We start from the raw sequence: 57,671 nt of genomic DNA on the forward strand, positions 1-57,671 counted from the left end.
AGACGGTTCAATTCCCTCCAGCACTGTCTTTAGTTCTGGATCATAAATTTGGAGTATGTTTTCATATTTATTGATTAAAGATGTTAGCTGGGCATAATGTCGAGCCAGGTCTTCCTTGTCTTCGCCCAAGTCTTTAAAGTATGGAGTAGAATTATTTAGAAAAATTTGAGTTTCTTTTATTAATTCTTTAAGTTTAAGAACTTCTTGAATAAAAATCGGATTTTCTTGCTCTAATTCTTCGATATCATTTGATATAAGAAGTAATTCTCGTTGTTGAGAGCGAGCCTGTAAAATAGCTGTTTGTAAATTATTTAGAGAATTTATCCTGACACGCACTTTCTCAACTTGTTCTGCCGCCCGCGTATAATTGTATTGTTGGAAAATAATGCCAGTAGTTCCGCCCAGAATGGCAATGCTAATCGCTAAACTATACCCATAAACGATTTTCTGTCTAATACCTAAGCGACTGGTTAGGCGGTTAAACTGAGTTGGTGAAAAATTTGGATAGCGATTTGGCAACTTAACTATAAAAGACATTTTTTCACTAGCTCTAATGATACAAAAATAACAAGTGATTCATAATATACACATGAAAAATACCACGTATAATTTATAATTTAAAAGCGAAAAAATACCTAGAAAAAGCTTCAGTCACCCGAAAGCACAGGATAAAGTTAAGTAATTTTACGGATTAAAATTGGGGAAAGGAAAAAACAACCCTGCCTGGGGGTACTAGACTGCCTGTAGGATTAGAAACAGTTTTGCAGTAAGCTGCTACTAGGCTTTAGCGGTACTTTTAGCTTGATATCGCTGAAGGCAACGCATCAACTACTGACCTGTCTATGACTTACTCCTCTTCATCTGTGGCAACCGATGCCGCTGGCGCTACGACTCAAACGGATTCAGCCATCTGGTCTAGCTTATTGCAACAGTTGTTAGACGGGCGATCGCTCTCGCGCGATCAAGCCGCAGAATTGATGCAGGGATGGTTAAAGGAAGAAATTCCACCAGTGCTATCAGGAGCGATTTTAGCTGCTCTCCAAGCAAAGAGTGTCTCTGCTGAAGAGTTGAGTGGCATGGCTCAAGTTTTGCAATCGCAATCCTTCGCCCTTCCCAGCCCCCAATCCCCAGCTTCCAATCACCTAATTGACACTTGTGGCACTGGTGGAGATGGGGCATCAACCTTTAATATCTCTACAGCAGTTGCTTTTGTTGCCGCGGCTGCGGGCGTTCCGGTGGCAAAACATGGCAATCGTTCTGCCTCTAGCCGAGTCGGTTCCGCTGATGTGCTGGAAGCGCTGGGAGTAAACCTGAACGCCACGCCACAGAAGGTACAGGCAGCTCTTCAGGAAGTGGGCATCACATTTCTATTTGCACCCGGTTGGCACCCTGCCTTGAAGGTAGTAGCACCGCTACGGCGAACGCTAAAAGTCAGGACAGTCTTTAATTTACTTGGGCCGTTAGTAAATCCGTTACGCCCCACAGGTCAAGTGATTGGGGTGTTCGATCCAAAATTGGTAAGTACCATTGCCCATGCTTTGGGGCAATTAGGAATTCAGCAGGGTATTGTCTTACACGGGCGCGAGAAACTGGATGAAGCTGGTCTTGCTGATGTCACAGACTTGGCGGTGTTGTCTGGGGGTGAAGTGGAGTTGTTGACGCTGAATCCCCAAGAACTAGGCTTAACAATGGCACCTACGGCGTTAATCCGGGGTGGAGATGTTTTAGAAAATGTGGCGATTTTGCAAGATGTACTCCAAGGGAAAGGAACGTCAGCGCAACAGGATGTAGTGGCTTTGAATGCGGCATTAGCACTCCAAGTTGGCGGTATGGTAGCGATGGGCAATCATGCAGAGGGCGTTTCTCTGGCAAAGGAAATCTTAAACAGCGGTGCTGCTTGGTCTAAGTTGGAACGATTAATTCAGTTTCTTCAGGATTAGCCAGCGATCAGTTAAGAGTTGGAATTCAACATTCCAACTCTTAAGGACAACTCACAACTTTGGTTAATTGGGACGGAACTCAACCACGTTACGTTTAATTGTGATGTCATAACCTTCAAAGAAGTCATGCCCCAATAGTCCAACTTCCATATCTGGTAAAGCGATCGCTACCAGCACATTCTTCTTGATTGCTCCGCCAACTCCGATAGACTTGACATAACCCAGAGGAAATTCTGCTACACCATTGGGAGTCTGCGCCTTGGCACTCGATACAGGTACTACTCTGAGTGCAGCTGCCATGCGTCGGGTAATCAAGGTGCCGGAAGCACCAGTATCCACAATCATTTCAAAAGTCCGGTTCCCGTCAAAGGTGACATCAATCACGGGGGTGCCACCTTCTCGCCGTTTGATTGGGGCTTGATAAACACCGTTTCTCAGAAGCCGAGGTTTGGAACTTCCTATAGGCGCTTTCGCTACTACCACAGGCTGAGGTTTGGGTTTGGGAGGATTTGCCTTGTTCTGGGCATAGGTAAGATTGCGCTGGTATTGGGGGATTTTGGTTTTAGCGATCGCATGATAAGGACTAGAAGCCGGAATCGTTTTCATAAAAGCGATCGCTTGTTGCCAGCTGCTGATAACTAATTGCCAATCCTCTTTTGACTGAGCAGACAGACTGATGCTGCTGGCGCTTTCAGCAGAGTCAATCGCCCGCACATAAGCGTCGGCGGCGGCTTGCGGCGATAACTGCGGCTTAGATGGTGTCTTTGCCGGAGATTTAGATTTAGTTGAGGCAGGTTTGGACACCTGCTTTGCACTAGCAGTTGGAGGCTTCTTGGCAGGAGGAGAAGCCGAGACGGGAGTTGCTGATGGACTCTGAGGAGTGGCAGCATTGTCTTGGCTACAGCCAAAACTTACGAGTGCCAGCGTACTTGAAAGCAAAATGATTGCTGCACGGGCGTGAGGAGACTTCACAATATCTGCATTTAATTCTCATCAACTATTTTATTGTCATCTATCCTTTAGTAGATTGGATATAAAAAAATTCTTAGACCTAAATAAATAAAGATGCGATCGCATTTATAGCCTTTATCCCCTGTTACCTGGGGAGGAGATGACCAAGCCTGAAGGAAAGCGATTGTCCTACAAATAAATAAGGTAGGCAATACCCACCCTGCCCTTAATTGGTGACTCGTATTTTGTGTAGCACTACTATAGACATCTCCAAAAATTAGACTGGAATACTGTTCAAGCTTAGGCTGAAGTCAAATTTCTGGAGATGTTTAATGTATCCTTACCTTAATTGGAAGCTATGTTAGAAGTAGGGCATTCTACAGGGACATTCGACTATCTAGACCGACTTGAGAGATTCTTTAGTTCCCTCGCTCTTAAGCGCATATCTTGAGAAGCACTAATGCGGCTGCAAACATTCTCGAATTTAATCCTTAAAGGTTCATTAAGAGTACCACTTCGTGTCGCTCTGATAGTTCCCTTTATCTTTCAACTCTCTGTTGCTGTCGGGCTAACAGCATACTTCTCTTTAAGGAACGGTCAGAAAGCAGTCAATGAGGTTGCAGCCCAACTGAGAAGCGAAGTTACAGCCCGAATTCATCAACATATCTCCGATTATATGGAGACACCTCAACTTGTTACCCAAATAAACGCCGATTCTGCCCGTTCTGGCAATTTGAATTTGCAGAACTCTTTGCGTCTAGAACGTCATTTCTGGCGGCAAATGCAGTTATTCAAATCTCTAAGTCCGATTGCCTTTGGAAGTGAGCAGGGAGAAATTCATTCAGTCGATCGGCTTGATGATGGTTCATTAGTCATCCGAGTTATCGACCAATCAACCAGTAGTAATTATCACACTTACACCACTGATAGCCAGGGCAATCGCGGCAGGCTAGTTCAAGTTAACACAACCTTTGATCCTCGCACTCGCCCCTGGTATATAAAGGCTGTGAAAGGAAATAAACCTACCTGGACTGAGATTTATCCATACTTCTCATCATCAGGGTTGGCAATCAGTGCAACCCGACCTTTTTATAATGACGCAGGTACTTTACTTGGGGTTACCAATGCAACATTGTCTCTCTCAGAACTGGGAGATTTCCTGGATGGCTTAAAGATTGGTCGCACTGGACAAATGTTTATTGTCGAACGTTCTGGAAACTTGGTAGCAAGCTCAACGGCTGAGCAGCCTTTCATTTTACATCAAGAGGAAGGAAAACAGAAACGGGAAAGATTGGCAGCGATCGCTAGTAGAAATCTTGTGACTCGTCTAACAGCCCAGTATTTAAAGGAACGCTTTGGTAACTTTAATAATATTCGCCATAGCCAGCAGCTTGACTTTGAAATTGAAGGTAAGCAGCAATTTGCACAGGTGACACCGTTTACTGATAGCTACGGGCTGGAGTGGGTAATCGTCGTAGTGGTTCCAGAAGCTGACTTCATGGAACACATAGAAGCCAACACACGAACCACGATTTTGCTATGTTTAGCGGCATTGATATTCGCTACAGTTATGGGGGTGTTGACCTCTCAATACATTACCCGACCGATTGCCCATTTAATCTCTGCCTCTCAGGAAATTGCCAATGGGAAGTTAGACCAAACTGTTAAAGTAAACGGCATTAACGAACTAGAAGTTCTAGCTCAAGCTTACAACCAAATGGCGACTCAATTGCAAACATCCTTTACTGCTCTTGAAAAGGCAAATGAGGAGCTAGAGCTTCGGGTTGAACAGCGAACAGCCGAACTACAAGAACGGACACTTCAGCTAAAGCAATCCCTCGACTTTGAAGCAACATTAAAACGGATTACAGACAGAGTTCGTGACAACTTAGATGAAGCACAGATTTTGCAAAACGTTGTCCAAGAGTTAGCTTCTGTACTTGCTGCCGAATGTTGTGCTGCTGCTCTATATGATATAGAGCAAAAAACGTTAGTTATCAATTATGAATATGCCCAACTTCATTGGCCTTCTACTCAAGGTTCTAGGATTGAATTAGAAGAGTTATCTGGAATTCATCAATCTCTGTTACAAGGGCAATGTTTACAGTTTTGTCAATTAGCCCCAAAGTTTGGTCGCCCTCATGCAGCGATTCTTGCGTGTCCTGTTTTTGATGACCAGGGTATCCTGGCTGATATATGGTTATTCCAACGACCAAATTATAACTATAGTGAACTAGAAATTCGATTATTACAGCAAGTTGCAAATCAATGCGCGATCGCTATTCGTCAGGCTCGACTTTACCAAGCTGCCCAAGCCCAAGTAGAAGAGCTAAAAAGTCTACATCAGCTTAAAGATGACTTTTTGAGTACCGTATCCCACGAACTTCGTACTCCTATTTCTAATATAAAGCTAGCAATTCGTATGCTAAAGCTAGCTCCCACTCCAGAACGGCATAAACAGTATCTAGATATTTTAGAAGCTGAGTGTGCTAGAGAAGCTAACTTGATCAACGACTTGCTGGATTTGCAACGCCTGGAAGCTAATCGTTATCCTGTGTTTGTCGAGTCGATAATTCTACAAGATTACATACCTAGCATTATCAAACCGTTTTTATCACGAATTCAAGAGCGTCAACAAGTCTTTAACATTGATTTACAGCCTGACATTCTGCCAATTATGTCCAGTCCAGATAGTTTGGGGCGGCTTTTAGCGGAACTCCTTAACAATGCCTGCAAATACACTCCATCTAATGGTGAAATTCGGTTTAACATCAAACAGGATATCGATTTATATAACCCGCAACATACTGCATCAACAACCAGCTTTGAAGTCAGCAATCAAGCAGAGATTCCAACTACTGAAATACCCCATATTTTTGATAAATTTTATCGGGTTCCCAATGCAGACCCTTGGAAACAAGGTGGAACTGGATTAGGCTTAGCCTTGGTGAAAAAGTTAGTTGAGCAATTGGGGGGAGAAATTAGAGTAGAAAGTGGTGAAGGTTGGACGAGCTTTACTATTTTATTGGAAAATATAGAAGTCATAAATGATTCGTGAAGGTAAGATATCGGGCTTGTTAAAGAAGTCGGGTATCTGAAGGGCTGGCTCACAATGCCGAGAATTACTATATAGCCGAGTAGAGAGCAATCGGATAATCTTCTCTATTCAATAGACTGATTCAAAAAAAACTGGGAGATGAGAACTAATGAGGTCAAGTTTGTCAATCTCAGGGCTGAAGCTTATCTGTGAGATGCGATCGCCTTCCTCGAAACTTGGTCATCTCGCCACCAGATAACAGCAGATGAGCGTAGATGTGATCGCATCCTAATACACACTTCTACCCTAACTGGGTGTGAGATGATAACTTACCACTAACAACTAACAACCAAAAACTCAGCATTACCTTATGCCTCCTTCTTCTGCTCAAAGTGCCTTACTCGTACTTGCTGATGGCACGTCCTACAAAGGTTGGTCTTTTGGTGCTTCTGGAACAGCCATTGGCGAAGTGGTGTTTAACACTGGCATAACTGGCTATCAGGAAGTTTTGACAGACCCCAGCTACTGCGGTCAGATCGTTACATTCACTTATCCAGAATTAGGCAACACTGGTGTCAACCTGGAAGATGAAGAATCAAATCGTCCTCAAGTCAGAGGCGCGATCGCGCGTAACATCTCCTCACGTCCCAGCAACTGGCGATCTACCCAATCCTTACCCGACTACCTGAAACAACACAACATTCCCGGCATTTACGGCATCGATACGCGATCGCTCACCCGCAGACTGCGCTCTGCTGGGGCCATGAACGGCGCTATTTCCACCGAAATCCTCGATCCTGCCGAATTGCTGAAAAAAGTACAAGAAGCTCCCAGCATGGCAGGATTAAATCTAGTTCAGGAAGTCAGCACACAAACCGTCTACGAATGGTCTGAGCCCACCGAGTCGAGTTGGGAATTCAGTCCCGGCGTTGAGTCAAACGATGGCGAACCCCTCACCGTTGTCGCCATTGACTTTGGCATCAAACGCAACATCCTGCGGCGTTTAGCTGCTTACGGTTGCCGCGTCATCGTTGTACCAGCCAATACACCGCCGGAAGAAATTCTCAAACACAACCCGGATGGGATTTTTCTCTCCAATGGCCCAGGCGATCCAGCAGCCGTCACCGAAGGCATCGAAACCACCAAAGCCTTGCTAGAAAGCCAGAAACCCGTCTTTGGCATCTGCATGGGACACCAAATTCTCGGTCTTTCAATGGGTGCTGACACCTTCAAGCTCAAATTTGGTCATCGCGGCTTAAATCAACCAGCAGGTTTAAAACAGCGGGTGGAGATTACCAGCCAGAATCACGGCTTTGCCATTGATGCAGATTCCTTAAGCTCAGATGTCGAAATAACCCATCTGAACCTGAACGATCTCACTGTAGCTGGTTTACGGCACAAATCCCTGCCCTTCTTCTCCGTACAGTACCACCCAGAAGCCAGCCCCGGCCCCCACGATGCCGACTATCTGTTTGAGCAGTTTGTTGAGCAAATGCGATCGCATCGCCAAAATTAATCAATAGCAATTAGCAGCTGTGTGTTCTATAATGGAGCCTCGACTAAGGACAATCCAAGGTAGGAGGGTGTTATTCCTGAGCCACTAACCCTAACCGTAAGCTTAAGAGGCACTCGCGAAGTTAGGGACAATTACCAGCTATACCGCCTCACGGGTTTGTTAGATGCTTTCTCGGAACCCACGTTCCGGAAGGTGGTCAGCAAGTATATTGAGGAAGGTCCCAGCCACGTTATTCTGGATCTTTCTAACATCGACTTTGTGGACAGCTCTGGCTTAGGCGCTTTAGTGCAGCTGGTGAAAAAGGCTCAAAGCGTTGATGGTTCTTTGCAAATTGTCACCAATGCTCGCGTGACTCAAACCGTTAAACTGGTTCGCTTAGAACAGTTTCTCTCGTTGCAGCCTTCAGTTGAAGCAGCATTGGAGAAGATCAAGCAGCCTTGAGCTGAATGATAAATCGATAGGTGGGGCGGGGCTGACAACCCGCCCTTACCAATTTCTAGCACTGGCACGACTGGGATTTTCAGTGCAAAGCTAAAATTTAGAGGGCAAGGTGACTCAGGAGGAGGAAGGGCGTTTAGATAACCTGGCGACTAACTCGCCACTGGGCAAAACCGAGATGTGGTTTAACCCAAGATGGGCTGTAGATCGAAAAGCTCAAATCCAACAGCTTTCCCCAGCGTCTTTAGCTTATTTGGGGGACGCGGTGTATGAACTATATATCCGCAGCTTTTATCTGCTGCCGCCAAAGCGATCGCAAGCCTATCACGACATGGTAGTAGGGCAGGTGAGAGCAGAAAGTCAAGCAAAAGCACTACAAGAACTCCAACCGCACCTCACCGACACAGAATTAGAAATTTTGCGGCGCGGGCGCAATGCCGCAGGACGACGCAAACGCCTCGACCCAGAGATTTATCAACAAGCTACCAGCTTAGAGACGTTGATGGGCTATCTTTACCTCACCGATCCCCAACGCTTGACCCAGCTGCTAGAACACTTACAACTAAACCCGATTTCAGAAGACAAAAATTCTTAACAATATGCCAGATAAAAAACGCCGCCCCCACCCTCCAGGCAGAAGTAGCAGCCGAGGAAAGCCTATCCTATCCCAGCGCGTATTCCCAAAACGTGTTGGAGAGCAACGTGGTCGCCCCGCACGTCCCTCTCGCGATGAAGAACAGCAATCGGATGAGATAGACAGCAGTTCTGTGGACAAACACGAGCAAGTAAAACCGATTCGCCAGCGACGCGATGGGGAAAAACCCCTTCCCCCCAGCCGACGCGAACACAGCCAAGAAAAGGAAAAACGCCCTTCTAAAGAAGAAACTGGGGGCTGGGGAAAAGAACCTAGCAAGAGGGAAGGAACTCACAAAGAACGAGGCATTAAGCGAAATTCCCAACCCCAAATTTCCGAGCGCCATTCACCAATCCCAGGTAAATCTGAGCGAGGGAAGTTCGTGAGAACGGGGCGCGAAAAGCCGCCAAGAGGGAGATACTCAAGTGATGCTGCTAACCCAGCCGCTTCCCTACGCGATCGCGCTGTTTCTTCGCCCCCAGAGGAAGAAACAGACATGATTTATGGTCGGCATCCTGTCCTCACAGCTCTAGAAAACCAGCGCCAGCTTAACCGGATTTGGATACTTCCCAACCTGCGCTACGATCCTCGCTTTCATACCTTGCTATTGCAAGCCAAAGAAAGGGGAGCCGTAATTGACGAAGTAGAACCGAGACGCTTAGATCAAATTACCAACCAAGCCAATCACCAAGGAGTAGCGGCTCAAGTCGCTCCCTATACTTACGCTGAATTGGGCGACTTAATCGCCAATGCCAAATCCGTCTCAGAACAGCCAGTCTTGTTAGTAGCGGATGGCATTACCGATCCCCATAACCTGGGAGCAATTATTCGCACAGCAGAAGCCTTGGGAGCGCAGGGATTAGTGATCCCCCAACGACGGGCAGTAGGTATCACATCAGCTGTGATGAAAGTGTCAGCTGGAGCTTTAGAAAGTTTTTCAGTGGCCAGAGTCGTCAATCTGTCTCGCGCCTTGGAAGAATTAAAAGCAGCTGGCTTTTGGATTTACGGCACTGCCGCCGAAGGTAGTCAAATGGTACACACAACTCAATTCACTGGGCCAGTAGTATTAGTAGTTGGTTCTGAGGGTGAAGGTCTGAGTTTGCTGACACAACGCTGCTGTGACTTCCTGGTTTCCATTCCCTTACAGGGACAGACTCCTAGCTTGAATGCTTCAGTGGCGGCGGCAATGGCTCTTTATGAAATTTACCGTCAACGCTGGTCAAATAAAATCTACCTTTGATAATCTGTCACAAGACTCTTCAAAAAAGAATCATGTCAGAGTATAACAAAGTGTAAACAATAGCACATTTAGAAAATAGCATCGCATCCCCTAAAACAGGCAAAGACTATGAAGGAATTCTTGATTAGCATTCTCCACTTCTTTGGACGGGCTTGGTGGGTTGAGATTGTCACTGACAACCCTCGTTGTACTTACTACTTTGGCCCTTTCATCAGCAGCCAAGAAGCCCACGCAGCCAAGGCTGGTTACATCGAAGACCTAGAACACGAAAGTGCCAATGGTATTAAGGTGGTAGTGAAGCGCTGTAAGCCAGAGAAGCTAACCATTTACGACGATTCGGGGGAGCGTTTTGACCGCAAAAGAACACCTACTTTTAGCGGTCAGCTTTCTTAGTATTTGCTTCGTCTCAATTAACCCTCAGACCGAATGGGATTAGATAAACAAAGCCCGCTAGGTAGCGAGCTTTAGAAGTGGGTAGCAAACCCAGATTTGAATTAGGCTCAGGCAGGCATTACTACCTGGGGGTGGGTGTCGAGCCAGTTGTCAATGTCTTTGTTGACCAGATCGGGAATCTCCCACGGGAATAAATGAGCGGTGTTGGGATAGCAATGCCATTCACAATCCTTGAGGTGGCGAGCAGTTTCTAAGCTTGAAACTGGGGTGATATGGCGATCGCATTCACCAGCCAGCATCAAACTCGGACAAGGAATCTGCTCTAGGTCTGCCAGTCGGTTATACCCAGTTCTCAGGGCTGTGTTGAGGGCGCGATTGGCAGCAGCCGAGGTTTGTAAATAAGCTGACATTGCCTCTAATGCCAGGTAATTGTAGGTACTCGGCGTGTGTTGCTGGATTAGATAGCGGTAGAGCGATCGCTTCCCAAACGTCTCAATATTCCACTCCCACCCAGGCTGTATGCGATTCAAAATCGAAGCCAGCCCCGTGTAAAAATTATCCTGCCAACTAATCGGCGGATGACTGCCACGGGGACGAGCCGCTGTCCCAATTAAAATTAGACCGCTAACTCGCTCTTTTAGCCCCAGCGCCAACTCCATCGCCAATATTCCCCCCAACGACCATCCTAGTATCAAACAGCGTTCGATTTGTAAGCGGTCTAGAAGCGCCTCCAGGTCAACCAAATGGTCGCCCATAGTAAAATCCCCATTGAAGCGACTACTGCCATATCCCCGGAGGTCTGGGGCGATAGTTTTGAAACGATTTTCGAGGTGGTTAGTAAAGATAGACATACTGCGACCATTGCCGGGATGACCGTGCAAGCACAGAATGGGAAACCCCTCTCCTTGGACGCGGACGCTGAGGTGATGAGCTGGGGAAGAAGTGTAAGGCATAAATAAGGTTCTCATGTAAAAGGTAAAAGGCAAAATAATTCTTCACTTTTTCATTTTGCATGAGAGCCTTTTGCCTTTCTCAATTACCATCTCAACTATTTGTCTTTATATCCTCCAGCGTATGTAATGACGCACATATTTCTGTATTTAGCATGAGAACCGAAGCCCACCCCAGCTACCTTAAAAGCGGAGTTAAAGATATTTTTTCTGTGACCGCGATCGCTCACTCCATCATCAATAATTAATTGCATCACAATATCTTGGGCTGTGCTAGAACCGTAGCTGATGTTTTCCCCGGCGGTGGTTTGCCAAGAACCATAGCGGTTGATGCGAGTAAAGGGGGTACTGCGATCGCTTCCCGTGTGTCCTGTCGTACCCCTTGGGCCTTGGTCTTTGACGAGATCCTTCGCACCTAAAGACATCCCTTTGGACGCACTCAACGCTGACACAGGTTTGGCTGATTTTAAGAACGCGATCGCCTCATCAACTGCCCTCACGCCTTCCTGAGTCTGCAAATAGACGTTACCAGGCAATTTAACTCGCTTGCTATCAACAAAGCTCTTTTTATACTTTTCCAACACAGCAACATAAGCGGCGGGATTTGTCCGCGCCTTATTCATTTCCACAATTACCGCTTGTTCCAAAGGCGAAAGATAACTCGCTTGTGCCAACAAAGTAGATCCTCCTTGAGTAGGTATTGGAACACCTGCCAGAGATGGGCTAGAGGGAAAAACTGAATGAAAGAAGGTCGCCAGTACAGTGATAGGGGCAAATGCCATAAATAGAATCCGACGCATAAATCACCTTACAATTTCCTGACAAGAGAAATAACGCTGTCTATATCAAATAGATTGACAGCAGCTTCCTAAAGTTTCCGAATTTAATAAAAATAAACGTTACTCTAAAATTTAGAACTTATCCAACGCTAAATTTATCTTTTTACCACATTTTTTTAGCTGCTACTTCTGTAAAAGTGTTTTTGTTCCTTGTTAACCAGAGGCGATCGCCCTCAAACTTCAGAAATCTTAAATTCAGTTTGTGAGCGATCGCAATATACAAGCAATCGCTCAAAATCGAATCAAATGCCCAAATTACTTCAAGATTTGTTTACACTAGCTAATACGTTCTCGATATCTGATAGCTGCACCGCACCTGAGAAAGTTTCGCCATTTATCACAAAAAAGGGTGTGCCAGAAAGCCCCAAAGATTCAGCAAGTTGAATATCTTCTTGGATGGCGGTATCCGCAAGAATACGATCGTCCTCAAACTTCTCCAAATCAAGATTCAACTTTTGGGCAATATCCTGATACAAATCCTCACCCAATTTGTCTTGTTGGGTAAAGAGCGCGTCTTCGTACTCCCAGAATTTTCCCTGCTGACTTGCAGCCCAAGCAGCTTTAGCAGCTAACATGGCTTCAGGATGAATTGGAGTAAGGGGAAAATGCTTGTACACTAAAGCGATTTCGCCTGGATGCTTTTCTATCAATTGCTTCAGTGTTTTATGAGCTTCGGCACAATATGGACATTGAAAATCTGAGAACTCAATCAGCACAACCTTGGAATCAATTGCCCCAGTAGTGGGAGATTCTCCAATCACCGCTTTAGTATTAGTTTTTAAATCTTGCAAAAATGCTTGCTGTGCTTGCTGAACCTGCTGTTGTTGCTGCTGTTGGTATGCCTGAACAGATTCCAGAATTACTTCTGGGTGCTTGCGAATAATCTGTAAAACTTGCTCTTCCAATCGCGGACTGGTTTGGCTAGCTGCTTGCGCTGGCGTTGACCAGGCGAACAATGCTAGACACAATAACAACATTGCTAGTTTCAATGCTTTCTTAGCCGCCATTAGGAAGAAAGTGGGGGCGATCGCCCAAAGTTGAACTCGACGCATAAATTACCTGGCTGATGTTGCTAACACGATCCAGTATGCTCGACTTGCGGGGTGGCGGAACAATGATAGGGACGCGATCGCTTCCCAATAAAAATACTGATACGAAGCGCGATCGCCGGTTAATTCCCATAATTTTCCGCAATATCACCCCCAAACCCTCCCCGGAAGCGGGAAAGCGGGGACGGGTTCAATATTTACGGCTAATCAACTGTAAAATCCGCACGGCAAAAGGATTTCGACTGTCTCAGTAGGGAATCATAGCAACAAGAAAGCGATCGCGTCTTTGGCGTAACCTATACTAAAAATCTAGACGGTGAATCGAAACGAGGTCATGGCATGGCATCCATCCGCGAGTTGCATAAACAACTCATTCGCAAAGAACGCTCAGCTGTAGAAATTACCCAAGAAGCTTTAGACCGTATTCAGGCGCTAGAGCCGAAATTGCATAGTTTTTTGTGCGTAACAGCAGATAGAGCATTGCAACAGGCTCGTGCAGTGGATGCCAAAATCGCCGCTGGGGAAGAAATTGGGCTGCTGGCGGGGATTCCTATTGGCATTAAGGACAATATGTGTACGCAGGGGATTCCCACTACCTGCGCCTCGAAGATGTTGGAAAATTTTGTCCCGCCTTACGAGTCAACGGTGACGCAAAAACTGGCTGACGCTGGTGCAGTCATGGTGGGGAAAACCAATCTCGATGAGTTTGCGATGGGTAGTTCTACGGAAAACTCAGCCTATCAAGTCACTGCTAACCCTTGGGATTTGGATCGCGTGCCGGGAGGGTCTTCTGGCGGTTCAGCGGCGGCGGTGGCGGCAAAAGAGTGTGTTGTAGCTATCGGTTCTGATACAGGTGGCTCTATTCGTCAACCAGCGTCTTTCTGTGGCGTTGTCGGGATGAAACCTACTTATGGGTTAGTTTCCCGTTTTGGGTTGGTGGCTTTCGCTTCTTCGTTGGATCAGATTGGCCCCTTTGGACGCACAGTAGAAGATACAGCGATTTTATTGAGAGCGATCGCAGGTTACGATCCCAAAGATTCTACCAGTCTCAAAGTCGAAATCCCAGACTACGCCAAAGCTCTCAGACCAAATTTCAAACCCAGAGGTCAGTTGCGAGTTGGTTTTATTAAAGAAACCTTTGGCGAAGGTTTAGACTCAACTGTGTGGCAAGCTGTTACCAAAGCTATTGAGCAACTGCAAAATTTGGGAGCGGAAATTCAAGAAATTTCTTGTCCCCGCTTCCGCTACGGTTTGCCCACCTATTACGTTATTGCTCCTTCTGAAGCATCCGCTAATCTCGCCCGCTACGATGGAGTCAAGTACGGCTTCCGTACACCAAACGCCGACAATCTTCTATCGATGTACACCCAAACTCGCGCCGCTGGTTTCGGTAAGGAAGTCAAGCGCCGGATCATGTTGGGTACTTATGCTCTCTCAGCGGGTTACTACGACGCCTATTATCTCAAAGCCCAAAAAGTCCGCACCTTGATTAAACAAGACTTTCTGCGGGCTTTTGAAAAAGTTGATATTTTAGTATGTCCCACTGCTCCTACAACTGCTTTCAAAGTAGGAGAAAACACAGAAGATCCGTTGGGTATGTATTTGAATGACCTGATGACTATCCCGCTAAATCTTGCTGGGTTGCCTGGTTTAAGTGTACCCTGTGGTTTTGATGAAAAGGGATTGCCGATTGGAGTGCAATTGATTAGCAATGTTTTGCGAGAAGATTTACTTTTGCAAGTAGCATATGCCTATGAGCAATCTACTGATTGGCATCTACGCACGCCGCAACTAGATTAGCTATCTTTCTCGTTCCCAGGCTAGAGCCTGGGAACGCAATTCTAGAGGCTCTCGCTCGAAGTATAAACAAGTTAGGAATAAGAACCCACCCTTATTGTAAATAGACGCTCCTAGGAGGCTCTGCCTCCTGTAATCATTCCCAAGCTAAGCTTGGGAACTAGGAAACCAATTAGTAATTAGTAAAATAATATGTCTTTCGTAGGTTTACATATTCACAGTGATTACAGTCTGCTTGATGGTGCTAGTCAGTTACCCGAATTGGTAAATCAAGCAATAAAATTAGGAATGCCTGCGATCGCTCTCACGGATCATGGCGTTATGTATGGCGCAATTGAACTAATAAAAGTTTGTCGCGGTAAAACAATCAAGCCAATTATTGGCAATGAAATGTATGTAGTAAATGGCGATATTAAAGAACAAAAGCGAGGTAGAAAAAAATATCACCAAGTCGTATTAGCTAAAAATACTCAAGGCTACAAAAATTTAGTTAAATTAACAACAATTTCTCATTTAGAAGGGGTTCAAGGCAAAGGAATATTTTCGCGTCCTTGCGTTAACAAAGAACTTTTAAAAGAGTATCGGGAAGGTTTAATTGTCACCAGTGCTTGTTTAGGCGGTGAAATTCCCCAAGCAATTCTCCAAGAGAAGCCAGATATCGCTCGCCGAGTTGCTAAAGAGTACAAAGATGTTTTTGGCGAAGACTTTTATTTAGAAATTCAAGATCATGGTTCTCAGGAAGACAGACTTGTTAACGTTGAAATTGTCAAAATTGCGCGGGAACTAGACATTAAAATTATTGCTACGAATGATTCGCATTTTATCTCCTGCAACGATGTAGAAGCGCACGACGCGCTATTATGTATTCAGACGGGGAAATTAATTTCCGAAGATAATCGGATGCGCTACAGCGGGACTGAGTATCTTAAGTCTGCTGAAGAGATGAAACAACTGTTTCGAGATCATCTACCGGACGAGGTAATTGAGGATGCGATCGCAAATACCCTGGAAGTCGCTGAAAAAATCCAGCAATACAAAATTTTCGACGAGCCACGCCTTCCCGACTATCCTATCCCATCAGGTTATACAATTGACACCTATTTAGAAGAAACTGCCAGAGAAGGACTGCGAGAAAGATTTAAAGTTCGTTCTTATTTAGACCTTGGCTCAGTTTATCGAGAACGGCTGGATTATGAATTGAAAATGATTCAGCAGATGGGTTTTTCTACTTACTTTTTAGTAGTTTGGGATTACATCAAATACGCCAGGGATCATGGCATTCCCGTAGGGCCAGGACGTGGTTCTGCTGCTGGTTCTCTCGTAGCTTACGCCTTAAAAATTACTAATATTGACCCAGTACATCATGGGCTGCTATTCGAGCGATTTCTAAATCCAGAACGGAAATCTATGCCTGATATTGACACAGATTTCTGCATCGAAAGACGGGATGACGTAATTCAGTACGTTACCGAAAAGTATGGGAAAGAGCGAGTAGCACAAATTATTACCTTCAACCGTTTAACATCTAAAGCAGTTTTAAAAGATGTCGCCAGAGTATTAAATATCCCCTATGGGGAAGCAGACAAAATGGCGAAATTAATCCCCGTGGTGCGAGGAAAGCCAACCAAACTCAAAGTAATGATTTCTGAGGATTCACCCGCACCAGAGTTTAGAGAAAAGTACCTATCAGAGGAAACAGTTCGCCATTGGGTTGATATGGCAATGCGGATTGAAGGTACAAACAAAACCTTTGGGGTACACGCCGCTGGTGTAGTTATTTCCAAGCAAGCGCTAGATGAAATTGTACCGCTGCAAAAGAATAATGACGGCTCTGTAATTACCCAGTATTTCATGGAGGATTTGGAATCACTAGGATTGTTAAAGATGGATTTTCTAGGGTTGAGAAACTTAACGATTATCCAAAATACGATTGATTTGATTAAGAAGCATCGAAATATCGATATAGATCCTGATGATGTAACATCTGAGGAAAGAAAAGCTTATAAAATTTTATCAAAAGGCGAACTTAATAAACGACCAAAAGGAGTTGATAGTACCTATAAAAAGTTAGAAGAAGGTGATTTAGAAGGGATTTTTCAGCTAGAGTCGTCGGGAATGCGCCAGATAGTGCGCGATCTGAAACCATCGAACATAGAAGATATTTCCTCAATTCTAGCTCTATATAGACCGGGACCATTAGACGCTGGACTAATTCCTTTGTTTATTAATCGTAAACATGGAAGAGAAGAAATTGTCTATGCAAATCAGTTATTAAAACCAATTCTTGAGGAAACGTATGGTGTTCTTGTTTATCAAGAGCAAATTATGAAGATGGCTCAAGATTTGGCTGGATATTCTTTAGGTCAAGCTGACTTATTACGCCGCGCAATGGGTAAGAAAAAAGCTGATGAGATGGAGAAGCAGCGGCAACTTTTTATTGATGGAGCTACGAAAAACGGGATTGTAAGCACACTGGCTGAAGATTTATTTGAACAGATGGTGAAGTTCGCCGAGTACTGTTTTAACAAATCCCATTCAACTGCTTATGCTTATGTTACTTATCAAACTGCTTTTTTAAAGGCAAATTATCCGGTTGAATATATGGCGGCGTTGCTGACGGCTAACAGTGGCGATACCGATAAGGTACAGAAATATGTTGCTAACTGTTTGGCTATGGGAATTAAGGTGGAACAACCGGATATTAATCGCTCTCTTGTAGATTTTACGCCGTCGCAAGGAAAGATTTTGTTTGGGTTGTCTGCGGTGAAGAGTTTAGGTTTGGGAGCGATTGAGTGTATTTTGGCAGAACGAGATCAGGGGGGAAATTTTAAGTCATTGGCTGATTTATGCGATCGCGTCAACCTCCATGCTGTCAAAAAAAGCTCCTTAGAAGCTTTGATCCAATGCGGTGCTTTTGATAGTATCGAAACGAATCGAAACCAATTAATCCATGACCTCCCCTTAGTAGTAGATTGGGCGCAATCCCGCGCCAAAGACCGAGAAATCGGTCAGGGAAATCTGTTTGACTTTTTTGGGGGGACGACCTCCACTCAAGACAAGGCTAGTCCTGCTTTTGAATCTGCTCCCAAAGCGCCTCCGGTGAAAGATTTTTCCAAAACAGAGAAGTTGCAGATGGAAAAACAACTGCTGGGCTTCTATGTTACTGACCATCCTCTTAAATCGGTAGAAAAATTAGCCGAGGGGTTAGATCCTGCCCCTATCAATCTCAGCCAACTGGAAAATGCGCGGGCGAAGTCGAAGGTCACTGTTATTGTAATGCTCACAGAAGTCAAGCAGGTGACTACTAAAAAGAATGAGCGTATGGCGATTCTACAAATGGAAGACATAACAGGTCAAACCTCAGCTGTAGTCTTTCCCCAAACTTATGAAATAATCAATTCCTTATTAGTAACAGATACGCCTCTAATTATCTTTGGCAAAGCGGATCGGCGAGAAGATCAGATGCAAGTAATTGTGGAAGAAATTAAGCTGATTACAGCGGAGCAATTGGTAATAGCGGAAGTAACACCGCCGCCAGTAGAAGAGGAACCTGAATTCCAGCCCCAGGAAACAACTTTTTCAGAACAACCAAAGAATCACCATGAGGATAATGTGAGAATTGATGCTGAGCATTTGGTGATGGTGGAACTGACACCTGAGCGAATTAATGATGAGGCAAAACTTAAGCACCTGCTAATTCTTTTGGAAGAACATTCAGGCGACAAGAGTAAAGCAAAAGTTCCGGTGATTGGAGTTGTGGCGGGTGAATACGAGCGCAAGTTTGTGCGCCTGGGACAAGCATTCTGGGTGCAAAATCACAAACGTACTGTTGATGCTCTTAGATCCGCTGGTTTTACTGCCCGCGTTAAGGCTGTGACGAGTGGAGAATACTCGTCCTATGACTATTAAATTTTCTCGTCATCTACAAGAGGAAATAAAACGGCGAGGGATTCCATTGATTTTAGTTGACTTCGTTCTCCTTCAGTTCTTTGGGAGATTTGTAGCCAGCTTGGTCAGCTATTTTCCGGCTTGGAAAACAGATATCGGGCTTGATTTTGTCGTAATTTTTCGCCTTTGTCCCGGTGTAGACTTTACCTCGTTTTTTGGTATTTCTCCCCTTAATCGGCGCATTACTTGGGCAATTATTTCCTTGAGGCGAAACACCTAATTTTTCAGATGTAGCTTTACCAGATGAACTAGGGGAAGCTTTATTTTCATCTACCGAAGGAGAAGGCGAAGCAGTTTCAGAAGTAGGTGAGTTGGGAGAATTATTAGTTACAGGTACGTTAGCTTCTTGAGTACAACTAGAAAGAGTTAAGCCGAGTAAAAGCACTATGAATGGAATCCATTGACAATGATAATTTTTCAAGTTCATTAACTTTCTCGGAAAGCTTAAAAAAGGATATTGTAACCTCTAAAAGTTAATTTTTTATAGTAAGTATAGTCTACCCTACAAAATATAACTTTGCTAAGTCTGAGTTGGCGGTTTTTTGGGTTTTGGAGAGCCTAGAAACTGAGATTTTAATTCTTCCAATTCCAGATCAACTTGGCTTTTTGATTGTGCAGGATTAGGGGATGAAGGTTTTTGGGGAGTAGATTTTTGATTTTCGTTCTTAGAGGTGCTAGCTTCCAGAAACTGCGATCGCATCTCTGCCAATTCGTCATCAACTAGGCTTTTAGACTTGCTAGCTGAGGTTGTGACAACGGGTGTTATCGCTGGTGGTGATTGATGAACAGGCTTTGCGGGTGTCGCAACTGTTGGTGTTGTTGCTTGCTTCTGCTCTTGATTCAAGTCTTTAAGGACTTCGGCTGCTGATTGATAGCGCCGACTAACAGCAGTTTGCAGCATTTTGTCTAAAATTTTACCTAAAAAACCGCTGACTTTAAAAGTTAAGAATTGTCGCCATACCCAGGCATCTTCGTTGATATCATATAAGTCAAATGGAGACATCTGGGTTAATAAATGAATGCAGGTGACTCCCAAACTATAAATATCGCTGACAAAGGTAGCTTTGCCTCTAGCTTGTTCTGGTGCTACATATTCGGGGCTGCCAATGCTGGTTCCGGTTTTCAGTAGGGCGGCCCCTGTGGCAAATTTAGAAGCGCCAAAATCTACAATAACCAGACGTGTGTCTCGGCTTCTCCTAATAATATTTTCTGGCTTAATATCCCGATGAATTACCTGATGATTGTGGACAAATTGCAGCACAGGTAATAGATCGTTTAACAATTGGAGAATCTGAGTTTCATTAAATGCACCGACCTTTGATAGTTCTTCGGCTAAATTTTGCCCGTCGATAAATTCTTGCACCAAATACTGCCGATCGTCTTGGGTAAAATATGCCAGCAGTTCTGGAATCTGGGGATGTTTGCCTAGTTCATCCAGTCGCACCGCTTCTTGATTAAATAACTCAACTGCCTTTTGAACGGTGCTGGTGCCTTGGGCTTGGGGATAAAATTGCTTAATAACGCAGGGCGGTTTTGAGGGTTTGTCTTCATCCACTGCCAAAAAAGTTCTGCCAAAGCCTCCCTGTCCAATTGGTTTGATAGCACGGTAGCGCTCTTTGAGCAGCAATTTGGTGCCACAAGTGATACAAAACTTTGTATCAGTAGGATTCTGGGGATTTGGGCAAGTGGGATTGAGGCAATAGCTCATAATGGGAAGCAATCAGCGGATGACTCTATATTAAGTCTTTCCTATGTTTTCCCGTAAGAAAAAGCGCCCAAGAGACTAAATGGAGCTACACAAATAAAGCCCACGGACGCGGGTTTAAGAAAATGACAAATGTTATAGTGTCTCTTCCGATTCTTCTGACGAGTTGGCATCGGGCCACAGCAGGCGCATAGCAATCAGGGCAAATCCAATTGCCGCGATCGCTTTCAACATCCGCGCCGGAAACAGCACCGATACGCCTTCTCCTGCCAGAACTCCCAGTAAACTAGCCAACAGCAGTGCTGTGACTGTCCCAAAAAATACAGCGCGGGGAGATTTGGAACTGCCAGAAAGCGCGATCGCTGCAAATTGGCTCTTATCTCCTATCTCTGCCAAAAATACCGTAATAAAACTAATTCCTAAAAGGTGCCAATCCATAACTATTTCTTATTTTTTAATTTATCCTCGTTACTAGGCTGAGCCTGGTAACGCTGTTTTGGAGGTGCCTACTTCAATAATTAATGCAACTACACCAGTGAAAACAAGCCTCACTATAAGCATTCCCAGAATCTGCCTGGGAGCGAAAAAGCTTTAAAAATGCACTACATCCCAGCACAGCATCGCAGAAACGCACAACAAACAAACTCCGGCTGCCGTATCCAGGGTTTTCGGCGAGAACTTGGTTGCCAGAGCGCGCCCCAACAATACTCCTAGTAAACTTGTAGCGATGAGTGCCGCTGCTGCACCTGCAAAAACTAGCCCCGGTGACTGAGATTCCGCACTCATCAGCAGAGTTGCTATCTGGGTTTTGTCTCCCATTTCTGCCAAAAATATCGTCAAGAACGTCGAACTGAAGGCTTTCCAGGGTAAACCTTCCAGCTTAGATGCTGCTGGCTTCTGGTAAGACTGGCGCGTTTGTGCAGATTTCGCTGGTTTAATAGGACGCTCTAAAGTAGGCAAGCTGGGAGGCAATGTGGATAGTTTCACTCTTTAGTTCTGCTTAACGCTGCATAGTTTTCATATTCTTTTCATTTTCTCAGATGTGTGTCGAAATATCAAGCTTTTTAAATTACAAAGCCTTCTCAGAAGCCAACTTCGCTGTTAAAGCGGATCATTTCTAAAGAGCGATCGCCATAAACCCCTTCAATCTGCTCGCGACAACATTCAATCGCAAAGTCGTTCAACTCCTCTGGTTCAACACCATATAAATCCTCAAAAACATCTGACTGCACCCGACAGAAGCGAGGACGGTCTGCATAGATCCGGCATTCTCGCGCCGCATGGTCAAAATTCACGCACCATCCCCCTTCCCCCACCATGCTCAGATAAAGCTGTAACTCATCTGGGGTAAGATACTCATCCAAGTCTGGTCGGTCTGCTGGGTCAAGATGACAGCAGGCTCCACATTGCTTAACACAGCCCCAAGTCGCCATTGTTCAAAATCTTTCAAAAAGTTCTCGTTTCTTGAGCTTAACGGTTTTTCGTTGGCAGCTGTTCAAGACGGCTACCCGCAATTCCTCTCGTTTCTTATACTTTTGTAAAGTTGCTTTAATAAAGGAGCGATCGCTAGGTAAGATTAGATGGCAAAATTTCCAGCTTTGCCAGTTAAATCTATACGTAGTAAATACCCTCATCAAAGGCAGGAAACATGGAATTTTTCAGCTCTTTAGGCAACCTCAACTGGGAAGTAATTGCTCAGCTCACCTTTGTGGCACTAATCATGCTTGCTGGCCCAGCGGTCATTTTCGTGCTGGCATTTCGCAACGGCGACCTCTAAATTCCCAGCGTTTGTAACCAAAGTGAATCTTAAACGCAAAGGATCGCTAAGGGAAGCGCAAAGGTACGCAGAGGGTAATTAAAACTTTGCGCTCCTTTGCGAATCCCTTAGCGGATTTTGTGTTTAAAGGTATTGACTTTTTAGATAAGTTATGTACTTCTTCCGGGTAGGTTCAAAGCTTTGAGAGCAGCCTTAATTAGGTGAAAATACCTCGGTTCAGTAACATCAACTTGGGCGGAATCTGCGGCTGTTGTCCCTAAAAGCCCGGTTCTTTGTCCTTGCTGAATAGCTAGAACTTTACCTTGATGATTTTTAATTCTTAATTCTTTTAAAGACTCGTTCAGACTACAGCTGTAATGACGTTGGTTGTAGTAAAATTCGGCTTGAGGCTGGGGGGAAGCCAGTGAGGAGATTTTGGGAAGTAGGACACCTACTAATTCCAGCTCAATTGTAGTGTTGCCATTCCAGAAATTTTCTTTCAATTTGTAGGCGATATCGACTCGCGGCGGCAAAGGAAAGTAATCGCCCCAACGCCACGCGATCGCTTTAATTTTGTAAAGTGGGTTATCCTGCAACACTGTCAGTTTAACGTGACCTTTCCCCACAATTTTTTGCTCCATAACTCGAACATTAGGAGTCCAGAAAATCGGGTCGGAGTTTTCGATACCGCAGGGGTGAAGGCTATCCATCTGCTGATATAAACTGAGATTAATTTGCTCCAGGCTAGCCTGGGCATCAATCTTCAGCAACGGCTTTAAATGTTCGGGTTTGAGGCATTGGTTAGCAAAAATGCACAACCGTTCTCGAAATGCTTCTAAATTCTCCGCTGGCATAGAAAAGCCGCCAGCTGCCTTGTGTCCGCCAAATTTACCCAATAAATCTTGACAATACTGCAAAGCTTCAAACACATGAAATTCAGGAATTCCCCGCGCTGAACCCCGAATGTGTTGCTCATTTTCATAAGTCCCGATAAACACCGGAACGCCGTAGCGTTCAACTAATCTGGAAGCAACAATTCCAATCACGCCATGATGCCAATCTGGTTGAACAACAACCAAAACCCGGTCTTGCTTCAGAGAACTCGCATGGAATGTCTCTACATAAGCAACAGCTTCTTGTTCAATTTCCTCGCATAGTTGCTGCCGGAGTTTGTTAATCTGTTCGCACTGCATCGCCCTTTCTAGCGCCAACCCCATATCATCAGTTGTCAGCAACTCAATTACGGTTAGGGGGTCAGCAATGCGTCCTACAGCGTTAATTCGGGGGCCAAGGCGAAAACCAATATCCTCCGGCTTTAGGGATTTTGCATTTTGGAATCCCCCCTTTTTTACGAGAGGATCGGATTTGGGATTTTCTGGTTCGCTGTTTTCCGTTCCCTGCTGTACCCCAGACATTTGAATCAATGCTTGCACCCCAGCTAGTTGCGAATGCGGCAACTGTTGCAAACCTCGCTTTACCCAGCGACGATTAACACCAGTTAAAGGCGCTAAATCGGCAATGGTTCCTAGAGTAAATAGTTCTAAAAGTGGCTTCACTAAGCCTTTAGCTTGATCCAGTTGTTGAGCAAGCGTTACTGCCAAAATATAGGCAACTCCAACACCAGCAACACCCCGATAAGGCGAAGATTCGGCAATTAGTTTCGGGTTAAGAATGGCATCAGCTGGTGGGAGTTTTTCTGGGATGTCGTGATGGTCGGTGACAATTACTTTTACACCCAGTTGTCGCGCTCTATCAATAGGATCAAACGCTGAAATGCCATTATCTACAGTTAAAATTAACCCAACACCTTCTCGGTGAAATTCTTCTACAATTCGCCGATTAATGCCATAGCCTTCACTCATGCGGCTGGGAATGGCATAATCTACCTGTGCGCCTAACCACCGCAGCGCCCGGAGTAACAAAGCAGTGCTAGTCATGCCATCAGCATCGTAGTCACCACAGATAGCAATTTTTTCACTGGATGCGATCGCATCTTTCAACAGTTCCACACTAATTGCTAAATCTGGAAAATCCTCCAATGGTGAAGGCAAAACCTGTGATTCTGGTTCCAGAAATGCTTGCACCTCTTGGTATGTTTCCAGACCCCGATTGATCAGCACCTGACCCAACAAAGGTGAAAGTCCCGTTGCTTGCGCCAGATGTTGAGCTTGTGCTTCAATGCTGGGAAATATCTGCCACCGATGATTAGGCAATCGGTGAGAACGAGAGGGTGGATCTGATGATGGTCGATCTTGCACAGGTGTCTTAATTTAAGCAATCTGGCTCTGGCCATCCTATCAGCTTTGAGCTAAAAAACCGCAACCCGACCGTCGTCTTTAAGATAAACTGTGCGATCGCCTGGAGGACGACCACCGGGACGCACTTCTATCCGCAAAGTTCTCGCATTCGGTTTCCCAATATTCACCCGCAACGGCAACCCAGTAGCATCCCACAACAAAACTGATAAATTTGGGTCGGTACTACCTCCCCTAGCAAAAGATACCGCTTGTCCGGGATTAAGGGGAATCGGGTCAGTCCCCAACACCCTCTGCATCTGAACCAAACTTGATGTTAGATTAACCACCTCAAAGGTAATGCGTTGTCCCGGTATGAACTGAATCGGCGGCGGCGGACATTTATCAGCACAGGTTCCCGCTGCTGCTGGGTTGATTTGTCTTGCATCCCCAAGCAGTAGACTAGCTGCAACTAAGACGAGTGTAGGCAGAAGTTTAGACATGAAAACTTAAATTTTACACACTCCATACTATCTCGCGTCGCGTCTGTCTGCATCAGTAAATACATTTTTTTTGTATGTAACCGCATTCCCTACAAAGTGCGGAAATTGCGGTTGTGCGACAGGCAAATATCTTAATCAGACTTGATATATAGCGTTTCTCAGCTGGGTCGAGTATATGGCAATTCTGACCTTCCCTCGACCTTGCTAGGGACATGGAATTGCCATGTCCCTACAGATGTAACGCACCCAAGCCTTGAATTGATATACATAAATTCAGGAAAGTGCAAGTCGCACATTTGAGTGACACTCAACTAAGCTACCTCAGATGTGTTTCACCAGAAAAAGCGACTGCTAATTACCTTAAACCAAAAGTTATAACTATAGAGAACTTGCCAAGATGAAGCGGTGAAACAAATCTGAAATTTCAGAAATGTTCACGAGCAATGGAAAATCTTCCAGACATACAGATAAAAGTTTCATCTTAGTAAATAAACAGAAAACTAACCCTAAGTAACACTTCATGCTAGTTTCAACCTTTGAACTTTTAGTTAAGTCACAATTGCCAACAAATCTGGTTCCACCTCCACCAGAGTCCTTCGCCAAACTCAGCCGTACAGCCATTCAAGGTTATTTCCTAACACTTGCCAATACGACAAGCTCAACTGTCATAGTGTCTTTGGTGTTTACATCGGTTACGCCGTTTGTAGATATTGGAAAAACTTTCGTTTTTTTGGATGTAACTGGGGAAAATATTCCGGGCGATCTCATTCCAGATATAGCCGACAATAAGGCAAGATTCACCGTAAAGCTTCCTGCTAATGACACGGGTTTGTTCATTTTGCAGCCCGATATTTTGAAGACTGACAAAGGAGGGAAAAGTCTACTGGATACTGCGGACTTTGAAGTTCGTGGTTATGTGGAAATCTTTATGTCTTCGCTTTCTGAAGCTAAATCTGCAAGGCTGCTGTTAACACCCGAACACCGAGGAACATTCTTTAAAGATTTAACAGTTAAAGACCCTCAGCTCGATCAAATCGTCTACACGTTGCCTACCGCTAATGGGAAATCTCTTTTCAAGCTAGAAAAAGAGAAGCCTGACTACGAAGATTGATATAGAGTAAATAATTTTGTTCAAGCTTATTAATGAGCTTAAACAGTAGGTTTACTTGAGACACCGGATACTGTTGGCGAAGCCATTAAAACCTAACAGCTTAGCTCCCTTTTTGAATAGATAAGAGGAAATCAAAAGCACTTACCCTACTAGGGGAGAGGTTTTAAGGGACGAGAGCCAACAGTATTAGGAAACTAAACCTGACCATATTAAGAGTTTGTTTAGTTTCACTATCGCTCAACCCAAACTACAACTATAGCTTGGGTTTCACTTTTCTAAAAACAGCATTACGAAATTAGAAAACATGAGTATACAATTTAAACCGATTTCCTATAGTTGGGTTGCAAAAAATCCAAATCCAATTGGTATTGTTCAATTTATTGGCGGAGCTTTATACGGTACTCTACCAACTTTTTCTTATCGGTATTTCTTACGAACTTTATTTGAGGCAGGTTATACCATCATTGCTGTACCTTTTCAGTTTGGTTTGAATCACGGAGAAATTGCTAAAGGATTACTCGATGAAAGAGATAGAATTCGGCAAGCACTAGGTTATCCAGAAACATTAAAACATTTTTGGGTTGGTCATAGCCTGGGCTGTAAATATATCGCCTTGCTAGAAGCATATTCAGGACAAGCGATCGCGCAAGGTAAAAAAAGCATCATTGATGAACCTTCTTTATTAATTGCACCCGATATTTCCGACACCAAAGATGCTGTGCCAATTCCAGGTTTAGCACCTTTATTAGACTCTTGGGGGATTGGTGTACGCCCAACCAAGAAAGAAACTCAAGACTTGATCAGAAATAGTGGTTTATTTAATCTAACCGCACTCATTTCTTTTGATAAAGATACAATTGCTGGAACCAAAGACGAGCCAATTGATAAAAGTGACGTTGCCTGGTTTATTAATGAGCTAGAGTATAAAAGGAATAAGCCTCTGCTGAGGAAGGAAATACCAGGCGGACATAGAGAACCGATAGGCATTATGTTAGGCGATTCTCTAGTTGATACTAATCCTTTTGACGGCATTTTGGAACCAATTGAAAAGAGACAACTAGAGCCTCTTGCTCTCCAATTTTTAGCAGAATTAGCCCAACGGCTAACACCCGAACCAACTACATTGCTAGTTTGTGCTTAATCTAAAGTGGGAAACATAGAAACGGGTGCATCCAAGCTTTTGTAGCCTACACCCTCGCATGGTCGATGCTCCACCTCCACAAACAAAGTCCACCCCTGATTGATTTCGGTGCCTTCGCGCCTAACTTCTAGAGGAAATTCAGCTGATTATCTGCATTCCCCACCGCCATCGGACTTGGTTGATTATTATCTTCCTTTGATGACGCAACTGACTCCAACCAAACCTCTTCCTCAGCGGCGAGTAACTTTTCAGCTTCCTCCAGCATCTGCGCGGCGATGTCCTTGAGGTCTTCTCGATTAGCTAAATAAGTCTTCAGTGCTTCCATTGGGTCGATGCTGGCACTTGAACCAAGTTCCGGTAAGCGAGGACGCGCCAGCTGACTTACCAATTCAGCTTGAATTGTGTAGCTGTGGGCTTCACTTAAGGAGCTGTGTAGCGTAGCATTATCAATCAAATCCAGCTGTTCGGAACGCAGTTTATAAATTAGCCGCACTACGGCTTCGTGGATATTTTTTTTTGCGATCGCTTTTAATATAGCTGCTTGCGGTTCAGTTGCGTCAGACACATCTACTTCAATTGTGATAAAGCTACGCACACTCAGAGGGCAAAATTCCCACTGCGCCCTACCTCGTTCCAGCTGAAGCATCACGTAGCCTTTGTCTTCTTTCTCTTCGCTGAAATCTACCCGCTCAATGCTACCTGGATAAACGACTGGCGGATCGTTAGATTTATTAAGATTTTGGTGTTTGTGGACGTGTCCCAAGGCAACGTAGTCAAAGCAGGGACGAGTTAGCAACGACAAGGGGAGAGTGAAGCCTTTGCCGACAGCTAAGAAGCGCTCTGCGCCCAAGTTAGCGCGGTCTGCCATCAGGTGCGCCAAGAGAACCGTTGGCACTTCTGGGTCTAGCCGTCGGATTTCTCCTTCCAGACGAGGTTCTAAACGCTTAATTAATAATTCGTTGACTTCGGAGAGGGAAAGGTCTTCTGTTTCTGGGCGTGTTAGCAGGGTGGAACGGGTTAGCCAAGGAAGGGTCATAACTTGGACTGGGCCGCTTTTAGTTTCAATACGGTGGGTTTTAATTGTGTCGCCAACTATAAAACCTGGAACTCCCAGTGTCCGATAAATGCACAGACTCGCGCCTCCCTGACCTTGGGAATGCTGGTCATGGTTCCCTACTAACAAAACTGTGGGAATCTGGGCATCAACTAAGCGGCGAAACTGACTGGCAAAAGCTTCCTGCACGTAGGGCGGCGGTGTGGCATCGGGAAAGGCATCGCCACCGAACAGAACTAAATCGACGGGGAGAGCGATCGCGCTGTCAATACATCTAGATAAAGTATTGACAAAATCCTCCAACCGTGTATTTAACCCTGTTTCTGGATTAGTCCGCCCGTGGGTAAAGCCACTCCCCATATGGATATCGGATAGGTGGAGGATTTTAATCATTTGGGGATTGGGAATTGGTAATTGGGAATTGGGGATTGGGAATTGGGGAAAACTCTTTCTTACCTAGTCCCCAGTCCCCAGCCCCCAGTCCTTATTTTAAATGTGAATCCCGCACTCGGTTTTACCCATACCGCGCCAGCGACCAGCACGTTCGTCTTCACCTTCGGCTACTTGGGTGGTAATCGGTTCGTCGCCGATGCTGGGATATCCTTGGTCATGCAAGGGATTGTAAATCATTTTATACTCAGCCGCATAAGCCCAGCTTTGCTTCCGCGTCCAGCTGGCTAGAGGATTTACTTTCAGGCGTTGCTGAGAATCCAGTTCCAACACAGGCATATCAGCGCGAGTTGCAGCTTGGTCGCGGCGACGGCCGGTAATCCAAGCGACGGTGTTTAATTCCGATAGACCGCGTTGCAAAGGTTCGATTTTGGTGAGGTGGTGGAATTGGGTAATATCTTTATCCCACAGTGCTTCACCATAACGTTCTGCAAAAGCTTCGCGGGAATCTACCTCTAGAATCTTGTAAGTTTTCAGGTTTAAATTGTAAAGTTCTTTTGCTCGTGCCACGAGTTCCAAGGTTTGGGGGAAGTGGTACAGCGTGTCTAAAAACAATACCGGAACTGGGTTTGCTGGTTTCAGGTCGCGGTAGAGAATATCTGTCATTACCAAGTCATCAATATTAAAGGCGCTGGTTTGTACCAGTCCAGTAGGGATATTGTTGACGCACCATGCCAGGATCTCTCTGGGATGAGCTTTATCAAACCTTTGGTTCAGTTCGTCTAGGTCAAAAGAAGAGATGCTGACATTAGCTTTGGTGCTATAGGTCATGGTAAGTTTCTACTTGTTTCTTGATAATTTTTAACTAATGATGATTTTAACCTATAAATACACATATCCCTAGCGGGAAATGGGAATATCAATGTCAAATTTGCATAACTTCCAGAGGTTGATCGAATTTGAGAGAGAACCAGAATGCGGTTAATACTATACAGCAAGCCGGGTTGCCACTTGTGCGAGGGTTTGCAAGAAAAGCTCTTGAAAATTTCAAATCCCAGTTTGGAACTGGAGATTAGAGATATTACTACCCGCGAGGACTGGTTCCAAACGTTTCAATATGAAATTCCAGTCCTGTTTAGGGTGCGCCAAGAGCGTACAGAACAAGTAGAAGAACAGTTACCCCGTCCTTCTCCCCGCGCTACAGTGCGCCAGTTGGAACAAATGTTACAGAAAGATTTACCAGAAGAAGATAAATGCTAATGGCTAATGGCTAATTGCCATAGTGTTGAAAAGCTATTAGCCAACGACCACAGACCAATGTGTGAGGAGCTACAAAAGATGAAATTGCGAGAGTTATTGGCAGCGGTTCCCGGCATACCAACATCCAGCCATGCAGCTTTAGAATCAGAAGTCAAGCGGTTAACGACAAATTCTCATGCTTGCCAGCCGGGAGATTTGTTTATTGGGATGCCGGGAACGCGAGTGGATGGGGGAGAATTTTGGTCTAGCGCGATCGCATCTGGTGCTGTCGCTGCCCTGATCTCTCCCCAAGCTGCCGAAAAACAACCGCCAACAGATGATGTCTGCATTATCCCAGCCGCAGACATGACGCAAGCCTGCGCCCAAGTAGCAGCTGCCTTCTACGGCTACCCAGCCCAACAGATGAAGCTGATTGGCGTTACTGGCACAAATGGCAAAACCACTACTACTCATTTAATAGAATTTTTCCTCACTCAAAGTCACTTACCCACAGCGCTTTTTGGTACGCTGTACGCTCGCTGGAATGGCTTTAAACAAACCGCCGCCCATACAACCCCTTTCGCCCTCGAATTGCAAGAACAACTGGCGGCAGCAGTAGCAGCAGGGTCTCAGATGGGGGTGATGGAAGTCAGTTCTCACGCTTTGGCGCAAGGGCGAGTTTATGGTTGTCCGTTTGAGGTGGGGGTGTTTACCAACCTCACTCAGGATCATTTAGATTATCACCGCGATATGGAAGATTACTTTGCGGCAAAAGCTCTGCTGTTTAGCCCAGAATATCTCAAAGGTCGGGCGGTGATAAATTCTGACGATGCCTATGGGAAACGTTTGATTGAAGGGTTAAACTCTGAGCAAGTGTGGCGCTATAGCGTCCCCGATACAACAGCCGATCTGTGGATGTCAGATTTAGATTACAGTCCAACTGGTATCAGCGGAATGTTGCATACGCCAAAAGGTGATATTTCCTTCCGTTCCCCGCTGGTGGGTCAGTACAATTTAGAAAATTTACTCGCCGCTGTGGGAGCAGTTTTGCATTTGGGCATAGATTTGCAGGTTATCGCTGACTCGCTACCTTTATTTTCAGGGGTTCCGGGACGGATGGAGCGAGTGCAAATTAGTCCTGTTCAGGATATTAGTGTAATTGTCGATTATGCTCACACGCCGGATAGTTTGGAGAATTTGCTGAAAGCCTCCCGTCCGTTTATTCCCGGAAAGATGATTTGCGTGTTTGGTTGTGGGGGCGATCGCGATCGCACGAAGCGCCCGAAAATGGGTGAAATTGGGGCGCAACTAGCAGAATTAGCAGTAGTTACATCAGATAATCCGCGCACGGAAGATCCAGAACGGATTTTGCAAGATATTTTAGAAGGGATACCGTCAACGGTTCAACCTCTGGTAATTAGCGATCGCGCTGTTGCTATTCGCACCGCTATTTTAAATGCCGAGTCTGGTGATGGTATCCTCATCGCTGGCAAAGGTCACGAAGATTACCAAATTTTAGGAACGGAAAAAATCCACTTTGACGACCGGGAACAAGCACGAGATGCCTTAGAAGCAAGGATGAAGTTAAAGGATAAAGGATGAATCTGCAACCCGCTCCAGATGGATCTCTCTACCAGCTAGCTTTAAAGCAAGCTGTTCAGCCTCTTTCCCTCACAGCTGCTACTCTCACGTCTTTGTCACGGGCGCTCTTGGATACATTGATTGAGCAACAGCTACCAGCTACTATCTGGGTGAAGCTGCCGCCTGGTCAAGTGTGGCAGGAGGAGATAGATTCATATCATCATCGGATGAGTGTCCCGCACACGATTTATCTATGCAAGGGTTTGGGGACTGGGGACAAGCCACTTCCCAGTCCTCAATCAAATCCCCAAAATTCGGGCGACTCGCGGATTATTCCAATTTATCTGGCATCGGATAGCCCGATTTTAAGGGAGTATTTTGTTTTAGTCTTATCTGAGAAGTTTGTTGGCTTGATTTTGGCTCATCGTCCCCACCGTAGCAAGCAGGAAATCCAGACAATCTCTACAGACAAAGATTTAGCGCCTGGAAAATCGATGAAGCTTCTCGATATTCAGCAAAGGTTATCCTTTGGGGACTCCGAGGAGCTGCTGGCATTTAATATTAGTCAAGTCCCTACAGAAAACAAAATGGGGCTGCAAGCTATTTGCAGTTTTGACTTCCCTGTGATTCAGCAGCTTTTGCAGGGGATAGGAAACGCGATCGCTTCCAACCCAGAAAATTTATCTTGTTTAGACAAAAACGCCCTTAATATACCACAAGATAATGATTTTGTCCAGACAAAAGCGATCGCATCTATACTCATCCACCTGTTAGAAACCCAAGGAAAGCAACAGCAAAGCCGTCACTTGAATAGCGCCAGTGACGCGGAAACAGCAAAAACAGCAGCCCTACAGCGGCAAAATGAATCCCTGCTTGACGACTTGCTGTTTAAAAACGAGTTGCTGAGTAATTCGCTGCTGGAACTGCGGACACCGCTAACCAACATGAAAACCGCCCTGAAGCTGCTAGAATCGCCGAATCTCAAACCAGCGCAACGCCAACGCTATATGCGGCTGTTGCATACAGAATGCGATCGCCAGACTTCCCTAATGAGCGGTTTAATGGAACTGGTACAGCTAGACAGCACCACCATACCAATCAATCCGCCACCTGTGCATTTAGCAGAAATTGTCCCAGGTGTTGTCAGCACCTATCAGCCTCTTGCCCAAGAAAAAGGCATTCAGTTAGGTTATACCATCAGCACTAACCTTCCAATTGTCTCTTGTTTAGAATCATGGTTGCGGCAGATAGTAATTAATCTCCTACACAACAGCATCAAATTTACTCCCACTGGCGGTCAGGTTTGGGTACGATCCAAGCAACAAGGAGAATACGTGCAGCTAGAATTTCGAGACACCGGAATTGGCATTGCTCCGAATGAATTACCTAAAATTTTTGACCGTTTTTATCGCGGCCGCCCAGCTACGGGTGAAGAAGTTGTCGGTGCTGGATTAGGTTTAACAATTGTGCAGCAATTACTTTTGCGTTGCGGCGGTTCTATTTCAGTAACTAGCAGATTAGGTCAAGGTTCCATTTTCAAAGTGCTGTTACCTATAGCAAATTAAAAAGGGGTTACATAATTGATACAATGCCGTGAATGTAACTCGGCTCATATCCCTAAGAACGAGAATGGCTCTAGCCCCATTGCTGTGAATTGCAATCTTAATTGCCCCTAGCCGCTTGACTCCCAGCAACTTCGAGTTGTCTTGCCCAATCTATCGCCTACTGCTCCTGCTGTGCCAACCATACTTCCAAATCAGATAGGCTGGAGAAATCCAGCAGAGCTTCTCCCAGCATCTCCAGTTGTGTAATCGACAACGTATCAATCTGCGATCGCACTTGTTGAGGTAATTCTCCAACTTTGCGGGTGAGTTGGCGCAGGATGAGCGAACGGGCTTCCCGTTGAGCGCCCTGTTCAAGCCCCTGTTCAAGCCCCTGTTCAAGCCCCTGTTCAATCCCCCGTTCAAACCCGATTCGCTCAACACTGGTAATGTAGGGCATCCGTCTTTCCTCCTCGTAAACCTTCAATTCTTGCCAAAATTCGCTTTCTAACCCCTTGGGCAAAATCATAACCCAATCAACAAAGCGAAACAGGTTGACAATCTCCCGCCGCTCGTAGCCTTCCTCATACAGCCGCCGAATCAGGCTTAATTTCCTATCCTTACGGCTTTGCGAGTCGCGTTGCGTTTCCTGGGCTTGAATGTGTGCCATCACGACAACAGCAAAGGGATTGCGGCTTTGTTCTAGTTCGGCATTGCGCGAGAGGTAATCTAGCAACTTTATCATCCCAAACCGAAATGTCAGTTCTGTATCGGGGCTGCTGAAACGATACTGATTCGGTCGCCAGTTGGCATTGCGATCGCACAAAATCGCTAAACTCGTAGCATGGCTGTGAAACCTATCGAAAATCCGCAGGTGATAGACCAACATTCGTTCGGCAAAATTAGTTTCTGGTTTTGCTTGGATCTCGATATGTACAAGTAGCCACAATTGTTGACCCTGTTTGAGCCAAACTTTCACCAATTGGTCGGCGTAACGTTTGCCGATTTCTGCATTCGGTGCAATCTGCTGGAATTCTTTATCTAGAAACTCGTGTGGTTGGCTCCAATCAATCTGCGCGGATGTTTCTGGAAAGAAAAACGCGATCGCTTCTGGGAAATACTGGCGTAAAATGTCTTTCCAGGGCGAATCTTGGTCTGAGCGAGACGCGGACATTGGCAGATGCTTGGATAAAAGTAGTTCAATGCCATCAAAATAATATTACACTCTAATTTTGAGTGTAGCGATCGCCCCTATTCTCCATCCTTTTATCGCACTAACTCTAGCGTTATGAAGCTTTCGGGCAATGGCTCGAAAGCGTTCAGCCTTTCGGGATGTTAGCTTTTAACTCCTAACTTTTTAGTGTTGCCAACTTCTAAAGGTAGGAAAATTGTTAGCACTTCACCTTGTTGGGGTCTTTGCCGGACAATTAGTTTCCCTCCCAACGCTTGAAAAAGATTTTTCGTTACGTTGAGATTTAGGCTGAGACATCCAGTTTCTGGCTGGAACATTAACATTTGGCCAATAGACTTTAAAGTTGGCTGGTTGATATTCGCCGCTGGCGAGTCGCCGTTTTCGTCGGGATATCTTTGAGATTGTGATTGAAGCTGTAATTTTAACTGGTCGCCTGCGGGTGTCACTTCTACTTGAATGTGACCGCCCTCCGGAATGCGACGGGTGAAGTTCTCAATCAAACCCGTTAGTACCTGGTCTAACATGGCTGGATTGCTAACTACACTCGGCAGCTTTTGGGGTAAAACGACATCTAGGGTTAAATTGCGCCGACTTGCTTGTTCTTGCCAGCGGGGAATGCTGTTTTGGAACACTTGGGCGACAGACATAGCGCTTAGGTGAACTTCGCGGCGCTTGACTGGTGCTGTTTCTACTTCCGCAGCCCGGAAAAATAGCTCCATGCGGTCAATTTGCTCGGTACACTCGCGATCAATTTTTTCTAGACGCTTGATGATTTCTTGTGGTAAATCGCGGCGCTTCAATAAAAGTCGTGTCAGAGTGCGAATGGTAGTTAGAGGTGTCCGAACTTCGTGGGCAAAGGCTTGTAGTAATTCTATATCGCAAGAATTTTCAATTAATTGATTATTCAAGATTGAATATTCAGAATTATCTGGATTTTTAGCTTTTGCCTCTACTGGTTCAGCAGCGTCACCTTTTGCCTCGTCTGGCAAATTTTTCAGCAGCAAGCGGCTAAACTGCGTGACGGTGCGATAATCGGGCGCTGTGGGTGGAAAGCGCTTGACTAAGGCTTCTAGCTGACCGACGCGATCGAGGTTGCTTAATAATAAACGCGATCGCAAACTATACCATGCTTTCTCTACTACTTCCGGGTCAAAGGAATACATAAAGGCTTTTTGGTAGTTTACGTCTTCTCCGACTACCATCACCAAACTAAATTGAGAAGTTAAAACTACACAAAACTGTTCAGATGCCAACGGATCGGCTGGAATTAATGGCAGCTTAGGAAGGCATAAAGAGTCTTTTTCTGCGGCTTGTCCAGTTGCAGGAGGCAGTTGAAATGGCATTAAAGCCATAGGATTAAGTGATTCAACTGTAAAAATTCCTGTCTGGAAACGATTCATTACATCTGGATGGCTCAAGACTGGCACAGGGCCAGCTAAAACCAATCCCAACGGCTCATCGGAACCTGTAGATGTGGCAGTTGAGAGATGCAACAACTCCTCCAAGGCTGCGATCGCACCGCACCATTCCCTTTTAGCACGCATCTGCTTGAGTGCTTTCCGGCTGCTGGAGCGCTGTTGACCATCCAATTTTTCTGCTGTCTCTTGGGTAAAAGGCATCAGACTATCTGCCCCTGATGGTTCATATTGGGCTAATACTTCACCGATGGTTGGCAATAACCACTTCTGCACAAAGCACCCCCTTAACGGCTATCACTGGCAGTGCGTTTAACTACTCTCTGATATGAGCCTACCTATACTTGGCATCTCTCGGTGGTCGTATAACCGTACTAAATAAAGGGCGATCGCCGCGCTCTGCCATAAAGATATCTCTTTCCTCTCGATTGATAGATAAAAGCTTACATCTGGGGACTGATGGAAAACCTAGAAAAAAAGGCGATAAATAAGAAAGAAAAGATGAATAAAGCTGATTTGGTATTGGTTCTAACTGTTTCTTTGTTCATTTGGGGAGGAAAAAATGACCGACGACCAACGTAAGCGGGCTGTAGGCGTGTTTTCCAGTCCTCAAAGTGCGGAATATGCGCTTAACGAGCTGAAAACTTCCGGTTTTTCCATGAGTCAGATTTCCATCGTGGCACGGGATAGAAACGGGCGCGATGAAATAGCCGGGGTTGATGTACGCGACAATGCTGGCAATCAAACTGGCAGTGGGGCAACGGCGGGTGCTTTAGCAGGCGGTGCAGTAGGCGGTTTTGTTGGCTTACTCGGAGCCTTAAGCGCATTAACGATTCCAGGAATTGGTCCAGTGGTAGCAGGAGGCGCTTTAGCCTCTATACTGGGTGACGCTCTCATTGGTGGTGCAGTTGGTGCCGCAACAGGTGGCATTGTCGGCGCACTGATGGGTTTAGGTATTCCGGAAGAACAAGCTCAAGTTTATAACCACCGCTTATCCCAAGGCGATTACTTAGTAATAGTAGAGGGTACACAAGCGGAAATTACCAAAGCTGAATCAATTCTAGGGAACCAGGGAATTCAACATTGGGGTATCTATGATGTTAGCGGCATGGTTCCTAGCTATCCGGTGGCATACTCAACCAGCTTCGCTCCACTGGGTGCGAGCAATCCAGCTTATACAGTAGGATTAGGATTAGATCCCTTAGCACTGAATCCCCTGAGTGCAGGATATACTGTGCCTTACGCAGGCGATCCTAATGTCATTGATATGGATGCAATTCCCCATAAGCGTGCGGTGGGTATATTCTCCAGGCGTCGCGATGTGGAAGATGCGCTACATGAGTTGAAAAATTCTGGTTTTTTGATGGACAAAGTTTCTGTCGTTGCCAAAGATGCAGATCGGCACGATGAGATAGCTGGGGTTGAGGTAAGCGATCGCATTAAGGATAGCAATGCTGATGAAGGTGCAACAACCGGAGCGATTGCAGGCGGTGCTTTAGGCGGTTTAACTGGGTTGCTGATTGGGCTAGGTGCCTTAGCAATTCCTGGTGTCGGGCCTATCCTGTTTGCCGGAGCAGAAGCCACTGCTATAGCTACAACCATCGCTGGTGGTGGCATTGGTGCAGCCGCAGGTGGGCTGACAGGCGCACTAATTGGGCTAGGAATTCCGGAACAGGAAGCCAAAGTTTATCACGATCAATTATCTAGCGGCGATTATCTGGTTTTGGTAAACGGCACCGAAGAAGAGATCCAGCGTGCAGAATCTATTCTGAAAGCTAAAGGCATTCATGAATGGGGTGTCTATAACCTACCAGAAAATAAAACTTCGGGCATCTCTTCTCCGAAGTCTCCGGAGATGGTTGCGGAACCTCAAGATCACTCTAGCCAGGGAAGCGATCGCGTCACCATCATCGACAACCGGACATAAGTTTTCTAAGCTCACCATTCTTTCGGTGCTTAGTAAATCTGACCCTATGTCAGATAATTTCTGCTGAATCGATAGCAATCGAATTTAAACCATTACACTTTTCAAATCGGAAAAACCATGAAAAAACTTACCACACTTCTACTCAGCGGCGTTTTAATTTTTAGTGCTGCTGCTTGTAACGATACTGCAAGCACTAATGCTGATGCTCCTGAAACTACCGCAACAACGAGCCAAACCCCCGCAGCCGATGCAGCTAAAGAGGGCCAACAAGACGCAACTAGCGAAGTTCGCAGAGATCAGCTCAATTCTGACATTCGGGCGGCGGAGCAGCGGAACAATGTCACCGGAGGCGACGCACAAAGAACTGATGGGGATTTGCAAGGCGAGGTTCGCAGTAAATTGGAAGCTAACTTACCAGCTAGTCTTCTGACAGTTGCTGCTGAAGAGGGCATTGTCACTATCTCCGGAACTGTTCCTACCCAAGAACAATTCGCTAAAATTGAACCTTTGGCAAAAGAAATTAAAGGTGTCAAGAGCGTAACTAACAAAGCAACCGTTGCTCCCGCTCAACCAAAAGGTCAATAACGGGTTAATCACACTTATCGACAACCTGAAAGAAGTTGTTTTAAACGTAAAGGTACGCAAAGGATATCGCAAAGGTACGCAGAGGTTTTAATTTCTTCCTCTTGTTCCTTAGCGTTCTTTGCGCCTTTGCGGTTTATCCTTCCATCAAAGCTTCCAGCAACCGCTGAAAGTGGACAGGTTCGTGATTTGCCATAACCGTCATCCGAATCCGACTCGTAGGAACAGTAGGAGGGCGAATAGCAGGAGCAAAAATTCCGGCATCTTTTAGTTTTTGTCCCATTTTCAAAGCTTCGGCGGCGTTGTTCAATTGCAAGCAGAGGATGGAAGACTCTGAAGGTAATAATTTCAGGTTTGGTAATCGCAGCAGATTTTTAAGAATACCAACATTACGCCACAATCGGGCGCGGCGGAGCGGCTCTTGTTGAACAATTTTAACTGCTGCCAAAGCCGCAGCTGTATCCGCTGGCGAAAGACCAGTAGTATAAATCCAACTAGGGGCGCGATTCCGCAAAAAGTCAATCAAAGTAGCGTTTCCAGCTACATATCCGCCCAAACTCCCTAAAGCTTTGCTCAGGGTGCCGATTTGAATTAAAGTGCGATCGCTACAGCCAAAATGTTCCACACACCCAGCACCCGTTTTTCCTAAAACTCCCGTGGCGTGAGCTTCATCTACCAGCAGCATACAGCTAAATTCTTCCGCTAAATCCAACAAATATGGGATTTGACATAAATCCCCATCCATACTAAAAACGCTATCAGTAATAATCAAGCAGCGACGATATTGTTGTCGGTGTTGACCTAGCTTGTTTTTTAAATCCGCAACATCGCAGTGCGGATAGTCGATGACAGTGGCACCGCTAACGATCGCCCCATTTTTGAGACTAGAATGATTGTACTGGTCAGATAGAATTAAATCGCGACCGCCAACTAAAGCAGCGATCGCGCCTAAAGAAGCCAGATAACCAGAACTAAATACTAAAGCGTCTTCAGTTTGTTTGAGGGATGCGATCGCGCTTTCGAGTTCTCGATGCAATTGACGATGACCAGTAATTAATCTAGAACCTGTCGCACCCGTACCAAATTCCTTTGCAGCGCCAACAGCAGCTTCAATTAAACGCTCATCTCCCGCCAAACCCAGATAATCATTACTAGCAAAATTGATAACTTCTCGTCCCTCCAACACCACCGTTGCACCAGGACGACTTTGGATAGTCTGAACTGAACGATACCAGTTAGCCTGATGAATCGTGGCGAGAGATGGTTCTATCCAAGCATAAGGGTCAGTAGGCATGAGAGCGATCGCACTTTCCAATTTATTACAAATCTTCTGGCTCCACACCTAATTCTCGCAGCTGACGAAGCAGACGCTCTGCGTGTGCTTGTGCCTGTTCTGCGCGTTGCCTTTGTTGTGTTTCGGCTTCTTGCGGAGTGGGAACCAGTTCCCGTTCTGGCGTAAAGAACCTTAACTGTTCTCCCACAATGCCCAAAAACAACTGTAACTCCTCACTCCAGCGCCATCCCTGCTCCTGAAGGGGAATCTCTTCATAAGTACCGTAATTGAGTTTGAACCCGGCAAACTCTAAACTGTAGGGGTCAAACCAAAAATACTCAGGCGTGCGAAAAACATCTTGATACAGTTGCTTTTTCAAGCCTCGGTCGTTCTTAGCGGTCGTGTCCGAAAGAATCTCTAGAATAAAATTGGGATACTTGCCATCTTCTTCCCACACCGCCCAACTTTTCCGCTCTCTGCGTTCAGTGTTGAGAACCACATAAAAGTCTGTCCCTCGAAAGTCTTGCGATCTAATTTGACGCAGGCTGAAATAAATACTCTGGTTGGCACCGACATGAAAATCATTTCGGTTTTGCCACAACCGCTCTAAGCAAATTAAGAGTAAAATTAGCTGTTTAAGATGGCGATCGCTCTCCAATTGCGGCTCCTCGCTCCAAAGGTCGCATGGCGGGATTGTCGGAGTGTCGGATTGACCACTAAGTACCATATCACACCTGTTTGGTGGCGAAAGGACATCTTTATTCTGTTAAATAGAATGCTCAACAGAGCGATTTTTTCATATACCCGTAGCGTCGTCACGAGAGCCACTTACCCGATGCCTATCCTACAGTTTGCTTTGCATATAGCTCAACAACCAGTTAGCAGCAGTCGCTCTACGAGTCTGTCTTGGGCCAAATTCACCTACTTTATAACCTTTAAAACCCAGCTTTTCTTTTAAAAGCTGCTTGTTTTCTGGAGGAATGGAACGAGTCAGTTTTACTGTTGCTGGGCGACTTTCAATAAAATTAGGCGGCTGCGGATATTCATCCCGCCATTCTGGTGCAACGCCGCTATTATCCCAATTTTGGGCAACATCGTAGCGATAACCCAAACAATGCCAAACCAGATGATTCACTGTGGAATCATCTATTTCCTCGTTCAGAATAGCCCAAATCGTTTCGGTGTTAAGCGGCGGCAAGTTAGACATAGCATTAACTACAAAGCCATTAGCAGTATAGATTGGGTTAAGCTAAAGCTCAACCTAATCTACAAGGTTACTAACTTTATGCTACTGATTCCAACTCGTTAGTAATTTCTTCTTGTTGGCGTTGGACTACTGGAATTTCAATAATAAACTCAGTTCCTTCTCCGGGTTGCGAGATACACTCAATTGACCCTTGGTGTTTTTCTACCACTATCTGATAACTGATTGATAAACCTAGTCCAGTGCCTTTACCAACTGGTTTTGTAGTAAAAAAAGGTTCAAATAATCTTGCTTTTACGTCTTCAGTCATTCCCTGTCCGTTATCAGCAATCCTGAGAATGATAGTACCGCTATGGCAAAATTCTGTAGAAATTTTTATCTTTTTAGGATAGCTGCAAACGTCGCTACTGAGATTTTCTAATTCATCAATAGCGTTACCAATTAAATTCATGAGTACCTGATTTATTTGCCCCGAATAACATTCAATTAAAGGCAAATTACTGTACTCTTTAACAATTTCAATCCCTTCGTTGTCACCATGCGCTTTCAGCCTGTTTTGCAAAATTAACAGAGTATTATCAATCCCTTCGTGAATATCTACGACCTGAATAAGTTCTTCATCACTACGAGAAAAATTTCGCAAGCTACGTACAATCTGATGAATGCGCTTTGCTCCGACTTCCATTGAGTACATGACTTTTGGCAAGTCTTCTTTCAAAAATTCCAGGTCTATTTCGTCAATTTTCTCTTGCAGCACGACACTGGGTTTAGGATATTCTTCCTCATAAACCTTGAGCAGATCGAGCAAATTTTGGATGTAGTCAGTTGCGTAATTCAGGTTGCCGTAAATAAAACTGACAGGATTATTAATTTCGTGAGCTACACCCGCTACCAGGCATCCCAAATTAGACATTTTTTCTTTTTCAACTAGCTGGGATTGAGCTTGTTGCAGTTCTTGCAAAGCTTGCTCTAATTTCTTTCCCTGGCTAACTGCTTGGGCAGTAGCGGCACAACTTTTTTCATATAATTGAGCTTGATAAATGTGAATTGCCAGTTGTTCAGTATCACTTTCTTTTTGATACTGGTTCACTACGGAATCCAATGCTTCAACTAGGTTTTTTGAAGACTCGGTGAGAATGTAGCATAAATGGGGATTATCTGGTATTAGTTCCTCACTGCTGCTTCGAGCGATCGCTCTAGCTTGGTCGATATATTGCCGTACCTGCCGATCTAAATTTAAAGGTGCCGCAAAGTACATAGATTGGACTGTTGGCGAAGGATGACCGGGTAATTTCAGATCGCGATCGCCTTCGATTAAACCTTTGTGTGACCTTTCCATCAAGTCTAGATCGGCTAGCAACCCTGAGCGCAATTCTTCCTGCGCTTGCTTATCTTTTGTACATACCAGCCTTAAGGCGAACAGTGCAGTCCGTTGGGATAGCATACGTTGACGACCGCTAACATTGACAACCGCCGCATTAATTTCCTGCACTGTATTGATTTCGTCTAAGTGTAAATAAGTAGTCAAGACAGGTACCGACAATTTTCCTAAAATAAATAAGGTCTGACGATATATACCATTATAAGGTTTTTTTGTCATACTTCTTTAGGCTGTTTTTCTGGTGATGGAATGAAAAACTTTCGTGAATATACTTTTTGTATAGTCGTGTTAAATTCTGCTAGAAGTTCTGGCTCGCCTTTAAATATGCGGCTCGGATCTTTAGCTAATAGTTGATTGGCTGGTACTGAAAAACTATGAACTAAAGTGGTGTCAAGTTTCGTACATTTTTATACAGATTAAAAAAATTAGGTTGACCGAGAGTAGAGCTTTGCCCATAAATTAGTAGGGATATGACAATGCCATATCCCAACTAATTCAACATCTATTAGGTTTTCCCAGGAATAAATCATCCTGTCTTATGAGCCATACCCTTTGGGCTTATCGATGCAACAGTTGAATTATTGAAATTGCCTATAGGCAAGGCTTTCAAAATCCTTGCATCCTTGCATCCAAAATGGTACTAGGTGTCTCGCCCCACCCTACCAAACTAGCCTTTAGTATCAGCGCCTAAGCGGAAGAATACCTTGCTGCGTTGAACGCCAGCGTCAGTACCGTAGCTACTAAAGGTGAGGGAATTAAGCTGGTTAAACAAAGGTTTAGCAAACAGCTCCACCACCCTGACAATTGGCAACTGACGCTCTAAAATCGGCTGACTTGATGCCCAGTCTAGATACAAGTAGCCATTATTAGGTTGAGGTAAAGAAGCGATATTTGTCTGGAAATTATCACTTTTTAGCAGAGAATTTTCCGGAGCTTTGAGGGCTTGATCCATCGCCTCAATGGAAGTGGTGAAAATCTCATATTTGCCTATGCTGGCGCGGACACCTTGAACTTTTGCCTCTAATCTTACAGAATTTTGCTCTTTACTTTCTTTGCTTGGGGGAACGGTTGTTAGTTTTGTCCAGGCAAAGATGGGATGATTTTCTAGGGTAAAAGAGCTAACGCTTAGTCCCTGCTGCTTGGCAACGTCGTCTAAATGGTTAATTCCCGCCTCAGCTGTGTTTTCTGCTGATTCGGCAACAAAAATCCAATCTGGATTGCGATCGCTCCGAGGCAGTATTCCCAACGCATACTCACCTTGTACCCAGCTGAAGATATCTTGCTTCACATCTATGCCCCAACGAGTTTGTAGATCAGCTAAGGGTTGATTGATCAATTGGGAGAGGGTATCGTCGCTCTTCTGTGTAGATGATAGTTCTCGCCATTGATCAAGATGGGTGCCAGCAGCAGCGATCGCTATTTGTTCTGGAAGATACTGCAATGCTCCGACTGCTTGAGATACTGTAGGAGCCATAGTTGTGTCTGACCCGGCAGTTCCTTGCAGAGCGGTTTGCGCCAGCAATCCTTGGCGGTTAATTTCGAGCGCGATCGCTAGAGTTTCATACTTCTGGGTAATCGATGACTCTGATTTGTTACCTAGCAACTTAGCCAATCTGGGGAGATTGACATAAGTTAGCCCAATCTTCGAGCCAGTAATGTTCTCCAAAGCCTTCTGATAGGCAGGATCTTCACTCAAACTCAGATCGGGGGCTTGAACATTGTTAATAGCTGCGCGCAGCACTTTGGGATTATTAGCAAAAAGCACAAAGCGATCGCCTACGACTGCACTAGCAACAGATTTTTCTTTTCCTTGCGTGTAAATCAGCTTTACACCTTTGTATTGTTCAAACTCCAAAGAAGCGCCTTCGCTAGATTGCTTCTGCCAGAACAAATCTACAAACTCGTTGCTGCGTTGCGGGTTTTTGCTAGTTGCAATCAGCAGCAGTCCCCGCTGTTCCCCATTTTGGCTTGTACGGTCAAAATCTAAGCTAGTGACGGAAAAAGTAATTTCATCTCCCAGCCAAGGCTGGATATCTTTCTGGTAGTCGAGATCGGTATTAGCCAGTAAACTTTGTTTAACTTGGTCTAGTTCGACACGCGATCGCCCACGGTTCCCCGAACGATCCACAGCCTGCCGAAACCCCTCCTCCAAGCGATCTGGATTCACCAGCAATGACACCATGACTGGTGCCTGTTTCGGCACAAACATCGCGGCAGATGGCGTCATCTGTCCGCCCGACATCAAAGCGAGGGGACTTGGCGATCTTAACCAGTAAAAGCCACCAGCACCAATCAACAGCAGCACTAAAACGCCAGCTGCTAAAGCGTAAAAAAATGAGCGTTGCTTCATGGCGAAATTCAGACCTTGCGCGAGAGCGATTAAGCTTAGAACACTAATCCAGATGTCAGAGAATATTATGGCTGCCTGCCGTCCACCCGAACTATTAAAATCTTAGTTAATCTCGAAACGCAACATCATGTCAGCTCAATCTTATCCCCAACAGATTTCCCAGATTAGTGTAGAAGAACTCAAAAAGCGTCTGTGTGATGCCCGTGAGGGTTTACAACTGGTGGATGTGCGAGAGCCTTCTGAAGTAGCGATCGCCAGCATTGAGGGGTTTGAAATCCTCCCTCTGTCGGACTTTACCGAATGGTCTGATGAAATCCCCAGCCGCTTTGATCCCCACGCGGAGACGCTGGTAATGTGCCATCACGGTATTCGTTCGGCTCAGATGTGTCAGTGGTTACAAAGTCAAGGCTTTACCAATGTTAAAAATATTGCAGGTGGTATCGATGCTTACTCGCTTCTGGTAGATTCCACAATTCCCCGGTATTAATTCCTTCTTTTAGAGGCGGTCGTCTCCCCCAAAGGCTAATAATCGCCAAAATGGGGAAGCGATCGCTTCGCAGGGATAGCCCGGAGAACGAGAATAAATTGCCCCTACACCCCAACAACTAGAATCTTGTGTATATATTCTGGAGAAATGTGCCAGAGTAAGTCTTATCTTAGTTTTTCCCCTGTTTGCTGCTACTACCACAATTTTACTGATCGGCAGGCAGAAGACAGCATCTGCTATTGTGATTTAACCTGTAATTAAACGGCTGCTCGCTTGTCAAGAACGCCGGGCTTACGATAGATCAATAATCGTAAGTCCCCGAATTTTCATTGTGTTTAAAACCTATTAGATTCGGCTTTTGTTTAAATGTCTAAACAAGTAAAATTGACCGATCGGCAACAACGTATTCTCTGGGCAACAGTTCGTCATTATATAGCGACAGCAGAGCCTGTAGGCTCAAAAGCACTGGTAGAAGAATATAATCTCAGCGTCAGCCCAGCAACTATTCGCAATGCGATGGGTGCTTTAGAAAAAGCTGGATTACTCTATCAACCCCATACTTCCGCTGGACGGGTGCCCTCTGACTCTGGCTATAGAATTTATGTTGACCAACTAATAAAGCCTTCTGAGGTATTGGGGAGACAGGTAGAGGAATTATTTACAAAAAATCTGAACTTAGAGGATGGGAGCTTCGAGGCTTTGCTACGAGGAGCAGCGCAAATTCTCACTACGCTCAGTGGTTATATTACCCTGATCACGATGCCTCAAAACCGTACTACTCACTTACGACATTTGCAGCTGGTACAGGTTGAACCAGGACGGGTGATGCTAATCGTGGTGACAGATGCTTATGAGACGACTAGCGTTTTGATGGAGTTACCGCCGCTCACTTCAGAAGATACCGAACCCGATACAGAAATTGTAGAGCGGGAGTTGCAGATTTTATCGAACTTTTTGAATAGCCAGTTGCGAGGGCGATCGCTTGTTGAATTAGTTGCCTTAGACTGGAGTGAGTTAGGTCGGGAATTCCAAAGATATGCGGATACCTTGCGAAGTTTAGTCTCTGACTTAATCCGTCGCACCACAAAACCCGCTTCAACCCAAATTATGATTCGCGGTGTTGCAGAGGTGTTACGTCAGCCAGAATTTTCTGAGTTGCAGCAAATCCAAATGTTAATGCACCTATTGGAAGAGGAACAAGACAAGCTTGGGCCTTTAATCTTTGAATTACCTACACCAGAGATTCAAGGAGTGACAACCCTGCCACAAGGTTCGCGAGTGACAGTGAGAATTGGTTCCGAAAATCCCTTAGAACCGATGCGTACTTGTACGCTAATTTCTGCAACCTACCGACAAGGTTCTATTCCGGTAGGAAGTGTGGGAGTTTTGGGCCCAACTCGGATGGTATACGAAAATGCGATCGCGCTCGTTGAAGCCGCCGCCGATTATCTTTCCGATGCCCTTACTCAAACCGCTTAATCGATTTTGAATTTTGGATTGAGAGAGATTGGTCATTCCCAATTTACTCTCTTCCTCTCTTTCCTTAGCGTACTTCGTCTCTTTGCGGTTCATTTTTTTAAAATAACATGATTAGAAAAATAGGCTTTTGGTTGCTATGGGTAGGATTAGTTAGCTACGCCTTTCTATTAGCCCCTCCCAATCAACCAGACACATTTGAACTGATTAAAAATCTGTCAACAGGTCAATGGACAGGCATCAACCCTTTGATTATTGCCCTATTTAATATCATGGGTGTCTGGCCTCTGATTTACGGTTGCCTGTTATTTATAGACGGCAGAGGGCAAAAAATACCAGCTTGGCCTTTTGCAACATTCTCCTTTGGAGTAGGAGCCTTTGCCTTATTACCTTATTTGGCACTGCGCGAACCGAATACACAATTTTCAGGGCAAAAAAATCTATTTTTGAAAATACTTGATTCTCGCTGGCTGGGCCTTATCCTAACAATTGGCAGCGTTATTTTGGTTAGCTACGGCTTACTAGGAGCAGATTGGGCAGATTATGTTCAACAGTTCCAGACAAGCCGTTTTATTCATGTTATGAGTCTGGATTTTTGTCTATTGTGCTTAATATTTCCCGCCCTGCTAGGAGATGATATGGCACGGCGAGGAATCAACAATCCTGCACTTTTTTGGACTGTGGCACTGATTCCACTTTTTGGCCCTTTGGCGTATCTTTGCCTGCGTCCGCCCTTACCAGAATCTACTACCGAGGTGGTATCAAAACAGCAGCAGCCCGTCTCAAACGTAAGTAGGTAGGTATAAAAAGCCCTGTTGAAAAATCCTGTTTCTTCGGTTAGGGAAATTGTAGATTAACTTGACCAAAGACAGACGTAACCGATTTTGTCTCTGCTTTAAAGTTAGTTAACAAACAAGCGTGGAATTATCGGTCAAGCTCGTGGGTAGAAAAATAGCATTATGGTTGTTATGGGGTGGCTTTATCGCCTATGTCTTGCTGCTGGCCCCTCCAATTACGCCGGACACATTCAGGCTAATTAAAAACATATTGACTCTTCAGTGGGCAGAAGTTAACCCAATTATCCTCTCCATATTTTCCCTCATCGGCATCTGGATACTAATCTACGGTTGCCTTTTATTTATCGATGGCAGGATGCAAAAGATTAGTTTTTGGCCCTTTGCTTTGGGGGCAGCGGGGACAGGAGTAATTAGTCTAATCCCTTATTTAGCTTTGCGGGAACCGAATCAAGAATTTTCTGGGCAAAAGGATGCCTTCCTGAAAGTTTTTGATTCTCGCTGGACGGGCATTATCCTCAATTTAAGTACGCTTATCTCACTGGCATTCGGCTTGCTAGCAGGTGATTGGGGAGACTTTATTCAGCAGTTCCTAAGCGATCGCTTTGTCAATGGTATGAGTTTGGCTTTTTGCCTGTTCTGCCTGCTATTTCCAACTGTTCTCGGCGATGACATGGCGCGTCGAAGTTTCCAAAGTCCCCAAATTTTTTGGGCAGTGTCCCTGGTTCCACTGCTTGGCCCACTTGCCTATCTGTGCCTTCGTCCACCTTTGCCAGAAAGTAGTGCTGAAGCAGCATAAAATTTCATCAACACTACAAAGGTGTGAATGACATTCACAAACTTGACTTAAGAGAGACGCGATCGCTTGCGTCTCTCTTTTAAAGTTAATCTACACCGCAGCGTCAAACCATCTGTCAAAATTATGGGCAGAAAAGTTGTATTGTTCCTAATCTGGGTGACATTTGTTGTCTATACGGTTTGGTTGGCTCCTCTAGATCAACCAGACACACTGCCACTGGTTAAAAAGCTGTTAACATTTCAGTTGGAAGAAGTTAACGCCATTCTAACTAGCATATTTTGGCTAATGGGTGTTTGGCCCATGATTTACGCCTGTCTAATGTTTGCTGATGGCAGGATGCAAAATTTTCGTGTTTGGCCTTATTTTATTGGGTCAAATGGAATAGGAGTAATTTGCCTCATTCCTTATTTAATATTGCGGAAATCAAATCAAGATTTTGATAGTAAAAAGGATTATTTACTGAAAATTTTAGATTCTCGTTTAACAGGAATTTTTCTATTTTTAAGTACGATTTGCTTACTTTCCTACGCTATAGTTGCCGGAAATTGGGCAGATTATATTCAACAGTTCCAAACCCGTACCTTTGTTCACTTGATCAGCTTAGATTTTTGCCTGATGTGCCTAACTTTTCCTTTGACATCATTATTTGATGATGATATGGCACGTCGAGATTTGAAAGATTCCCGAATTTTTTGGGCTGTAGCGTTGGTGCCGCTTTTTGGCCCTTTAAGTTATATTTGCCTGCGTCCATCGTTACCAGAAAACAGTAGGGTGGAATTGCCTGGGGTCACAAAGAAGGCATCGCCTATTAGCCATTTGAAGCCTCTAGCTTGAAACAAGATAAATTCTCTATAGCAGTCCTAAATGACTTGTGAAGGCGAGATACCCGACTTCTTAGAGAAGTCGGGTATCTGAAGGGCTGGCACCTTACAATTCAAATACGATTGCTATACTTTCTCTTTCTCTGTATCCTATACGTCTCGAAAAGAGACTTTTACATAGATACTTATCTAAATGCAAATACTCAACCGTTACCAGTTTGAGAACGCCATACATTAAAACTTTTCAACCTTCGTATTCGCTATCAATTTCTATATCCAGCGTGTCTTCATCTACTCGCACATACAAAATATTTGGGCGACAGCAGACTTGACAATCTTCTATGTAAGACTGTTGTCCACCCGCACTAAGGTCAATAAAAGTAACATTTGGTTCGCCGCAATAGGCGCAGTAAAACTCGGATGTATTCTGCATTTACTTTAATCCCCACCAGCACAAAGTCCGGCAGGGAAATCTCCTAAAATCGAGCTATCACTTGATCGCTACTTGCATTTTGTAGCTGGCGTTACCTCTAGTTCCGCCAACCACAATCTTATAATCTCCCGTCGCAGGCAATACACCGCGCCAGCTAGTTGCCTCTTGCCTGATAATCCGCCCATTGGGAGCTACAACATCAAAAACAGCGTTTTTCTCCAAGGAGGTGATGCTGAGTGTCATTGTCTGGCGTGCCTTAGCACTAAGTAGATAGGTATCTCTAGTACCTCGCACTACCCCATACTCTACAAGCGCTGAGCTTTTACCAGGTGCAAACCGGATGCGTTGTGTGCGACCCCGCGCTTGCGCGATCGCAAAGCTGGGTTCAACTGATGCACTACGGGTAGAGGCGAAGCTTGTAGTTATAGCCTCTACAGAGGGTGCTAAGCATAAAAATGCCCCTACACCTACTAAAGCCAGTTTTGAGACAATACCATTAAATTCGGGTTTCATGGATGCCATGCGATCGCCTACTTTTCGAGGGTAAAACATTTTCTCAGTTTCTCGAAAGTTTTCTCGCGATCGCATCAGTGGTATTGCGGTTCTTACTTACTCGATTAGGTTAGGTTACTCCGTGCGATCGCGGTGGCAATTGGGCTGTAACTTAGATTAAGCAGGCATCAAACTCTGTGCTGTCGCTAGGTGCTTTTGCAAGGTTTCCACTGGTAGTGGCCCAGCTAAGTGACTCCAAGGCAAAACTTGCTCTAGCGACCAGTTGGCATGGACGTAGTAATCTAGTTCAGGCACCTGTCCTCGCAGTTCTTTGAAAGCACGGCGGTAACTGCCTAGAGAATCACCGTAGTGTCGCGTCAGTTCCAATAGATAAGATAAGCGTCTGTCTCCTCTGGATATTAGCGCTTGCATTACCGACCAGTTATAACTTTCCGGTCGAAAATTAATACTCTCGCGTCGCAATTCCTTGTCTAACTTTTTGAGGCGTTTTTCGGCTTCTCGATCTACGCCAAACCACTGAAATGGCGTGTGCGCTTTGGGTACAAAGGTACTGCATCCCAATGTTAAGCGTAAACCGGGAGCAGCTCGTTTTAGCGATCGCATCATTGCCACTGTTGCGTCCAAATCCTCTGGTTCTTCCCCAGGAATTCCCGCCATCCCGTAAAGTTTCAGTCCAGTTAATCCACCAGTTTTGGCATTTATCGCCGCTTGCACGATCTCATCGTTATGCAGCTTTTTGTTGATAATCTGTCGCAAACGTTCTGAACCACTTTCTATAGCAATAGTAAGCGATCGCGTGTCTCTTTTCGCCAAAGTTTCCGCCAACTGCACCGTCACCGTATTTGTCCGTACCGATGCAATACTTAAACGTACATCGTCATACTTTGGCTGACTCAAATATTCCAGCAGAGTTTGAAATTCTGGGTGTTGTGTAACAGAAGCCCCCAACAATCCTAACCGATTTGTCACTGCCAACCCGCGCTCAATTGCCGGAATCAGCGAACTTTCTAAACTAGCCGTGCGAAAAGGTAAAGTGAGGTAACTTGCCAGACAGAAACGGCACATCTCCGGACAACTGCGTACCACTTCCACCATGTAGATATTTTCCCACGCCGCCTTTTCTGTTACTACGGTCGAAGCAGACAAAGTATTACCTCGATAAGTCTGCTTTTCTACCCGGCTGGGAATTGCCTCATCTACTGGCTGAATCGACTTTATTAAACCATCTGGATTGTGATATTCCACCACATACAAACTGGGAACATAAATTCCCGGAACTTGCGCCAACCGCTTCAACTGAGTTTGTCTATCAGCTTGTCGGACTTCCTTGTAAGCTTCAATGAAATTTGGCAGCAGATTTTCCCCGTCTCCTAGCAATATCACATCAAAAAAGTCAGCAAAAGGTTCAGGATTAGCAGTTAATACTGGGCCTCCACCAAATACTAGGGGATGATTATCAGAACGGGCAGCAGCGCGAGTGGGAATTTCTAACGATTCCAGTAAATTGAGGATATTTACATAATCCAGTTCCCAAGAAACAGAAAAACCGACTAATTCTGGATTTCTCGGCAGTTGTTCCTGGGTATCCGTAAACAGGCGACTCACCTGCACATCGCAGCGCATTGCCAAAGTCGCCCACACCACCTGATAGCCCAGGCTAGTGATGCCAACGCTATACTCATTTGGGAAGCCAAATATTGTAGGTATGGCATCGTTGTCAGGCGTTGCAGGTGTAAATAAAAGACGTTCAGCAGCAAATACTCCGGTCATCACAGGCAAATTAAGCGTCAGAATAACATTTCATCTATATTTAATTTTAAACCATAGAATTATAAGATTAAAAATTAAGGTTACTAAGTTGGCGATAATTATTGGTAAAGCTTGAAGATAAATTCCGTACACCAGCCACAGAAAAACGCCACTACAGAAAATAATTAGCATTTCCAAAGACACATCCTTTGCTGATTTTGAGTGCCATATTTTAAAAAGTTGTGGCAAGAATGCAATGGTAGTTAATGTAGCTGCGAACAAGCCCAAAATTGTAATAAAGTCCATTTAGATTCTGTAATTGACAATTATATTTGTAGCGTCTAGGTACCTCTCGCTAAATTGATTGGCACGAGAGGAGATTATAATTATGATACCGTTTGGGAAGTGCCTGGTTTGTGGCGGCGAGCTGCGCGAGTAAAAACATCTTACGGCTAAAGGGTGTGGCTACAAAAACTAAGCCTTACTCCGCAAGCTTTTAAGACTGCAAATGCTGTCTTGATTTGTGTGTCCACACCCTCTAGGATGGGGACTACAAAAGAGATATATAGCCGCTATTATTTTAAAACTACTTCAGATATGGATTTCTTTACCTTCAATTACCTGCCTAGGGGCATGGCAATGCCATGCCCCTACATATCGCGAGTTTTATAATTAACTTAATCCATGAATTCATTAGAATAAATCGATAGTTAGAGTTGCAGAAATTCACCTTATAATTTTATATGTTTTTCTTCCCTAAGTTGCTCCAAGAAAATGATTTTAAGTGCTGGTAAAAATTGATGCTTTTTAAGTCAATTCAGCTCAATATCAGTAATTTTTATTTCTGAGTTAACTTTTCGTAGTATGAAGAGCAGACTAGAAGAAGATGACTCTGTATAATTAGTTGCCTGATACTTGGACTTCAGGATAGCAAAATGTTCTGTTTGGCTGGGGAACTGTTGATATATATGAAGTTGCGGGATCAAACCGGATGTAAAGGAAACTATAACTACACAGCAGCTATATAGAACCCATTTGAGATCTATTCCTGAAACTAAAAGCCTTGCAGCTAGCTGGTTTTATCCCTGTTCTTGCAAAAAACAGTCTTGTTAAGCAGGCTCTATCATTGATCGCAAAGTAACGGCTTACTTCAAAGCCAAGCACCCCAGCAAAAGATGTCAAATGGGTTCTATAAGAAACCGGAAAATTACCTACATCACAAAATGCGATCGCATTCTGGTTATGCTCAATAAGTGCAGTTCACAGGGTGCATAATTGTAAACTAGATTCTTGGATATAGGAGGCAAATTCAGATCCCAAGCCTTACAATAAGCAAGAACAAGGGCGAGTAGTAGCAGGGCTTGTGGTGTGATTAAGGAGTTGACGTGGCAAAGTTCATCTCAAGGCTGAAGGATATATCAGGCAAGTTCAATGCAGGAGTGTCAACTGAACCAGTAGATACTCCTAAGATTGATAAACAACCAGATAACCCAGATAAGGTAGATAAACAGACATTGCGGCGGCGGCGGGAAATCAAGCGAAGTCTCTTGCGGATGAAGCGCTTCTCTGGCCAGCAGTTGGAAGTTATCAAAAAGCCTTTCACGGGAGAAAATCCCCTTCATCACAAAAAGCGATTTTGGATCGGCTTGGGCGTGGGAGGAGGCGCGATCGCGCTGGGTGTTGCTTGGTCGTCTTTTGAAAGCAGCTTGCCCGATACTGGCGATGTATTAACTTTAATGCGCCCAGAGACTTTGACCATTAAAGCCTCTAACGGCAAAATACTCCAGCAAATTGGCCCCACTACCCGCGAAGCCCTAAAAATTGACAAAATTCCTAAAAAGCTGATACAAGCCTTCATCGCCATAGAAGACAGACGCTTTTACCAACACCAAGGGGTAGATTATCAGGGCGTAGGGAGAGCAATAGTTTCTAACCTGGTAGCCAGAGATGTCGTCGAAGGCGCTAGCACTATTACCCAACAACTAGCGAGGATGGTTTTCCTCGATCAAGAGCGTAGCGTCTGGCGCAAGCTCAAAGAAGTTCGTACCGCACAAAAAATTGAGAACGGAAACACCAAAGACCAAATTCTGGAACGTTATCTGAATTTGGTTTATTTGGGAGAAGGTGCTTATGGAGTAGCAGATGCGGCTTGGGTTTACTTCACCAAGCCAGTGTATGAGCTAACGTTGGCGGAAATGGCAACCTTGGCCGCAATACCACCAGCACCGAATGAATACTCGCCGCTGAAGAACCCGCAAGTTATCAAAGAGCGGCGAAATTTGGTATTAAAACGGATGCAGGAGGCTGACTTCATTACAGCAGAAGAAGCCGACAAAGCGATCGCTGCCCCATTAATTACAAAAGCAAGTCCTCCCAAACGCCTCGAAAGATTCGCCCCCTACTTCACCGAATACATCCAACAGGAACTGCCCAAATACGTTTCTAAACAAGTGCGGGAAGTCGGCGGTTTAACTGTGGAAACCTCCCTGCACGCAGAGTGGCAGGAAGCAGCGGAAGAAGCTGTCACAAAAACAATAGAAAACACGGGAAGAGGTCAAAACTTTGAACAAGCTGCCCTAGTTGCCATCGATCCGCGTACCGGAGAAATTAAGGCAATGGTTGGGGGAAAAGACTTTTTCAAACAACAATTTAATCGCGTCACCCAGGCACAGCGCCAACCTGGTTCTACATTTAAAGCATTTGTTTATGCAACAGCAATGGCAGCCGGATTTACTCCCTATCGCGGCTACCTAGACTCACCTTACAAAGTAGACGGCTATACCCCCAAAAACTACAGCGAAACCCACCAAGGCTGGATCTCCATGCGAGATGCCCTGATCAGCTCAATAAATGTAGTCGCTGTGAAAGTTTTAGTAGATGTCGGGTGGGAACCAACGATCCAACTGGCACGCAAAATGGGAATTGAATCAGAACTCAAACCCACCTACTCCACAGCTTTAGGTGCCTCCGAAGTCAACCTGTTGGAACTAACTAGCGCTTATGGCACCTTTGCTACCAACGGAACACATACAAAAGCCTTTGGCATTCGCCGTGTTCTTGACCGACGCGGCAACGTAATTTACAACGCCAAATCTAAATCAGAGCGCGTTCTACAAGAAGACACATCTGCGATCATGACTTGGCTGCTGCGGGGTGTTGTGAACGAGGGTACAGGTCAAGCTGCCTCTTTAGGCGATCGCCCCGTCGCTGGCAAAACCGGAACCTCTGACGAAGCCCGCGATCTGTGGTTTATTGGTTACATTCCCCAAATGGTTGCTGGTGTTTGGCTGGGCAATGACAACAACAAACCTACTTGGGGTGCCAGCAGCACAGCCGCCTACACCTGGCACGAGTTCATGGAGAAAGTCGTAGAAGGGATGCCCATCGAGAAGTTTCCCCCTCGGCCTACCCAATTAGAAGGGCGCAAACCCCAAATCGAGGTCAAGCCCATCAAGCCTCGAAGCAGCTATTCTGGGCCTATAACTACAGACAAAAGCGACAACGACGAGCAAACTCAAACCCCCCGACGGAGAAGATCCCGCCGTACATACAGCGAAGACAACTCCAGCAACGAAACTCCCCGGCGTAGCCGGAGCCGCAGTAACAGCTACCAAACCAACAGTGTACAAAGTGGCGAGACTCGCCCCAGCCGCAGGCGGCGACGCAGCCAAGAAGTCCAGACTCAAGAAGTACCCACACGCACCTATCGCCGCCGTCGTCGTAGTTCACAAAACACACAATCTCAGAGCCAGCAAACTCAAGAAACGCCTACGCGCAGCTATCGCCGCCGTCGTCGTAGTTCACAAAACACACAATCGCAGGAGTCGGCACCACTGCGGCGTAGTAGTTATCGCCGCCGGTCATCAGAATCGACTTCCTCGACTTCCTCAACTTCCTCGACTTCTCGCCGCCGACGGAGGAGCAGACAAACAGTACAAAGCTCTCAGCCACCAGCACCACGCGCACCCAGAAGGGAGTACAACTCCGCTGCGCCACCAGCACCCCCAGCTGCCAGGAAGGATAGTTCTTCACAGTAGTAGGGCTTAGGCACGTCAACACGCTGTAGGGGCATGGCAATGCCATGCCCCTACGACAGAATCAGGCATTCACTAATTAACTGCGTAAGTCCTGAGTAGGCATCTTGGCAAGAAAAGCTGAGCAGCTGAGGGACTGAGGGAGAACCTGAATTCAGACTCTCTCTTATCCCCTCATCTGGGGATCAAACTCAAGGGTGATAGAGGAGTCTCTTAAGTTTGGTACGATAGCCAAAAATCGATAAGGAGATTACAAAAAATGAGTTTACTTATGGACGTTGCTGCTGCTAGTGGGCCTCATTTTCCAGTTTCTGCTACTGCTGTGTACGCAGTTGGTTTTATTGCTGCTGTAACTATTGGCTCAGTTGCCTGGTACAACTCTAAGCGTCCTGTAGGTTGGGAAGATAAAGAGCGTCCGGATATTGTGCCTAATGTTAAAAAAGAGGAAACCCCTGGTCTGGGCAAGCCATAAAAAAGGAAAAAGGAAAAAGGCAAAAATTATAAAATCCATATTGGTCTAGTCGCACCTAATAAATATAGGCCGATAAAGAAAGAATTGAAAAGAGACACTTTTCGCTAATTTGTTAGGTGTCTTTTTTCAATTCTCTAGATTTATCTATGGGATTTTTACTCTGGCATTTTTGCATTTTTCCTGGTTAGCGCAGTGCTACAGGAGAACGCAAGGTCACATTCAAATCGGTGTTGGGGTCAATAACCACAACATCAACTTTTCTTTGGCCTAAAAACAGCCCACCCAAGGCACCCAAACCAGCACCGCCGAGGATTTCTTCAGTAGCAAGCGCTTTGTCGCCAGTCAAAGCAGCGATCGCGGCCGCAGCTGCTCCGCCAAGGGCAGCACCTTTGAAAATAGAACTGGTGTTGCTTCCCTGACCTACCTGTTGGGTTCTGGTAATTATTTTAGAAGCACCATTGATCCGCTCCCGTTTACCGTTGGAAAACACTAATTCCTGAGCAACAAACCGGGAACCTTTTCCATTAGGAGCAGGGCGTAGTTGACCAACCACCTGAGTTCCAACAGGAATTACAATAGCACCGCTAGAGCTTTTAACGTTGCTTGCGACGCTCAGAGTTACAGGGGCAGTTTCGGTAGGGGTAACAACGATTTTAGTGGCTTTGTCATACCTGACGGCAATCCTGGTTCCAGATGCGAGGGTGACTGGAGTTGTAGGAAATTCATAAGATTGTGCAGCCGCAGGTGCAGTTGCGATAAGTGTGGGGACAGCTACACCAGTAGTGATGGTTAGTGCCATGAGTGCAGCAGTTGCAGATTTCCAGCTAGTCATAGAAAACACTCTCAGTATTTACGCGGTTATATGTAGGGACGGCTTGTTAGTGAGATTGTTTCTTGACAATTTAACCAATCTAGGAGCAAGAAGAAGAGAATCGCCTATAAGTCTTGTGAGGTGGACATCTTACCCGCCCTCAACAGGTGTTTTCAAGACGCAATCGCGCTTTCAAAGGCAACATCACTAACGTCTATTTACAGAGTAGCTAACGCCTAAAACCAAGCTAACCGCACGATCGCGCTACATTGATTCTCTTTTTCGTTGCTCAATCTCTGCTATGGGTAACAACAAAGTATCCTCTATCTCCTGTCGCACCTCGCGACTCACATAACAATCGCTATTCAAACACTCAACCAGCAACAAATTTGCATCGTAATAATGATCGAATATTTCCTTCTGCTGTTTATTCAACTGCCAATCATGACCAATATTGCGATACTTAATCATTAAGTTTTTTAATTGCTCAGTCCAAGCCTGTCCGTGATTTTTCCACCAAAGTCTATATCCTGTTGTATCTTCAATCAGATTAGGTTGTTGGTCTTTCAAGATTTCTTGGAGTTGTTTGAGCGAACGCTTGAGTTCAGGCTCAAGAGCATATTTGCTGGCACCACTACCGCTGAGGGCGTGGTCACGAGCCAATCTAAGCTCAAAGAGAAGGAGATAGTCGAGAACAAGACCACTGGCAGGATGGCAATCGCTATTACTGTTAAGAACATCGCCAAAGTCGTTAGTTAAGTCACGGCTTAAGCAATGAGCAAGCCTAGTGTCAAGAGTCATTTCGTAAATATTACGGTCAAGAGCAAAAGCAAGATAAAAAGCTCGAACAGTTGCTGGCTTGTAGAGAACCTCTACTGAAACAGATTTCTGACTTACCCACATTAAAAAGTGCTGTAACTTCTCATCGTCAGCTATAAGTGCATCAATCTGCTTTTTCATCAGCTGTAACA

General features: G+C 45.1%; 53 protein-coding genes (2 of these 53 cut by a window edge). 25 read left to right on the forward strand and 28 right to left on the reverse strand.

Annotated features, from left to right (window positions below):
* Window positions 1-537, reverse strand: partial view of an ATP-binding protein gene (locus H6F66_RS27145; RefSeq protein ID WP_190428236.1) — the 5' portion only. It extends 1,647 nt beyond the left edge of the window; only the first 537 of its 2,184 coding nucleotides appear in the window; its start codon is at window positions 535-537; the stop codon falls past the left edge of the window.
* 305 nt (window positions 538-842) lie between these two features.
* On the opposite strand from H6F66_RS27145, the gene trpD reads away from it, so the two are divergent.
* Window positions 843-1,940: an anthranilate phosphoribosyltransferase gene (gene trpD / locus H6F66_RS27150; RefSeq protein ID WP_190428239.1), complete on the forward strand. Its 1,098-nt coding sequence runs from the start codon at window positions 843-845 to the stop codon at window positions 1,938-1,940.
* 63 nt (window positions 1,941-2,003) lie between these two features.
* On the opposite strand, the gene H6F66_RS29635 is transcribed toward trpD, so the two are convergent.
* Window positions 2,004-2,912, reverse strand: coding sequence for a retropepsin-like aspartic protease (locus H6F66_RS29635; RefSeq protein ID WP_199295087.1), 909 nt, complete (start codon window positions 2,910-2,912; stop codon window positions 2,004-2,006).
* Window positions 2,913-3,351: 439 nt separating this feature from the next.
* Between H6F66_RS29635 and H6F66_RS27160 the strand changes: the two genes are divergently transcribed.
* From H6F66_RS27160 to H6F66_RS27185, 6 genes are all read left to right on the forward strand, one after another.
* A complete protein-coding gene (locus H6F66_RS27160) occupies window positions 3,352-5,949 on the forward strand; it encodes an ATP-binding protein (protein ID WP_190428240.1) in 2,598 nt (865 codons plus the stop codon).
* Window positions 5,950-6,298: 349 nt separating this feature from the next.
* Complete coding sequence (gene carA / locus H6F66_RS27165; RefSeq protein WP_190428248.1) at window positions 6,299-7,444, forward strand: glutamine-hydrolyzing carbamoyl-phosphate synthase small subunit; 1,146 nt, start codon at window positions 6,299-6,301, stop codon at window positions 7,442-7,444.
* 72 nt (window positions 7,445-7,516) lie between these two features.
* Window positions 7,517-7,885: an STAS domain-containing protein gene (locus H6F66_RS27170; protein ID WP_190428330.1), complete on the forward strand. Its 369-nt coding sequence runs from the start codon at window positions 7,517-7,519 to the stop codon at window positions 7,883-7,885.
* Window positions 7,886-8,060: 175 nt separating this feature from the next.
* Entirely contained in the window at window positions 8,061-8,477 is a 417-nt protein-coding gene (locus tag H6F66_RS27175) for a ribonuclease III domain-containing protein (RefSeq protein ID WP_190428332.1), read from the forward strand.
* Window positions 8,478-8,823: 346 nt separating this feature from the next.
* Complete coding sequence (gene rlmB, locus H6F66_RS27180) at window positions 8,824-9,756, forward strand: 23S rRNA (guanosine(2251)-2'-O)-methyltransferase RlmB (RefSeq protein WP_347269434.1); 933 nt, start codon at window positions 8,824-8,826, stop codon at window positions 9,754-9,756.
* A 108-nt stretch (window positions 9,757-9,864) separates the two neighbouring features.
* Window positions 9,865-10,149 carry a DUF1816 domain-containing protein gene (locus H6F66_RS27185; RefSeq protein ID WP_190428252.1) on the forward strand — a complete coding sequence of 95 codons (285 nt, stop codon included), beginning with the start codon at window positions 9,865-9,867 and terminating at the stop codon, window positions 10,147-10,149.
* A 107-nt stretch (window positions 10,150-10,256) separates the two neighbouring features.
* On the opposite strand, the gene H6F66_RS27190 is transcribed toward H6F66_RS27185, so the two are convergent.
* The 3 genes from H6F66_RS27190 to H6F66_RS27200 all read right to left on the reverse strand — a co-directional run bounded on the left by H6F66_RS27190 (window position 10,257) and on the right by H6F66_RS27200 (window position 12,945).
* Window positions 10,257-11,102, reverse strand: coding sequence for an alpha/beta hydrolase (locus H6F66_RS27190; RefSeq protein WP_199295089.1), 846 nt, complete (start codon window positions 11,100-11,102; stop codon window positions 10,257-10,259).
* A 95-nt stretch (window positions 11,103-11,197) separates the two neighbouring features.
* A complete protein-coding gene (locus tag H6F66_RS27195) occupies window positions 11,198-11,899 on the reverse strand; it encodes a CAP domain-containing protein (RefSeq protein ID WP_190428255.1) in 702 nt (233 codons plus the stop codon).
* A gap of 299 nt (window positions 11,900-12,198) precedes the next feature.
* Entirely contained in the window at window positions 12,199-12,945 is a 747-nt protein-coding gene (locus H6F66_RS27200) for a thioredoxin domain-containing protein (protein ID WP_199295093.1), read from the reverse strand.
* Window positions 12,946-13,004: 59 nt separating this feature from the next.
* Between H6F66_RS27200 and H6F66_RS27205 the strand changes: the two genes are divergently transcribed.
* The 3 genes from H6F66_RS27205 (at window position 13,005) to H6F66_RS27215 (ending at window position 18,693) form a co-directional block, all read left to right on the forward strand.
* On the forward strand, window positions 13,005-13,241 hold the full coding sequence (locus tag H6F66_RS27205; protein WP_190428258.1) for a hypothetical protein: 237 nt from the start codon (window positions 13,005-13,007) through the stop codon (window positions 13,239-13,241).
* 85 nt (window positions 13,242-13,326) lie between these two features.
* Window positions 13,327-14,787, forward strand: coding sequence for an Asp-tRNA(Asn)/Glu-tRNA(Gln) amidotransferase subunit GatA (gene gatA, locus H6F66_RS27210; protein ID WP_190428259.1), 1,461 nt, complete (start codon window positions 13,327-13,329; stop codon window positions 14,785-14,787).
* Window positions 14,788-14,976: 189 nt separating this feature from the next.
* The gene (locus H6F66_RS27215) at window positions 14,977-18,693 is read left to right on the forward strand and encodes a DNA polymerase III subunit alpha (protein ID WP_190428260.1); all 3,717 of its coding nucleotides are present in this window, start codon (window positions 14,977-14,979) and stop codon (window positions 18,691-18,693) included.
* A 52-nt stretch (window positions 18,694-18,745) separates the two neighbouring features.
* Here the strand turns inward: H6F66_RS27215 and H6F66_RS27220 are convergent, their stop codons facing one another.
* From H6F66_RS27220 to H6F66_RS27240, 5 genes are all read right to left on the reverse strand, one after another.
* A complete protein-coding gene (locus H6F66_RS27220; protein ID WP_190428261.1) occupies window positions 18,746-19,159 on the reverse strand; it encodes a hypothetical protein in 414 nt (137 codons plus the stop codon).
* Between the two features lie 93 nt (window positions 19,160-19,252).
* A complete protein-coding gene (locus tag H6F66_RS27225) occupies window positions 19,253-20,440 on the reverse strand; it encodes a serine/threonine-protein kinase (RefSeq protein WP_190428262.1) in 1,188 nt (395 codons plus the stop codon).
* A 132-nt stretch (window positions 20,441-20,572) separates the two neighbouring features.
* Window positions 20,573-20,875, reverse strand: a complete 303-nt coding sequence (locus H6F66_RS27230; RefSeq protein ID WP_190428263.1) for a TMEM165/GDT1 family protein — start codon at window positions 20,873-20,875, stop codon at window positions 20,573-20,575.
* A gap of 153 nt (window positions 20,876-21,028) precedes the next feature.
* Window positions 21,029-21,424, reverse strand: a complete 396-nt coding sequence (locus H6F66_RS27940) for a TMEM165/GDT1 family protein (protein ID WP_190428264.1) — start codon at window positions 21,422-21,424, stop codon at window positions 21,029-21,031.
* A 95-nt stretch (window positions 21,425-21,519) separates the two neighbouring features.
* Window positions 21,520-21,870: a YkgJ family cysteine cluster protein gene (locus H6F66_RS27240; RefSeq protein WP_190428265.1), complete on the reverse strand. Its 351-nt coding sequence runs from the start codon at window positions 21,868-21,870 to the stop codon at window positions 21,520-21,522.
* 215 nt (window positions 21,871-22,085) lie between these two features.
* Between H6F66_RS27240 and H6F66_RS27245 the strand changes: the two genes are divergently transcribed.
* Window positions 22,086-22,214: a photosystem II reaction center protein Ycf12 gene (locus tag H6F66_RS27245; RefSeq protein WP_190428266.1), complete on the forward strand. Its 129-nt coding sequence runs from the start codon at window positions 22,086-22,088 to the stop codon at window positions 22,212-22,214.
* Window positions 22,215-22,363: 149 nt separating this feature from the next.
* Here H6F66_RS27245 and recJ read toward each other — a convergent pair whose 3' ends face one another.
* Together recJ and H6F66_RS27255 are read right to left on the reverse strand one after the other, a co-directional pair.
* Window positions 22,364-24,451 (reverse strand): single-stranded-DNA-specific exonuclease RecJ, encoded by a 2,088-nt coding sequence (gene recJ, locus H6F66_RS27250; protein WP_190428268.1) that lies wholly within the window; start codon window positions 24,449-24,451, stop codon window positions 22,364-22,366.
* 50 nt (window positions 24,452-24,501) lie between these two features.
* A complete protein-coding gene (locus tag H6F66_RS27255) occupies window positions 24,502-24,930 on the reverse strand; it encodes a hypothetical protein (RefSeq protein ID WP_190428270.1) in 429 nt (142 codons plus the stop codon).
* Between the two features lie 520 nt (window positions 24,931-25,450).
* Here H6F66_RS27255 and H6F66_RS27260 point away from each other — a divergent pair.
* Both H6F66_RS27260 and H6F66_RS27265 read left to right on the forward strand, forming a co-directional pair.
* A complete protein-coding gene (locus tag H6F66_RS27260) occupies window positions 25,451-26,041 on the forward strand; it encodes a hypothetical protein (protein ID WP_190428271.1) in 591 nt (196 codons plus the stop codon).
* Window positions 26,042-26,345: 304 nt separating this feature from the next.
* Window positions 26,346-27,182, forward strand: a complete 837-nt coding sequence (locus tag H6F66_RS27265; protein ID WP_190428273.1) for a DUF1350 family protein — start codon at window positions 26,346-26,348, stop codon at window positions 27,180-27,182.
* 127 nt (window positions 27,183-27,309) lie between these two features.
* Here H6F66_RS27265 and H6F66_RS27270 read toward each other — a convergent pair whose 3' ends face one another.
* Together H6F66_RS27270 and cysH are read right to left on the reverse strand one after the other, a co-directional pair.
* The gene (locus H6F66_RS27270; RefSeq protein WP_190428275.1) at window positions 27,310-28,629 is read right to left on the reverse strand and encodes an exonuclease SbcCD subunit D; all 1,320 of its coding nucleotides are present in this window, start codon (window positions 28,627-28,629) and stop codon (window positions 27,310-27,312) included.
* 96 nt (window positions 28,630-28,725) lie between these two features.
* Window positions 28,726-29,457, reverse strand: coding sequence for a phosphoadenosine phosphosulfate reductase (gene cysH, locus H6F66_RS27275; protein WP_190428277.1), 732 nt, complete (start codon window positions 29,455-29,457; stop codon window positions 28,726-28,728).
* A 144-nt stretch (window positions 29,458-29,601) separates the two neighbouring features.
* Between cysH and H6F66_RS27280 the strand changes: the two genes are divergently transcribed.
* The 3 genes from H6F66_RS27280 (at window position 29,602) to H6F66_RS27290 (ending at window position 33,011) form a co-directional block, all read left to right on the forward strand.
* Complete coding sequence (locus H6F66_RS27280; RefSeq protein WP_190428280.1) at window positions 29,602-29,886, forward strand: glutaredoxin family protein; 285 nt, start codon at window positions 29,602-29,604, stop codon at window positions 29,884-29,886.
* Window positions 29,887-29,964: 78 nt separating this feature from the next.
* Complete coding sequence (locus H6F66_RS27285; protein WP_190428282.1) at window positions 29,965-31,467, forward strand: UDP-N-acetylmuramoyl-L-alanyl-D-glutamate--2,6-diaminopimelate ligase; 1,503 nt, start codon at window positions 29,965-29,967, stop codon at window positions 31,465-31,467.
* Window positions 31,464-33,011, forward strand: coding sequence for a DICT sensory domain-containing protein (locus H6F66_RS27290; RefSeq protein ID WP_190428284.1), 1,548 nt, complete (start codon window positions 31,464-31,466; stop codon window positions 33,009-33,011). The genes H6F66_RS27285 and H6F66_RS27290 overlap by 4 nt, the downstream gene beginning before the upstream one ends.
* 157 nt (window positions 33,012-33,168) lie before the next feature.
* Here the strand turns inward: H6F66_RS27290 and H6F66_RS27295 are convergent, their stop codons facing one another.
* Complete coding sequence (locus H6F66_RS27295; protein ID WP_190428286.1) at window positions 33,169-34,161, reverse strand: DUF4351 domain-containing protein; 993 nt, start codon at window positions 34,159-34,161, stop codon at window positions 33,169-33,171.
* Window positions 34,162-34,322: 161 nt separating this feature from the next.
* Window positions 34,323-35,870 (reverse strand): HAMP domain-containing sensor histidine kinase, encoded by a 1,548-nt coding sequence (locus tag H6F66_RS27300; protein WP_190428288.1) that lies wholly within the window; start codon window positions 35,868-35,870, stop codon window positions 34,323-34,325.
* A gap of 286 nt (window positions 35,871-36,156) precedes the next feature.
* On the opposite strand from H6F66_RS27300, the gene H6F66_RS28665 reads away from it, so the two are divergent.
* Together H6F66_RS28665 and H6F66_RS27310 are read left to right on the forward strand one after the other, a co-directional pair.
* Entirely contained in the window at window positions 36,157-37,521 is a 1,365-nt protein-coding gene (locus tag H6F66_RS28665) for a general stress protein (protein ID WP_190428290.1), read from the forward strand.
* Window positions 37,522-37,638: 117 nt separating this feature from the next.
* The gene (locus H6F66_RS27310; RefSeq protein WP_190428292.1) at window positions 37,639-38,106 is read left to right on the forward strand and encodes a BON domain-containing protein; all 468 of its coding nucleotides are present in this window, start codon (window positions 37,639-37,641) and stop codon (window positions 38,104-38,106) included.
* Between the two features lie 133 nt (window positions 38,107-38,239).
* On the opposite strand, the gene bioF is transcribed toward H6F66_RS27310, so the two are convergent.
* The 5 genes from bioF to H6F66_RS27335 form a co-directional block, all read right to left on the reverse strand.
* Window positions 38,240-39,397 carry an 8-amino-7-oxononanoate synthase gene (bioF, locus tag H6F66_RS27315; RefSeq protein WP_190428334.1) on the reverse strand — a complete coding sequence of 386 codons (1,158 nt, stop codon included), beginning with the start codon at window positions 39,395-39,397 and terminating at the stop codon, window positions 38,240-38,242.
* 25 nt (window positions 39,398-39,422) lie between these two features.
* On the reverse strand, window positions 39,423-40,103 hold the full coding sequence (locus tag H6F66_RS27320; RefSeq protein WP_190428294.1) for a Uma2 family endonuclease: 681 nt from the start codon (window positions 40,101-40,103) through the stop codon (window positions 39,423-39,425).
* Window positions 40,104-40,220: 117 nt separating this feature from the next.
* Window positions 40,221-40,583, reverse strand: a complete 363-nt coding sequence (locus H6F66_RS27325) for a DUF1823 family protein (RefSeq protein WP_190428296.1) — start codon at window positions 40,581-40,583, stop codon at window positions 40,221-40,223.
* A 76-nt stretch (window positions 40,584-40,659) separates the two neighbouring features.
* A complete protein-coding gene (locus tag H6F66_RS27330; protein WP_190428298.1) occupies window positions 40,660-42,180 on the reverse strand; it encodes an ATP-binding protein in 1,521 nt (506 codons plus the stop codon).
* Window positions 42,181-42,628: 448 nt separating this feature from the next.
* Window positions 42,629-44,311 (reverse strand): DUF3352 domain-containing protein, encoded by a 1,683-nt coding sequence (locus H6F66_RS27335; RefSeq protein WP_190428300.1) that lies wholly within the window; start codon window positions 44,309-44,311, stop codon window positions 42,629-42,631.
* 127 nt (window positions 44,312-44,438) lie between these two features.
* Here H6F66_RS27335 and H6F66_RS27340 point away from each other — a divergent pair, with 127 nt between their 5' ends.
* A complete protein-coding gene (locus H6F66_RS27340; RefSeq protein ID WP_190428302.1) occupies window positions 44,439-44,798 on the forward strand; it encodes a rhodanese-like domain-containing protein in 360 nt (119 codons plus the stop codon).
* A 9-nt stretch (window positions 44,799-44,807) separates the two neighbouring features.
* Here the strand turns inward: H6F66_RS27340 and H6F66_RS27345 are convergent, their stop codons facing one another.
* Window positions 44,808-44,999, reverse strand: coding sequence for a hypothetical protein (locus H6F66_RS27345; RefSeq protein WP_190428304.1), 192 nt, complete (start codon window positions 44,997-44,999; stop codon window positions 44,808-44,810).
* Between the two features lie 165 nt (window positions 45,000-45,164).
* Between H6F66_RS27345 and hrcA the strand changes: the two genes are divergently transcribed.
* The 4 genes from hrcA (at window position 45,165) to H6F66_RS27365 (ending at window position 48,701) form a co-directional block, all read left to right on the forward strand.
* Complete coding sequence (gene hrcA, locus H6F66_RS27350) at window positions 45,165-46,277, forward strand: heat-inducible transcriptional repressor HrcA (RefSeq protein ID WP_190428306.1); 1,113 nt, start codon at window positions 45,165-45,167, stop codon at window positions 46,275-46,277.
* 107 nt (window positions 46,278-46,384) lie between these two features.
* Window positions 46,385-47,074, forward strand: coding sequence for a DUF2834 domain-containing protein (locus H6F66_RS27355; protein WP_190428307.1), 690 nt, complete (start codon window positions 46,385-46,387; stop codon window positions 47,072-47,074).
* Window positions 47,075-47,213: 139 nt separating this feature from the next.
* Window positions 47,214-47,867: a hypothetical protein gene (locus tag H6F66_RS27360; protein ID WP_190428336.1), complete on the forward strand. Its 654-nt coding sequence runs from the start codon at window positions 47,214-47,216 to the stop codon at window positions 47,865-47,867.
* A gap of 123 nt (window positions 47,868-47,990) precedes the next feature.
* Window positions 47,991-48,701: a DUF2834 domain-containing protein gene (locus H6F66_RS27365; protein WP_190428309.1), complete on the forward strand. Its 711-nt coding sequence runs from the start codon at window positions 47,991-47,993 to the stop codon at window positions 48,699-48,701.
* A 231-nt stretch (window positions 48,702-48,932) separates the two neighbouring features.
* Here H6F66_RS27365 and H6F66_RS27370 read toward each other — a convergent pair whose 3' ends face one another.
* From H6F66_RS27370 to H6F66_RS27385, 4 genes are all read right to left on the reverse strand, one after another.
* Window positions 48,933-49,121 (reverse strand): CPXCG motif-containing cysteine-rich protein, encoded by a 189-nt coding sequence (locus H6F66_RS27370; protein ID WP_190428311.1) that lies wholly within the window; start codon window positions 49,119-49,121, stop codon window positions 48,933-48,935.
* 57 nt (window positions 49,122-49,178) lie between these two features.
* Window positions 49,179-49,709: a hypothetical protein gene (locus H6F66_RS27375; protein ID WP_190428313.1), complete on the reverse strand. Its 531-nt coding sequence runs from the start codon at window positions 49,707-49,709 to the stop codon at window positions 49,179-49,181.
* A gap of 81 nt (window positions 49,710-49,790) precedes the next feature.
* A complete protein-coding gene (locus H6F66_RS27380; protein WP_190428315.1) occupies window positions 49,791-51,407 on the reverse strand; it encodes a radical SAM protein in 1,617 nt (538 codons plus the stop codon).
* 27 nt (window positions 51,408-51,434) lie between these two features.
* Window positions 51,435-51,689 (reverse strand): SemiSWEET transporter, encoded by a 255-nt coding sequence (locus H6F66_RS27385; RefSeq protein WP_190428317.1) that lies wholly within the window; start codon window positions 51,687-51,689, stop codon window positions 51,435-51,437.
* 1,079 nt (window positions 51,690-52,768) lie between these two features.
* Between H6F66_RS27385 and H6F66_RS27390 the strand changes: the two genes are divergently transcribed.
* Both H6F66_RS27390 and H6F66_RS27395 read left to right on the forward strand, forming a co-directional pair.
* Window positions 52,769-55,420: a PBP1A family penicillin-binding protein gene (locus H6F66_RS27390; protein ID WP_199313388.1), complete on the forward strand. Its 2,652-nt coding sequence runs from the start codon at window positions 52,769-52,771 to the stop codon at window positions 55,418-55,420.
* Between the two features lie 256 nt (window positions 55,421-55,676).
* Window positions 55,677-55,889 (forward strand): hypothetical protein, encoded by a 213-nt coding sequence (locus H6F66_RS27395; RefSeq protein ID WP_190428319.1) that lies wholly within the window; start codon window positions 55,677-55,679, stop codon window positions 55,887-55,889.
* A 184-nt stretch (window positions 55,890-56,073) separates the two neighbouring features.
* Here the strand turns inward: H6F66_RS27395 and H6F66_RS27400 are convergent, their stop codons facing one another.
* On the reverse strand, window positions 56,074-56,721 hold the full coding sequence (locus tag H6F66_RS27400; protein WP_190428320.1) for a hypothetical protein: 648 nt from the start codon (window positions 56,719-56,721) through the stop codon (window positions 56,074-56,076).
* A gap of 243 nt (window positions 56,722-56,964) precedes the next feature.
* A protein-coding gene (locus H6F66_RS27405) for an NACHT domain-containing NTPase (protein ID WP_190428322.1) crosses the window boundary here: on the reverse strand, window positions 56,965-57,671 show its 3' portion. Its footprint extends 1,603 nt past the window's final position; 707 of the gene's 2,310 nt are visible here — the last part of the coding sequence; its start codon lies beyond the right edge, outside the window; its stop codon occupies window positions 56,965-56,967.

Origin of the sequence: Trichocoleus sp. FACHB-6, assembly GCF_014695815.1 — a bacterium.
Lineage (GTDB): Bacteria > Cyanobacteriota > Cyanobacteriia > Cyanobacteriales > FACHB-T130 > Funiculus > Funiculus sociatus.

Bases quoted from the DNA above. Each gene is read 5' to 3' on its own strand.
- trpD (WP_190428239.1), top strand. From the start codon at position 843: ATGACTTACTCCTCTTCATCTGTGGCAACCGATGCCGCTGGCGCTACG.
- H6F66_RS27160 (WP_190428240.1), top strand. From the start codon at position 3,352: ATGCGGCTGCAAACATTCTCGAATTTAATCCTTAAAGGTTCATTAAGA.
- carA (WP_190428248.1), top strand. From the start codon at position 6,299: ATGCCTCCTTCTTCTGCTCAAAGTGCCTTACTCGTACTTGCTGATGGC.
- H6F66_RS27175 (WP_190428332.1), top strand. From the start codon at position 8,061: ATGTGGTTTAACCCAAGATGGGCTGTAGATCGAAAAGCTCAAATCCAA.
- H6F66_RS27185 (WP_190428252.1), top strand. From the start codon at position 9,865: ATGAAGGAATTCTTGATTAGCATTCTCCACTTCTTTGGACGGGCTTGG.
- H6F66_RS27190 (WP_199295089.1), bottom strand. From the start codon at position 11,102: ATGCCTTACACTTCTTCCCCAGCTCATCACCTCAGCGTCCGCGTCCAA.
- H6F66_RS27195 (WP_190428255.1), bottom strand. From the start codon at position 11,899: ATGCGTCGGATTCTATTTATGGCATTTGCCCCTATCACTGTACTGGCG.
- H6F66_RS27200 (WP_199295093.1), bottom strand. From the start codon at position 12,945: ATGGCGGCTAAGAAAGCATTGAAACTAGCAATGTTGTTATTGTGTCTA.
- H6F66_RS27205 (WP_190428258.1), top strand. From the start codon at position 13,005: ATGTTGCTAACACGATCCAGTATGCTCGACTTGCGGGGTGGCGGAACA.
- gatA (WP_190428259.1), top strand. From the start codon at position 13,327: ATGGCATCCATCCGCGAGTTGCATAAACAACTCATTCGCAAAGAACGC.
- H6F66_RS27215 (WP_190428260.1), top strand. From the start codon at position 14,977: ATGTCTTTCGTAGGTTTACATATTCACAGTGATTACAGTCTGCTTGAT.
- H6F66_RS27220 (WP_190428261.1), bottom strand. From the start codon at position 19,159: ATGAACTTGAAAAATTATCATTGTCAATGGATTCCATTCATAGTGCTT.
- H6F66_RS27225 (WP_190428262.1), bottom strand. From the start codon at position 20,440: ATGAGCTATTGCCTCAATCCCACTTGCCCAAATCCCCAGAATCCTACT.
- H6F66_RS27230 (WP_190428263.1), bottom strand. From the start codon at position 20,875: ATGGATTGGCACCTTTTAGGAATTAGTTTTATTACGGTATTTTTGGCA.
- H6F66_RS27240 (WP_190428265.1), bottom strand. From the start codon at position 21,870: ATGGCGACTTGGGGCTGTGTTAAGCAATGTGGAGCCTGCTGTCATCTT.
- H6F66_RS27245 (WP_190428266.1), top strand. From the start codon at position 22,086: ATGGAATTTTTCAGCTCTTTAGGCAACCTCAACTGGGAAGTAATTGCT.
- H6F66_RS27255 (WP_190428270.1), bottom strand. From the start codon at position 24,930: ATGTCTAAACTTCTGCCTACACTCGTCTTAGTTGCAGCTAGTCTACTG.
- H6F66_RS27260 (WP_190428271.1), top strand. From the start codon at position 25,451: ATGCTAGTTTCAACCTTTGAACTTTTAGTTAAGTCACAATTGCCAACA.
- H6F66_RS27265 (WP_190428273.1), top strand. From the start codon at position 26,346: ATGAGTATACAATTTAAACCGATTTCCTATAGTTGGGTTGCAAAAAAT.
- H6F66_RS27270 (WP_190428275.1), bottom strand. From the start codon at position 28,629: ATGATTAAAATCCTCCACCTATCCGATATCCATATGGGGAGTGGCTTT.
- cysH (WP_190428277.1), bottom strand. From the start codon at position 29,457: ATGACCTATAGCACCAAAGCTAATGTCAGCATCTCTTCTTTTGACCTA.
- H6F66_RS27280 (WP_190428280.1), top strand. From the start codon at position 29,602: ATGCGGTTAATACTATACAGCAAGCCGGGTTGCCACTTGTGCGAGGGT.
- H6F66_RS27285 (WP_190428282.1), top strand. From the start codon at position 29,965: ATGAAATTGCGAGAGTTATTGGCAGCGGTTCCCGGCATACCAACATCC.
- H6F66_RS27290 (WP_190428284.1), top strand. From the start codon at position 31,464: ATGAATCTGCAACCCGCTCCAGATGGATCTCTCTACCAGCTAGCTTTA.
- H6F66_RS27295 (WP_190428286.1), bottom strand. From the start codon at position 34,161: ATGTCCGCGTCTCGCTCAGACCAAGATTCGCCCTGGAAAGACATTTTA.
- H6F66_RS28665 (WP_190428290.1), top strand. From the start codon at position 36,157: ATGACCGACGACCAACGTAAGCGGGCTGTAGGCGTGTTTTCCAGTCCT.
- H6F66_RS27310 (WP_190428292.1), top strand. From the start codon at position 37,639: ATGAAAAAACTTACCACACTTCTACTCAGCGGCGTTTTAATTTTTAGT.
- bioF (WP_190428334.1), bottom strand. From the start codon at position 39,397: ATGCCTACTGACCCTTATGCTTGGATAGAACCATCTCTCGCCACGATT.
- H6F66_RS27320 (WP_190428294.1), bottom strand. From the start codon at position 40,103: ATGGTACTTAGTGGTCAATCCGACACTCCGACAATCCCGCCATGCGAC.
- H6F66_RS27325 (WP_190428296.1), bottom strand. From the start codon at position 40,583: ATGTCTAACTTGCCGCCGCTTAACACCGAAACGATTTGGGCTATTCTG.
- H6F66_RS27330 (WP_190428298.1), bottom strand. From the start codon at position 42,180: ATGACAAAAAAACCTTATAATGGTATATATCGTCAGACCTTATTTATT.
- H6F66_RS27335 (WP_190428300.1), bottom strand. From the start codon at position 44,311: ATGAAGCAACGCTCATTTTTTTACGCTTTAGCAGCTGGCGTTTTAGTG.
- H6F66_RS27340 (WP_190428302.1), top strand. From the start codon at position 44,439: ATGTCAGCTCAATCTTATCCCCAACAGATTTCCCAGATTAGTGTAGAA.
- hrcA (WP_190428306.1), top strand. From the start codon at position 45,165: ATGTCTAAACAAGTAAAATTGACCGATCGGCAACAACGTATTCTCTGG.
- H6F66_RS27355 (WP_190428307.1), top strand. From the start codon at position 46,385: ATGATTAGAAAAATAGGCTTTTGGTTGCTATGGGTAGGATTAGTTAGC.
- H6F66_RS27365 (WP_190428309.1), top strand. From the start codon at position 47,991: ATGGGCAGAAAAGTTGTATTGTTCCTAATCTGGGTGACATTTGTTGTC.
- H6F66_RS27370 (WP_190428311.1), bottom strand. From the start codon at position 49,121: ATGCAGAATACATCCGAGTTTTACTGCGCCTATTGCGGCGAACCAAAT.
- H6F66_RS27375 (WP_190428313.1), bottom strand. From the start codon at position 49,709: ATGCGATCGCGAGAAAACTTTCGAGAAACTGAGAAAATGTTTTACCCT.
- H6F66_RS27385 (WP_190428317.1), bottom strand. From the start codon at position 51,689: ATGGACTTTATTACAATTTTGGGCTTGTTCGCAGCTACATTAACTACC.
- H6F66_RS27395 (WP_190428319.1), top strand. From the start codon at position 55,677: ATGAGTTTACTTATGGACGTTGCTGCTGCTAGTGGGCCTCATTTTCCA.
- H6F66_RS27400 (WP_190428320.1), bottom strand. From the start codon at position 56,721: ATGACTAGCTGGAAATCTGCAACTGCTGCACTCATGGCACTAACCATC.